Here is a 40,908-nt window from a genome sequence, read left to right on the forward strand (position 1 = left end):
CGCGGGGATGCGCCACACAGGCCATCCATGGCCTGGGTGGCGCACGGCGCACATCCTGTGCGCCGCCCTTCGGGTCTCTGATTGCCTGTGGCGAGTTCGGGGCGGCGGGGGGAGCGAAGAGCAATAGCAATAGCAACAACGGCAACAGCAAACTCGTTTGTCCCGCCCAAACGAAAAAAGCCGCGGCTTTCGCCGCGGCCTTTTCGTACTCATCTCGCAAGAACGCTTACTGCCCCTTGCGCTTGGGCACATACTCCTCCTGCACCGCCTTGGCCAACAACGCCGGCGGCAGCAGCCCCTGGTCGAGCAGGAAGTTGTTGAAACCCTGGCGGTCGAACTTGTCGCCCAGCGCCAGCTCGGTGCCCATGCGCAATTCCAGGATCCGGCTATAACCGTAGAAGTAGCTGCCGGCCTGCCCGGGCATGTTGAACATGTAACGGTCCAGCTCCTGCTTGGTCATCGCCTCGGAGAAACCGACCTGCTCGCGCAGCACCTTGCCGGCGCTGGCGCGGTCGGTCAGGCCCAGGTTGAGCATGGGGTCGAGGATCGCGCGCGCCGCGCGCAACAGGCGGAACTGCAGCGCGATCAGCTGACCGTCCAGCGGCTCGTAAGGCACCATCTCGGCCTCGGCGTACAGCGCCCAGCCTTCGACGTTGACCGAGTTGAACGCGAACAGCGAGCGCGCCAGCGATACGCCGCGTTCGACCATCGCGGTGAACTGCAGCTCGTGGCCGGGCCGGCCCTCGTGCGCCGACAGCGTCCACGCCGCCGATTCGTAGTTGAAATCGTCGTACTTCAGCGCCTTGCCATCGGGGCTGGGCACCGCCACCGGCAGCACGAACTGGCCCTGCTGACCGGTGTTGCCGACCAACTGCGCCGGCAGGAAGTGCGGCGCCGGCTGCGCCGCCGATTCGGCCTCGCTGCCCAGGCGCATCACCATCGGCCGCTGCGGCACGTCGACGATCTTTTCCTTGCGGATGATCGGATCGATCGCGTCGATGATCTTGCGATAGCGGCCTTCGAGCTGATCGTTGGGAATGGTGTCGCGCTTGAGCGCCTCGATCACCGCCACGTAGTCGTGCGGATCGGCGACCTTCAGGCCCTTGGCCTGCACCACCAGCGGCGCCAGCTGGCGCATCGCCGCGCGGGTTTCCATGAACTCGACCTGGGCGCGGCGGATCAGCATCTGCGGTTCGACGTCGATGCCGAACTGCTTGAGCCCGAACGCGTACAGCTCCTCGGGCAGGCGCGCATCGGTGCGCGCCTTCGGCAGCACCTGCTCGCGCGTCCACTTGCCGTAGTCGCGCAGCTGCGTCTCCATCGCCTTGAGCGCGGGCTCGGCGCCGGCGATCTTGTACTTGACGAACAGCTTGCGGATGCCGGCGACGTAGGTGTCGACGTTGGCCAGCGCCTGCTCGACCTCGAGCTTGCTCGGCGGCAGCAGCGCGGTGTTGCTCAGCCGCTCCTCGTAACGCGCGCGCGCCAGCGCGGTCAGCGGCTGGCTGCCCGGCGCCTGGCCGACGTACGCCTGCAGGCGCGCCAGCGCCTTGGCCCGGCGCGCCGGGTCGATCTGGTCGGTCAGCAGCGCGTTGAGGCCCGAGAACACCGTCTGCGGCGCGTCGAACCACGGCAGCATCAGCTTCTCGTTGAGCTCGCTGCCCTGCACGCTCTGGTCGATCGCGCCGAGCAGGATCTCCAGGTCCTGGCGCACGTTGGCGTCGCGCTCGAGTTCGAGCTTCTCCTGCAACTGCGCGCGCGCCTTGGCCAGCGCTGCGCGGTAGCGCTCGTTCACGCCGGGACGCAGGTCGGTGACCTTGTCGTCGTAGCCGGGAATGCCGAAGAACGAGAAGCCTTCCGGGGCGAAATCGGCCTGGGCCTTGATCAGGATCTTGGTGTATTCGTTGCTTTGGGCGACCCAGGCCGGCGCCGGCTTGGCCGCGCTCTTGGCCGCGGCGGCCGGTGCGGCGGCGGCGAGGGCGGGGGCGCACAGCGCCAGGGCGATTGCGAGGACGAGCGGTTTCATGGCGGCGACCCTTGTCGTGAGAACGCGAAGGAAGAACGGCGGCGCGCAGCGCGCGGCGCCCGCCAGCATCGGCCCCGCGCCGGCGCCGGCCAAGCGCCGAAGGTCATGCGGCGGCTCAATGGTCGACGTCGCGGCGCAAGTCGACGCGATCGCGCGGCGGCCCGTCGGTCTCGCCCTGCAGGCGCTGGTAACGCCACAGGCCGTCGGTGAACACGCCCTGCACGTCGACCGTGCCGGTGCCGCGCGGCCCCTGCAGGAACACCAGGAACGCGGCGCGGCCCTGCTCGCGCTGCTCGACCATGCCCAGCGGAATCCAGCGCGTGCCGATCGGCTCGCCCAGCGCGCGGGTCATGCGCTCGTCGCCGCGCACCCGCTCCATCGCCTCGCGATAGGGCGCGGTGTTCTTGACCGAAGACATCACCACGTACATGACGCCGACGCCGATGGCCATCGACAGCGCCATCATCACCACGAAACTCAGCACCAGCATCAACAGCCAGTGGCGTTGCACCCAGGGCTTGCGGTATTGCGCGTTCATCGCGTCGAAGTCCTTGTCGTCGGTTCGATGTAGTCGGGCGGTCTTGCCGGCGCGGCCGCGCCGCACGCGCTCAGCGCTTGAGGCAGCGGTCGAAGAAGTCCTCGGTCAGGCGCAGCCGGTGCAGGTTGTCGCGCCCGCGCAGGCCGTGCTTGGCGCCGGGATAGGTCATCAGCTCGAACGGGCGGCCGCGCTGCTGCAGCGCGCTCATCAGCACGGTGGAGTTGGTGAACAGCACGTTGTCGTCGGCCATGCCGTGGATCAGCAGCAGGCGCGAAGTCAGCCCGTCCAGGTGCTGCAGCACGCGGCCTTCGCGATAGCCGTCGGGGTTGTCCTTGGGCAGGCCCATGTAGCGCTCGGTGTAGTGGCTGTCGTACAGGCCCCAGTCGGTCACCGGCGCGCCGGCGGCGCCGCAGGCGTACTGGTCGCTGGCCTTGGCCAGCATCATCAAGGTCATGTAGCCGCCGTTGGACCAGCCGTACACGCCGATCTTCGAGCCCTCGACCCACGGCTGCGACTTCAGCCACTTCACCCCTTCGAGCTGGTCGGCCACTTCCACCGTGCCCTGCTTGCCGTACAGCGCGCCGCCGAACGCCGCGCCGCGGCGCGGGGTGCCGCGGTTGTCGAGCGAGAACACCACATAGCCGTGCTGGGCCAGGTACTGGTTGAAGTCCGGCGCCCAGTTGCGCTTGACCGACTGCGCGGCCGGGCCGCCGTAGACGTAGACCACCACCGGATAGCGCTTGGCCGGGTCGAAGCCGGCCGGCTTGATCAGGCTGTAGTGCAGCTCGGTCTTGCCGTCGGCGGCCTTGAGCGTGCCGAACTCCAGCGGCCGCTGCGCCTTCAGGTACGGCGCGTAGGGATGCTTGGGATCGGCCAGATCGTTGGCGATCAGCGCGGCGATGCGGCTGCCGTCGTTGCGGTACAGCTCCAGCTGCGGCGGCGTGGTCGGGTTCGACCAGCTGTCGACGTAGACGCTGGCGTTGTTGGCGAAGCTGGCGCTGTGCAGGCCGTCGCTCTTGGACAGGCGCTCGATCGCACCGCCGGCCAGCGCCACGCGGTAGATCTGCGCGTCGGTGGGGCTGTCCTTGCCGGCGGCGAAATAGACCTGGCCGGCGGCTTCGTCGACCGCGAGCACGCCGTCGACCGGCCAGTCGCCGGAGGTCAGCGCGGTGGCCTTGGCGCCGTCTTCCGACAGCAGGTAGAGATGCTCGAAACCGCTGCGCTCGCTGCTCCACAGGATTCGGCCGTCGGCGAGGAAGCGCAGGTCGTTGTGCAGCGGCACCCAGGTCTTGCTGGTCTCGGTCTGCAGCGTGCGCTGCTTGCCGCTGGCCAGGTCGGCTTCGATCAGTTCGAGCTTGTGCTGATCGCGCGACTGGCGCTGGAACGTCAGGCGATCGGCGCCGCGCCAGTCGACGCGGGCGAGGTAGATGTCTTGCTGCTTGCCCAGGTCGATCTCGCGCGTCGCGCCGGAGCGCCCCACCGGCGCCACCAGCAGCCGCACCAGCACGTTGCGGTCGCCCGCGGCCGGATAGCGCTGCTCGACCACGGCGGTGCGGTCGGGATAGACCTCGTAGCGCTTTTGCACCGGCACCGGCGATTCATCGATGCGGGCGAAGGCGATGGCCGAATCGTCCGGCGCCCACCAATAGCCGGTGTGGCGGTCCATTTCCTCGTCGGCGACGAACTCGGCGACGCCGTTGCCGATGGTGTCGCTGCCGTCCTGGGTCAGCTGCACGGCCTTGCCGTCGGCCAGATCGATCACCCACAGGTTGCGGTCGCGCACGAAGCTGACGTAGCCGCCGAGCGGCGACAGCTTGGGATCGGTGGCGAAGCCTTCGCCGTGGGTGAGCTGGCGCACCGCGGCCTTGCCGGTCTTGCCCAGGTCGTAGAGGTACAGCTCGCCACCGAGCGGGAACAGCAGGCGCTTGCCGTCGGGCGACCATTGGTAATCGACGATGCCCGACAGCGCGGCGATGCGCTGGCGCTCGCGCCGCGCCTTCTCCGCGTCGCTGAGCACTTCCGCGCCCGGCAGCACGTCGTCGGAATCGACCAGCAGCGCGGTCTTGCCGCTGGCGATGTCGTAGGCCCACAGGTCCAGGCGGTTGCGGTCGCGCTGCTTGCCGCGCAGGAAGCTCACCCGGCTGCCGTCCGGCGCCACCTTGGGCTTGAGCAGGCTCGGGCCCGACAGCGGCGCATCGCCGGTCAGCGCTTCCAGGGTCAGGCGGCCGTCGGCCGGTGCGGCGGCGGGCGGAGCGGCGAGGGCGGGCGTGGCGGCGGTCAGCGACATGGCGATCAGGCAGGCGACGAGGCGGCGGGCGTTGTTCATTTCGGGCGGATGGTCCGTGACGGGCGCCGCCGGCGCGGGCCGGCGGCGGAACGGCTGGGGTGGAACGCGGGTTGCTGCGGCCGACTGCGGCGGCCGCGCGCCGCTTACTGCGGCTGCGCGGCCGGCGTACCGAACAGGTGCTTGCGCATCTCCTCGGTCATGGCCTTGTCGGCCCGGTATACCTTGCCCATTTCGTAGGCCCGCTGGAAGGCCGGGCGTGCGGCCAGGGCCTCGTACCAGCGCTGCACCTGGGGGTAGCGGGCCAGGTCGACGTGGTGCCAGTCGTGCTCGCGCGCCCACGGGTGGCTGGCGAAATCGGCGATGCTCAGCGCGTCGCCGGCGATGAATTCGCGCCCGGCCAGGCGCTTGTCGAGCACGCCGTACAGTCGTTCGGTTTCGCGCTGGTAGCGGTCGATGGCGTAGGGCACCTTCTCCGGCGCGTAGCGGTTGAAATGGTGGTTCTGGCCCAGCATCGGCCCAAAGCCGCCGACCTGCCAGAACAGCCATTCGTTCGTCTCGGCCCGGCCGCGCAGGTCGGCGGGGGCGAACAGGCCGGTTTTTTCCGCCAGATACTGCAAGATCGCGCCGGATTCGAACACGCTCAGCGCGTCGCCGCCGTCCGCCGGCGCATGGTCGACGATCGCCGGCATCCGGTTGTTCGGCGAAATGGCCAGGAATTCGGGCTTGAACTGGTCGCCGGCGCCGATGTTCACCGGCTTGATCGCATACGCCAGGGCCTGCCCGGCCTGCGCGGCTTCTTCCAGGAACAAGGTGATCTTGTGGCCGTTGGGCGTGGGCCAATAGTGCAGGTCGATCATGGGGAGACGGACTCCGCTGAGAGAGCCGGCAGTGTACGCGCGGCCCTGCGCGCGGGGCCGTTGCGGCGGTGGAAAGGCGCGTGCCGCGGAGCATCGCGGCTGAATGCGACGGCGGTCGCGATGGCGATGACGCCGCAGCCCGGCTACTCTGTGCCCCCGCACTGCGGCGGACGTTCGGTTTCATTCCGACTCTCGGCGCGCGGTTTCTTCTTCTTTCCAAAACGTTGCCGACCCGCATGACCGACTCCAGGATCAACCGACTCAATCCCCTGCCGGCCCTGATCTTCAGCTCGCGCTGGCTGCAGCTGCCGTTGTATCTGGGCCTGATCGTGGCTCAGGGCGTCTACGTGTTCCAGTTCGTGCGCGAACTGATCCACCTGGTCAGCGACGCGGCCAATCTGACCGAGCAGAGCATCATGCTCATCGTGCTCGGCCTGATCGACGTGGTGATGATCTCCAACCTGCTGGTGATGGTGATCGTCGGCGGCTACGAGACCTTCGTCTCGCGCCTGCGCCTGGAAGGCCATCCGGACCAGCCGGAATGGCTGAGCCACGTCAACGCCAGCGTGCTCAAGGTCAAGCTGGCGATGGCGATCATCGGCATCTCTTCGATCCACCTGCTCAAGACCTTCATCGGCGCGGGCAACCTCGGCCTGCCGCTGTGCGGCACGCCGCAGGCCTTCGCCGCCGCGCAGGCCGCGGCCGCGGCCACCGCCAACGGCGTGGCCAACGCGACCGCCAAGTGCAGCGAGCTGACCGAGCAGGGCGTGATGTGGCAGGCGCTGATCCACTTCCTGTTCATCGTTTCGGCCGTGGGCATCGCCTGGACCGACAAGCTGATGAGCGCGCACAAGCCGGCGAAGCCCGGGCACTGATTCGTTCGGATTGCGTGCGGGTTGCGCCGTAGTTGGATCGGCGCGGTCGCAGCTTGCGCAGCTCCTACAGGGGCTGCGGCAGGTTTCGTATCCGACTGTAGGAGCGGCGCAAGCCGCGACCGCGACAACACAACTGCGACGAACCTCGCCTAGTCGTCGCCATCCACCGCCGACGACCGCACCGCCACCGCCGCGCGCGGCCCCATGATCGCCGCGCGCAGCCGCGCCTTGGCCGGATCCGGCGAAAACGTCAGCTGTTCGCCCTCGGCGTCGATCCCCAGCGCGGCGTAATCGGCTTGCAGCGATGGAAATCCGGTCATCGCCGCGTGCCGCGCATATGCCCGCGCGATCGTGCCGCCGCCGCCGGCGCGGTCGAGTGCGGCGACGAATTCTTCCGGCGTGGCCCGGCTGTCTTCGCGCAGGCAGCATTGCGAATACGCCGCCAGCACTTGGTCCAGGCTGCGGCCGCGTTCGCGCCGCAGGGCCAGGTCCGCGTCCAGCCAGAACGCCGCGCCGGCCCAGTAGATGCGCATGGTGGCGCCGCGGCGCCAGCCGATTTCGTCCATGCGCGGGCCTGCGCCCGCGTCGCGGCCGCGGCGGAAACCGCCGTCCAGCCGCCGCCAGGCTTCCTCGCCGTCGAGCAGCCCGATGCGCGCGCGCAGCACGTTCTGGTAATAGCTGGCCAGGCCTTCGGCCAGCCAGCGGCCGGCGTCGCCGAGATAGGGATGGAACAGGTGCGAGAGCTCGTGCACCGCGGTCCAGTCGGCGCGCAGTTCTTCGCTGCCGGCGTCGTCGCGCACGAACAGCAGCACCGACACGCCGTCCTCGCGCACGGTCTGGCCCCACGGCACCGGGCTCGGGTCGCGGCCGCGTCGCGGCACCAGCCGCACGCGCACCGTCGCCTCGCGCAGCGGGAAGCGCCCGAACGCACTGAGCTGGGCGCGCACGCACTCGGCCAGCCAGGCGTGCAATTGATCGGCGCGGGCTGGGTCGGGCGGGTTTTCGACGATCACCCGCAGGCGGCCGTCGCCGACGCGCAGCACCCGTTCGTTGGCCGCGCTCGCCGCCACCGCGGCGGCGGGGGCTTGCGCGGCGACCGGTATCGCCCAGGCCAGCGCGAGCGCGGCCAGACAGGCGCAGGCTTGCCGGATCGGCCCACAACGCGGATGCATCCGGGTCATCGCCACCTCGCCGCGCGGCCGGGTTCCCGCGCCTGGACCGCTACAATAGCCGCATGGACGTATCGCATTTGCTCGACGCTCTCAATCCGGCCCAGCGCGAAGCCGTTTCGGCGCCGCCGGGGCATTATCTGGTCCTCGCCGGCGCCGGCAGCGGCAAGACCCGGGTGCTGACCCACCGCATCGCCTGGCTCAACGAAGTGCTCGGCGTGCCGACCCACGGCATCCTCGCGGTGACCTTTACGAACAAAGCCGCCGGCGAGATGCGCGCGCGCGTCGACGCGCAGCTCGCGCGCGGCGCCCGCGGCATGTGGATCGGCACTTTCCACGGCCTGGCCCACCGCCTGCTGCGCCTGCACTGGCAGGAGGCCAAGCTGCCGGAAGGCTTCCAGGTGCTCGACAGCGACGACCAACTGCGCCTGGTCAAGCGCGTGGTGCAGGCGCTGGAACTGGACGAAACCCGCTTCCCGCCGCGCCAGATCGCGTGGTGGATCAACGCGCAGAAGGACGAGGGCCGGCGCCCGCGCAACATCCAGCCCGGCGGCGACGACTGGCAGGATGTGATGCTGCGCTGCTACGAGGCCTACCAGGAGCGCTGCGAGCGCGCCGGCCTGGTCGACTTCGCCGAACTGCTGCTGCGCGCGCATGAGCTACTGCGCGATAACGCCGCGCTGCTGGCGCATTACCGGACGCGCTTCCGCGAGATTTTGGTCGACGAGTTCCAGGACACCAACGCGATCCAGTACGCGTTCGTGCGCGTGCTCGCCGGCGACAGCGGCCACGTGTTCGTGGTCGGCGACGACGATCAGGCCATCTACGGCTGGCGCGGCGCCAAGGTCGAGAACGTGCAGCGCTTCCTGCGCGATTTCCCCGACGCCCAGACCATCCGCCTGGAGCAGAACTACCGCTCCAGCGGCAACATCCTCGAGGCCGCCAACGCGGTCATCGCCCACAACCCCGACCGCCTGGGCAAGAAGCTGTGGACCGACACCGGCCACGGCGAATCGATCGACCTGTATGCGGCCTACAACGAGATGGATGAGGCGCGCTTCGTGGTCGAGCGCCTGCGCCAGTGGGTGCGCGACGGCGGCAGCTACGGCGATGTCGCCGTGCTCTACCGCAGCAACGCCCAGTCGCGCGCGTTCGAAGAGGCGCTGCTGTCCGAGCAGGTGCCTTACCGCGTCTACGGCGGCCAGCGCTTCTTCGAGCGCGCCGAAATCAAGGACACCCTGGCCTATCTGCGCCTGATCGCCAACCGCGCCGACGATGCCGCGTTCGAACGCGCGGTCAACACGCCCACCCGCGGCATCGGCGAGCGCACGCTGGACGAGGTGCGCAAGCGCGCCCGCACCGATGCGGTGCCGCTGTGGGAAGGCGCGCGCCGGGTCGCCGGCGAGACCGTGCTGGCCGCGCGCGCGCGCAACGCCCTGGCCGGCTTCGCGCTGATGATCGACACCATGCAGGCCGACGTGGCCGAAATGCCGCTGCAGGAAAAGATCGACCACGTGCTGCAGCGCTCGGGCCTGCGCGACCACTACGCCAACGAGTCGCGCGGCCAGCTCGACTCGCGCACCGACAACCTCGACGAACTGGTCTCGGTGGCTTCGCGCTTCAGCCGCAGCGACGAGGACGAGGCCGCGCAGATGCCCGAACTGATCGCGTTCCTGAGCTACGCCGCGCTCGAAGCCGGCGAAGGCCAGGCCCAGGCCGACGAGGACGGCGTGCAGCTGATGACCCTGCACAGCGCCAAGGGCCTGGAATTCCCGCTGGTGTTCCTCGGCGGGCTGGAAGAGGGATTGTTCCCGAGCGGGCGTTCGACCGAGGAATCCGGGCGTCTGGAAGAGGAGCGCCGCCTCGCCTACGTGGGCATCACCCGCGCGCGCGAGAAGCTGGTGCTGAGCTACGCCGAGACCCGCCGCATCCACGGCATGGACATGTACGGGGTGCCCTCGCGCTTCCTGCGCGAGATCCCGTCGCCGCTGCTCAACGAAGTGCGGCCGAAGGTGCAGGTGTCGCGGCCGATGTACCGCGCCGCGCCGCGCCGCGACATGGGCCACGCGCGCATCGACGAGTCGCCGATCAAGCTCGGCGCGCAGGTGCGCCACGGCACCTTCGGCGTCGGCACGGTGACCGACTACGAAGGCGACGGCGCGCATGCGCGGGTGCAGGTCAACTTCGACGATGTCGGCAGCAAGTGGCTGGTGCTGGCGTATGCGAATCTGCAGCCGGCGTGAGCGCGGGTGGCTGACGCGGTAGCCGTGGTTTCGCGGTCGCGGCTTGCGCCGCTCCTACAGGGGCTTCGGATCGGTCCGGGCTACCTGTAGGAGCGGCGCAAGCCGCGACCGCCATCCTTCAACTACCGCGAAACCGATCGCGCGCGAACGCCCACACGCCGGTCCGCCTCAGAACGCGTACCGCACCGTCAACTGATACACCGGCCCCGCCGTCTCGGTCTCGCGCTCGTACTCGTCGTAATCGCGACCGACCTGGTCGCCGAAGGTGTCGAACTTGTGGAACGCCTCGTCCTTCGAGGCGTCGAGCAGGTTCGACCCGGTCAGCCGCACCGCGATCTGCGAGCCGAAGCGCTTCTCCACGAACGCTTCCAGGTCCGCGCCGTAGTCGGTGCTGACTTCCTCGCCGAGCACGCGTGAGTACGCGCCGCCCTGGCGCCGGTAGCTCGCGCCGAACGACACGCCCCACTCGGGCAGGTCCTGGATGAAACCGACGTTGAGCACGAAGCGCGGCTGGTTGTTGAAGCGGCGCTTGCCGAATTCGTCCTCGACTTCGCTGTCCAGCCACGAGTAGTTGAGGAACACGCCGGTGTGCTCCAGCCCTAGCGCGGTCAGCGGCGTGGACAGGTCGAACTCGGCGCCCCAGGCCGCGCCGTCGCCGACGTTGGCGGCGGTGAACAGGAAGCTGTCCGGATCGAACGCCGGATAGCCCGGCGTGGCCGGGCCGGCGCCGGGGTGCTCGTCGAGGAATTCCTCGACTGCTTCTTCGTGGTCTTCGAGAGACTTCGCGCTCGGCCGGCCGGTGCCGGCGATCTCGATCAGGTCGCGCACCTTGCGGTAGAACAGGTTCAGCCCGACCACGCCGCGGCGGCCGAGCCGGCGCTCGTAGCCCAGGTCCAGGCCCCACGCGGTTTCCGGGCGCAGCAGCGGGTTGCCGACGAAATCGTTGTCGCCGTACTCGCCTTCCAGGGTCAGCGGCAGCAGCTTGTCGAAGTCCGGCCGGCGCACGGTGCGCGCCAGCGAGGCGCTGAAGCGGTCGTGCTCGGTCGTGTTGAAGCGCAGATGCGCCGAGGGCAGCAGCAGGTTGTAGTCCTTGTCCTGGCGCAGCGCCGGCGCGTTCTCTTCGCTGCGCAGATCGATCTTGGCGCGGGTGGTTTCGTAGCGCAGGCCGGTTTCCCAATCCACGCGTCCGTTCTTGCCCGACAGCATCGCGTAGGGATCGGCGCGGCGCTCCTGGATGCGGCTGCGCTGATGGTCGAACTGCGCGTACGGCGGCAGCGGCTGGCCTTCCTTCTTGGCCTCGACTTCGCTGGTGCGCAGCGAGCTATCGCGGCGCTTGTCCACGCCGTCGACGCCGAATTCGAAGCCGGTCGCGCCGAACTCGCGCTTGTGCGCGAGCTTGAGGCTGAACTCGCGGTCGCGCGCATCGGTGAGGATGCGGGTGCCTTCGAGGCCATCGAACGACGGCGGCGAATCCTCGTTGTCGTAGCCGGTTTCCTGTTCGGTGTCGAAGCGGTCGTCGTCGAAGCGGGCGTAGCCCAGGTCGATCTCGCTGCGGCCGCCGGCCATCGCGAACTCGTAGGACGCGCCCAGCACGAGGTTCTTCTGGTCGATGTCGACTTTCTGGTCGTTGACCGACAGCAGGCGCTCGCGCGCGCGGCTGGAGGCGTGGTCGTACTCGCGCGAATGCTCGGTCTCGGTGCGGTCGGTGCGCACGTAGAACCCGTCCAGGCGCAGCCGGCCGGCGCCGATATCGCGGGTGTAGGAGAGGTTGCCGGAGGTGTCGGTGCCGTCGCGCACGTCGCTCTGGTCTTCGCGGTCGACGAAGTCGCCGCCCGGCGCTTCGAAGCGGTCGCTGCGCTTGCGCTTGGGATTGTGCCGGCCCTGCACGTTGACCCCGCCGAGCAGGCGCCCGCCGGCGAATTCGCCGCTGCCGACCGCGCCGAGCACAGGCTTGGTCTTGCCGTCGTCGAAATGCATCGCGCCGGCGCGCAGGTAGCCGCCGTCGAATTCGTAGGCATCGCGCAGGACGATGTTGAGCGCGCCGGCGACCGCATCGCCGGAGCGGTTGGCGCTGGGGCTGCGCACGATCTCGATGCGTTCGACCAGTTCGGCCGGAATGCGGTCGACATAGAATGAACGATCGCCGCCGGCGCCGGGCACCTTCTTGCCGTTGATCAGGATCTGGGTGTAGCCCGGATCCAGGCCGCGCAGGCGCGCGCCGTCGTATTCGAGCACGTCGGAGACGAAGCCGACGCTGGGCACGCGCTTGAGCATGTCGCCGACGGTCAGCGGTTCGAAGCGCTGGAAGTAGTCCAGGCCGTAGCTCAGCGTCGGCGCGGTGGCGTCGCTGCGGTCGCGATAGGCGATTTCGCCGGTCACGGTGACGCGGTCGAGCTCGGTGGCGCGGCGCTCGTTCTCGAGTTCGGCTTCGGCAGCCAGCGCGGGCGAACCGCAGGCGGCGAGCAGTGCGGCGCACAGCGCGTGATGGCGGCGGAACGGGGTGGACTGCAGGCTGCGCATCGAAAACTCGCCGGGCGGAAGTTGGCGAGCGTTGTAAGTGCGGGCGATGGCAGCACGATGACCGCGGGCAGGCGCAAGCGACGAACGGCGCGCCTGTCATCAAAGCGGCACGCGCGGGTTTTATAACGACTCCGGGGGAAGGCCTTCGTCGTCTACGCAATCCGGGTATCGCGCATGCCGAAATTTTCCGTTCTCGCCGCCGGCCTCGCGGCGGCCGCGACCGTGGCCGCCTTGGTCAGTTGCGCCACGCCGCAGGCCGTGCGCAATGATGCGGGCGCACCGGCGCCGGCCATCGCAGCCGATGCCGGGCAGCGCGAACCCGACCAACGCCCGGCGCAGGCCGGCGATCCGCTGCTGGCCCAGGCCGGCATCGCCCACGAGACCGTCGCCGAAGCGTTCCTGACCCCGGCCACGCCGCAGGACAACATCGACTCGCCGGCGATCTGGCGCGCGCCCAACGGCCGCCTGTGGCTGCTGGCCACGGCCAAGCAGGGCGACGCGCTGGCGATCTACGACGGCGACAACGGCGAGCGCGTCGGCCGCTACGGCCGCAGCGGATCCGCGCTGGGCCAGTTCCGCCGTCCCAACGGCATCGCCGTGTTCGGCGATCTGGCCTTCGTGGTCGAACGCGACAACCGCCGCGTGCAGGTGCTGCAGCTGTCGCTGCCGCCGGCGCGCAGCGCGCAACCCGGCGTGGCCGACCGGCGTACGCCGCAACTGCGCCCGCTGGCCGCGTTCGGCCAGGCCGAACTGCAGCAGCCCTACGGCCTGTGGGTGCGCCAGAGCGCGCCGGGCACGCTCGAGGCCATCGTCACCGACGCCTACATGGCCGGCGAAGATGCCGCCGGCGAGGCGATCGTGCCGCCGCTGGAGCGACTGGGCCGGCGCCTGCAGCGCTACGAACTGCGCGTCGGCGCCGGCGCGCCGCAAGTGCGCAACCTCGGCGCGTTCGGCGACACCAGCGCCGACGGCGCGATCCGCGTGCCCGAGTCGGTGTGGGGCGATCCCGCCCACGACCGCCTGCTGATCGCCGAGGAAGACCTCGCCACCGGCACCGCCTTGCGCGAATACGGCCTGGATGGGCGCTACCGCGGCCGCACCATCGGCCGCGAGCTGTTCAAGGCCCAGGCCGAAGGCATCGCGCTGTGGCAGTGCGCCGACGGCAGCGGCTATTGGATCGCCACCGACCAGTACAAGGACCGCAGCCTGTTCCACGTGTTCGACCGCGCCACGTTGCAGCACCTGGGCGCGTTCGCCGGCCGCAGCGTCGGCAACACCGACGGCGTGTGGCTGCAGCAGGTCGGCTCGGTGCGCTTCCCCGACGGCGTGTTCTACGCCGTGCACGACGATCAGGCGGTGGGCGCGTTCGATTGGCGCGATGTCGCGCGCGCGTTGGGGCTGCGCAGCCGCTGCGAAGCCTGATCGTAGGAGATAGCGGACAGGCGTTGGGAGGTAGAAAACGCTCCGGTGCGTCTTCGCTATCTCCTAACTGCTATCCGCTATCTCCCAGCCTTCAGCCGCCCGCGGCTTCGTTGAACTTGAACGACTTCAGCATCAGGTCGAAGCCCGGCTTGGCCTGGGCCTGATCTTCGTCGGCGCTTTGGGTGATCAGGAACGCGGTGCGGCGCGCGCCGGTGATCTTGTGGTACTCGCGCAGGTGCGGCACCTTCACCCCGCCGAGGCTGACGGTGTAGTGCTCGCGGATGGTGCCCTGGTCGAACGCCGACAGATCGAAGCGGCCTTGGTGTTCCAACGCGTTGGGCAACTGCTTGTCGGCTTCGGCGGAGAAGCTGCGGGCGAATTCTTCCAGCTCGCGGTTGCGGTCGGACTGGACCATGGCGATGAACACCGCCGTGCCCGGGCTTTCCACGGTGAGGTAGTGCACGCCGCCCAGGCGCTGGTCGTCGGCGAGCTTCCAGTTGCCGGGAATCTGCACCTGCACGCCGAGGCGGTCGTAGGCCTTGGGCTCGGCGACATTGGCCGCCGGTTCGCCGCAGGCGGCGAGCAGCGCGGCGAGCGCCAGAGCCAAACCGCCAACGCAGACAGCGCGCAAACCGGGCATGCGTGTCATCGACTCCATCCCTGCAGTAGTCGCCCCCTGTGGGCACGGGCCACCCTAGCAGGCCCGCCGCCAGAACGCGCGTGCCGGGCGGACTGGGTCGGCAAAGCAGTGGTGGGCGATCGAAGGTCGTGCGCGCGAAGTCCCTTCGTTGCCTGACGCGGCGATCTGCTTTCGCGACGTCTCTTCTTAACCGTCATCCTCGCGTAGGCGGGGAAGGGGAACCAGAGACTTCAAAGTCATGCCTCGGTGAAGCCCTGGATTCCCGCGTTCGCGGGAATGACGATGGGTGGGTTTCGCGGCAAGCCGGTTTCGCTTCGCCGCTCCATGCCGTCATCCCCGCGCAGGCGGGGGTGCAGAGACTTCGGAGTCATGCCTCGATGAAGCCCTGGATTCCCGCGTTCGCGGGAATGACGGTAGGTGGGTTTCTCAGCAAGCCGGTTTCGCTGCGCCGCTCCATGCCGTCATCCCCGCGCAGGCGGGGATCCAGAGACTTCAGAGTCATGCTTCGGTGAAGCCCTGGATGTTCGGCTCCGCCGAAGTAAAGCAGAGCCCACGTTCGCGGAAATGACGGTAGGTGGGTTTCGCAGCAAGTCGGTTTCGCTGCGCCGCTCCAAGCCGTCATCCCCGCGAAGGCGGGGATCCAGAGACTTCAGCGCAATGCGCCGTTGAGCTCCTGCTCAGTCCAACCGCACCCCGAAGTGAAACGCCTCGATCCGCAGCCGTTCGCGCAGATAGAACGCATGCGCGTCCTGCCGCTGCGTGCCCGAATCCAACTGCAATCGCGCGCAGCCCAAGCGCTTGGCCTCGGCCTTGAGCCAGTCGAGCATCGCCTTACCGTAGCCGCGGCTGCGCACGGTCTGGTCGACGATCAAATCGTCCACGTACACGTGCAGGCCCACCGCCAGCATCTCCATCACCCGCCAGCAGGCGAACGCGCGCGGCGCGCCGTCCTCGTCGAAGGCGACCGTGGCGCGGCAGCCCTGGGCGATCTGGCGGTGCATCTGGGCGACGAAGCGGTCTTCGTCGAATTCCGGGCGCAGTTGCGAAACCAGCGGCCAGACGGCGCGCAGGTCGGCGTCGCCGCTGAGGGTACGGATGGTCGTCATGGGGCTGGAAGTTAGCGGATAGGAGATAGGAGATAGCAAAGAGCGGTTTGCGCTGCTTTCGCTATCTCCTATCTCCCATCCGCCATCTCCTGCTGCAACCGCTTCACCAACTGAACAACTTGAAATACACCGGCGACACCGTGCCTTCGCCCTTGCTGGTATCCAGCCGGCCGTCGCCGTTCTCGTCGACCAGGTAATAGATCGGGCCGCGCGCCGGCACCACCTTGACCACGCGCAGCTGGCCGGCGACGCGGTATTCCTCGATGGTGTCGCCGTTCTCGACCGTGTGCGTGCGCACTTCGGCGTTGCTGAGCCCGGCGGTGGGATCGGCGGCCTTGGCGGCGCCGCCGGTGGAGGCGCAGCCGGCCAGCGCCAGCAGCGCGGCGACGGCCAGGGCGGCATGAGGGGCGAGGGGGGCGCGCATGGCGGTTCTCCGTGGTCCAGGGCCACAGGATACGCCGCGCGGCCGTTAAGCGTGCGCATCGGCGCCGCCCCGACCCAGCCGCGTCGCCGCGTCCGCGCCGTTGAGACGCCAAGGCGTAGAATCCCCGCCATGAAACGACTCGTCCTCATCGATGGTTCCAGCTACCTCTACCGCGCCTTCCATGCGCTGCCGCCGCTGAGCAACGACGCCGGCGAGCCCACCGGCGCGCTGTTCGGCGTGGTCAACATGCTGCGCGCGACCTTGAACGAACGGCCGGACTATGTGGCCTTCGTGGTCGACGCGCCCGGCAAGACCTTCCGCGACGATCTCGACCCGAACTACAAGGCCAACCGCCCGCCGATGCCCGACGACCTGCGCGCGCAGGTGCTGCCGATGTGCGAGATCGTCGAGGCGTTGGGGATTCCGATTCTGCGCATCGACGGGGTCGAGGCCGACGACGTGATCGGCACCCTGGCCCTGCGCGCGAACCAGGACGGGATCGACGTCACCATCTCCACCGGCGACAAGGACTTCGCCCAGCTGGTGCGCCCGGGCGTGGTCCTGGTCAACACCATGAGCGGCAGCCGCATGGATTCGGACGCGGCGGTGATCGACAAGTTCGGGGTGCGTCCGGACCAGATCATCGACCTGCTGTCGCTGATGGGCGACAGCGTCGACAACATCCCCGGCGTGGAGAAGTGCGGGCCCAAGACCGCGGCCAAGTGGCTCGGCGAGTACGACAGCCTTGACGGGGTGATCGAACACGCCGGCCAGATCAAGGGCAAGATCGGCGACAACCTGCGCGCCGCGTTGCCGCGGCTGCCGCTGAACCGCCAGCTGGCGACGATCAAGACCGACGTCGAACTCGAACGCGGCCCGGACCAACTGGCCCTGCGCGAGCGCGACGCCGACGCGCTGCGCGGCCTGTACGCGCGCTACGGCTTCAAGCAGGCGCTGCGCGAGCTGGAAGGCGCGAGCACCGCCAACGACCTGGCCAGCGACCGCGCCGGCCTGCGCGCCACCGCCGCCGGCCACGCCCGCAGCGGCGGGGCGGGCGAGACGCCGGATGCGGCCCTGGCGGTCAAAGGCGAGTACGAGGCGGTGACCGAACAGGCGCAGCTCGACGCGCTGGTCGCCTCGTTGCAGGCGGTCGAGGAGTTCGCCTTCGACAGCGAAACCGATTCGCTCGATCCGATGCAGGCCAACCTGGTCGGCCTGAGCTTCGCCAGCGAAACCGGCCGCGCGGTGTATATCCCGCTCGGCCACGATTATCCCGGCGCGCCGGCCCAGCTCGACCGCGAGGCGGTGCTGGCGGCGCTGCGCCCGGTGTTCGCCGACCCGGCCCGGCGCAAGCTCGGCCAGCACGGCAAGTACGACCTGCACGTGCTGCGCCGCCACGGCGTCGAGGTGGCCGGCTACGCCGACGACACCATGCTCGAGAGCTTCGTCTACAACGCCACCGCCAGCCGCCACGACATGGATTCGCTGGCCAAGCGCTATCTGGGCTACGACACGATCAAATACAGCGACGTGGCCGGCAAGGGCGCCAAGCAGATTCTGTTCTCGCAGGTCGCCATCGACGATGCGACCAAGTACGCCGCCGAAGACGCCGACGTGACCCTGCGCCTGCACCGCGTGCTCGGCGCGCGGCTGGCGGCCGAGCCGGCGCTGGAGAAGGTCTACCGCGAGATCGAAATGCCGCTGGTGCCGGTGCTGGCGCGGGTCGAGGCCAACGGCGTGATGATCGACGGCGACGAATTGCGCCGGCAATCGCAGAACCTGGGCAAGCGCATGCTCGAGGCGCAGATGAAGGCGACCGAGCTGGCCGGGCGCACCTTCAACCTGGATTCGCCCAAGCAATTGCAGGCGCTGCTGTTCGACGAACTCAAGCTGCCGGTGCTGGTGAAGACCCCGACCGGCCAGCCCAGCACCAACGAAGAGGCGCTGGAGGCGATCGCCGACCAGCACGAACTGCCGCGGGTCATTCTGGAGTACCGCGGCCTGGCCAAGCTGCGCAGCACCTACACCGACAAGCTGCCGGAGATGGTCAACCCGCATACCGGCCGCGTGCACACCAGCTATCACCAGGCCGGTGCGGCGACCGGGCGGCTGGCGTCGAGCGACCCGAACCTGCAGAACATCCCGATCCGCACCGAGGACGGCCGCCGCATCCGCCGCGCCTTCGTCGCGCCCGCGGGCCGCAAGCTGGTGGCCTGCGACTACTCGCAGATCGAACTGCGCATCATGGCCCACCTGTCGCAGGACGAAGGCCTGGTGCGCGCGTTCGAATCCGGCGCCGATGTGCACCGCGCCACCGCCGCGGAAGTGTTCGGCAAGAAATCGCTGGAAGAGGTCAGCAGCAACGAGCGCCGCGCCGCCAAGGCGATCAACTTCGGCCTGATGTACGGCATGAGCGCGTTCGGGCTGGCGCGCCAGCTCGGCATCGGCCGCGGCGAGGCGCAGGACTACATCGCGCTGTACTTCAGCCGTTACCCCGGCGTGCGCGACTTCATGGAGCGCACCCGCCAGGACGCGCGCGAGAACGGCTACGTCGAGACCGTGTTCGGCCGCCGCCTGTACCTGGAGAACATCAAGGCCTCCAACCAGGGCCTGCGCGCCGGCGCCGAGCGCGCGGCGATCAACGCGCCGATGCAGGGCACCGCGGCCGACATCATCAAGCGCGCGATGATCGACATCGACGGCTGGCTGGCCGACCACCGCGAGCGCGCGCTGATGATCCTGCAGGTGCACGACGAACTGGTGTTCGAGGCCGACGAGAGCTTCGTGCCGGAGCTGCTGGAGCAGGCCTCACGCCGGATGTCGGCGGCCGCCACCCTGCGCGTGCCGCTGGTCGTCGACAGCGGCATCGGTATTAATTGGGACGAAGCGCATTGATTATCTGGAAGCCCTTGATTTTGCTGGGCTTGGTTTAATGAATCGGTCCTGAATCCAACAATTTATTAACTCGGATCTTCACGAACTATCCATGTGCCGGATGGTCATATAGGTCGCGACAGATGCAACGTCTGTCGCCGATCTCTCCCTCCCCTGGAGTGATCCCCCGGAGCGAACGACCCCTCCCCAGGTCTCGCTCCACCAGCCCCGCCGGCCCCCCCTGCCCGCGGGGCTTTTTATTTTCCGGCCAAAAGCCGCTGCGTTCGCGCAGCGGCTTTTGTTTTGCCCGGCGAGCGGCTTTGGCCGCGCCGCGCTGTGAATAATCGCAGTCGCAGATAACAACGCGATTAAACGAAAGCGCTCACAACGCAAATGCGATGGATTTTGCGCGAGGCTTGGAAAAATTTAGAAATTCCAATCCGGCGCGGTGGGGCGGGATAGGCTGCGACGGCGACGGCGACGGCGACGGCGACGGCGACGGCGTCGGCGCGCTTGCGGCGCAAGCTCGATACCCCGCGGTCGCGACTCGCGTCGCTCCTACAGCCGGAATCGAAGCCACGGCCGCCCCCTGTAGGAGCGGCGCAAGCCGCGACCGCGACATCGCATATACGACGCGACCACGAGGCCCCGAGTCGCCGCTCCCGCAGGAAGCCGCCGCCCCGAATCAGCCCGCGTCTTCCCCCAGCCAATCGCGCGGCACCAGGAACTGCGCCAGCTTCGCCTCGTCGCTGTCCGCCTCCGGCTGGAACCCGTACTCCCAGCGCACCAGCGGCGGCAGGCTCATCAGGATCGATTCGGTGCGCCCGCCCGATTGCAGGCCGAACAAGGTGCCGCGGTCGAACACCAGGTTGAATTCGACGTAGCGCCCGCGCCGGTACAGCTGGAACTGGCGCTCGCGCTCGCCAAAGGGCGTGTCGCGGCGCTTGTCCACCAGCGGCAGGTAGGCGTCGAGGAAACCGTCGCCAACCGCGCGCATGTAGCCGAAGTCGCGCTTGAAATCGCCGTGCAGGTCGTCGAAGAACAGGCCGCCGACGCCGCGGGTCTCGTTGCGGTGCTTGAGGAAGAAGTATTCGTCGCACCAGCGCTTGTGCGCCTGGTAGCGCTCCTCGCCGCCGTAGGGCCCGCACAGCTCGCGCGCGGTGCGGTGCCAGTGGCGCACGTCTTCGGCGAAGGGATAGAACGGGGTCAGGTCGAAGCCGCCGCCGAACCACCAGGCCACCGTCTCGCCGTCGCGCATGGCGCGGAAGTGGCGCACGTTGGCGTGGGTGGTGGGCAGGTAGGGGTTGTGCGGGTGGAACACCAGCGACACCCCGACCGCGCGCCAGGACGCGCCGGCCAGCTCCGGCCGCGCCGCGCTCGCCGACGGCGGCAGCTTGCTGCCGGACACGTCGGAGAAGCCGATGCCGGCCTGCTCGAACACCCGGCCGCCGCGCAGGATGCGGGTGCGGCCGCCGCCGCCCTCGGCGCGCTGCCACTGATCTTCGTTGAAGCCGGCGCCGCCGTCGGCGGTTTCGATGGCGGCGCAGATGCGGTCCTGCAGGCCGGAGAGGTAGTCGCGGACGCGGTCGAAGTCGTTCATGCCGCGCATTCTAGCGATGCGTGGCGCGCGGTGGATTGACCTGGGTCAAGCGGGATCGGGGTGGTGCGGCGGACGGGATGAGGTTGCGTCGCAAGCGCGGTGTCGTGGTCGCGGCTTGCGCCGCTCCTACAGGGAGCGGCCGTGGGTTCGGTTCCGGCTGTAGGAGCGACGCGAGTCGCGACCGCGGGGTTGCCAGCTTGCGTCGCAAGCGCGGTGTCGCGGTCGCGGCTTGCGCCGCTCCTACAGGGAGCGGCCGTGGGTTCGGTTCCGACTGTAGGAGCGACGCGAGTCGCGACCGCGGGGTTGCCAGGTTGCGTCGCAAGCGCGGTGTCGCGGTCGCGGCTTGCGCCGCTCCTACAGGGGGCGGCCGTGGGTTCGGTTCCGGCTGTAGGAGCGACGCGAGTCGCGACTGCGGGGTTGCCAGGTTGCGTCGCAAGCGCGGTGTCGCGGTCGCGGCTTGCGCCGCTCAGGGGGCGGCTGTGGGTTCGGTTCCGGCTGTAGGAGCGACGCGAGTCGCGACTGCGGGATTGCCAGCTTGTGTCGCAAGCGCGGTGTCGCAGTCGCGGCTTGCGCCGCTCCTGCAGGGGCTTGCGGGTTACTTCTTCAAGGTGCGCTCGAACAGCTCGTAGATGCGCCGGTACTCGTCGTACCACGCGTCCGGGTGGACGAAGCCGTGGCGCTCCAGCGGGTACGGGGCGATCTCCCACTTGTCCTTGCGCAGTTCGATGAGCTTCTGGGTCATCATCACCGAGTCCTTGAAGAACACGTTGTCGTCGATCATGCCGTGGGCGATCAGCAGGTTGTCCTGCAGGCCGGCGGCGTATTCGATCGGCGAGGACTTCTTGTAGGCCTCGGGGTCGAGTTCGGGCGTGTTGAGGATGTTGGACGTGTATTCGTGGTTGTACTGCGACCAGTCCGAGACCGGGCGCAGCGCGGCGCCGGCCTTGAACTTGCCCGGCGCGCGGTACAGCGCCATGAAGGTCATGAAGCCGCCGTAGGAGCCGCCGTAGATGCCGGCGCGGCCGGCGTCGCCCTGCTTGTTGGCGACCAGCCAGTCCAGGCCGTCCAGGTAATCCTCGAGTTCGGGATGGCCCATCTGCCGGTAGATCGCGGTGCGCCAGTCGCGGCCGTAGCCTTGGGAGGCGCGGTAGTCGAGGTCGAGCACGACGTAGCCCTGCTGCACCAGCAGGTTGTGGAACATCTGCTCGCGGAAGTAGTTCGGGTAGCGCTCGCTGACGTTCTGCAGGAAGCCGGCGCCGTGCACGAACATCACGATCGGGTACTTCTTGCCCGGATCAAAGTTCTTTGGCCCGTAGAACTTGCCCCAGACCGTGCCGGCGCCGTGCTTGGACGGCACCTGCACGTATTCGGGCTGGATCCACTCGCGCTGCTTGAAGCCGTCCTTGCGGGTGTCGGTGAGCTTGACGGTGTTCTCGCCGCTCGCATCGACCACCGCCAGCTGCGGCGGCACGTAGCTTTCGGAATAGCGCACCAGCACCTTGCGGCCGTCGGGCGAGAGCGCGAAGTTCTCCACGCCGTCGAGCGCGGTGACCTCGCGCACGGCGCCGCCGTTGCGGTCGACCGCGCAGACTTCGTAGTCGCCCGGCCACTTGCGGTTGCACAGGAAGAAGAAGGTCTTGCCGTCGGCGCCGAGCTGCGGGTCGGAGACTTCCCACTTGCCCGAAGTGATCGGCTTGGCCGCGCCGCCGTCGCTGACGTACAGGTGCGAGTAGCCGGTTTGTTCCGACAGCAGCCACAGGCCGCCGTCCGGCAGCCAACCGAAGTCGTTGTAGTCCCAGCCGATCCAGGCCTTGTCGTTGAGACGGTGGCGCGCCTGCAGCGCGGCGCCGGCCAGGTCGACCGAGGCGATCCAGCGGTCCTTGTTGTCGGTGGCGCGGATCAGCACGCCGGCGTGGCGGCCGTCGTCGCTCCAGCGCACCGCGGCGTTGCGGCCGTCGCCGTCGGTCTCGATGCGCACCGGGCGGTCGCCCTTGAGCGCGTCCTTCTTCGCCGCCTTGCGCATCGCCGCCAGCGGGTCTTCGGAAATGCCGGGCAGCTTGTCGAACTTGAGTTCGCTGGACTTGCCCGTGGCCACGTCGACCAGCCACAGCTTTTGCGGCAGCGGCTCGTTGCGGCCGACGCGGGTGCGCACTTCCTCGAATTCTTCGTAACCCGATTCGGTCACGTACTTGGGCATCTTGCCGCCGGCGCCGGCCTCGCCCTTCTTGTCCTGGGTGACCGCGAGCAGATAGCGGCCGTCGGGCGACAGCGCGGTGTCGACGATTTCGACGTCGCTGCCGAGGTAGACCGCGCGCGGCGCCCGGCTCGGGTCGCTCTTGCGCCAGGCTTCGTCCTGCTCGCGCGAGGCTTCGCGCTGGGCGCGGTCGCGGCGCAAGGTGTCGATGGTGGCGAGCTGGTAGTCGCGCAGCGCGTCGGCCTTGGGCGCCTTGGCCGGGTCGTTCTGCGCCAGCACTTGCGCGGCCTGACTGACGCCTTGGCCGGCGCGCCACTGGAACCATTGGTTGTCGACCCGGAACACCAAGTTGCCGTCGCGCGAGAACTGCGGGCGCGATTCGGTCTCGTTGCTGCGGGTGACCTGGGTCAGCGCGCCGCTGCGCAGGTCGCGCACGAACACGTCGCCGTTGCGGATGAAGGCCATGCGCGAACGCGCGGCGTCGTAGACCGGATTGACCGCGTCGACGTCGTTGCGAGCGGCGCCGTCCAGGCGCTGCGGCGCGCCGCCGGCGGCGTTGGTTTGCCACGTGTCGCGAATGATCGCGCCGTCGCGCTTGAGCTGGTACTGCACGCGCTGGCCGTCCCACGACCACCAGGCGCGTTCGACCGGCGGGCCGATCCAGTCCGGGTCGGCCATGGTGTCGGCGAGGGTCAGCGGCGCGGTCGGGGCCGCGGCGCTTTGGGCGAAGGCGGCGCTGGCGAGCAGGGCCAGCGGCAGGGCGGCGAGTCGGGCGTAGGCGGGGCGCATCGAGCGGGCTCTTGGGACAAAGACGGGGCAGGGTAGCAGCCCGCGGCAGGCCGGCGGGCCGGTCGTTGGTCATGGCCGCGGTGCGGATTTGGGCGGGTTCGTGGGAGGGGGCGGGGTGTGGGGGTGGGATGCGTCGGTGCGGGGGCGGTGGGGTGAAACGGGTTTGCGGGATCGGTGGTTTCGTGGTTTTGGCGGAGTGGGTTGGGGGCGTGGGGTGGGAGGGAGGAACCGGCCACGAGCAACGGCGAGCGCAAAAACGCGGAACGAAAAACGAAGAAGCGAGAAAGAAGGGCGAGACATGCCGCCAGCCGCCGCGCTCTTCCCAGTACGTCATCCCCGCGAAGGCGGGGATCCAGAGACTTCAGAGCCATGCTTCGGTGAAGCCCTGGATCCCCGCTATCGCGGGGATGACGTTCTGGTGAGGGTGCGGGTTGGTGGGAGTGCCGAGTCGAGACATAGCTCTGAAGTCTCTGGATCCCCGCCTTCGCGGGGATGGCGGCTTGGAGCCGCGGGGATGACGGCTTGGAGCGGTGCGGCGAAACCTATTCGCCGCGAAACCTACCTACCGTCATGCCCGCGAAGGCGGGCATCCAGGGCTCTACCGAAGCATGGCTCTGAAGTCTCTGGATCCCCGCCTTCGCGGGGATGACGTTCTGGTGAGGGTGCGGGTTGGTGGGAGTGCCGAGTCGAGACATAGCTCTGAAGTCTTTGGATCCCCGCTTTCGCGGGAATGACGGTCTGAAAGATGCGTCGGTATGGACGGGCTTCGCGCAAACGCGCCGCAACCCGTGTCGATCCACCGTTTCCCGCTACCAAGCCGCATGCCGCCGTTTGTCGCAGCACTGTGCGCTCGCTGCGCGTCGCCACCGACGCCAAGCCCGCCCGCGGCACCCGCCGACAGCCCACCGAACCCTTGACCGGCCGCGCCACCGCGCCGGCGCCAGTCGCCGAATGTCGCAGTTTCAGGCGCCGACCACGCCGCGCTCACCGCCTTTGCGGTTTAAGTGCTCCCACGAGCCCGGCGCGCGCGGCGCATGCTGCGGCGCAAAAATGAACCCGACGGCGTACACCGCGCCGTGGAGGCAAAAACGCGTGGACGCCCTGCTGCTGTCGCGGATCCAGTTCGGCTTCGTCATCTCTTTCCACATCCTGTTCCCGGCCTTCACCATCGGCCTGGCCAGTTGGCTGGCCTTCGTCGAATGGCGCTGGCTGCGCACCCGCGACACGCTCTGGCGCGATCTGTTCTTCTTCTGGACCAAGGTCTTCGCCGTGTCCTTCGGCATGGGCGTGGTCTCCGGCATCGTCATGAGCTTCCAGTTCGGCACCAACTGGGCGGTGCTCAGCGAGCAGGCCGGCAACATCCTCGGGCCGCTGCTGTCTTACGAGGTGCTGACCGCGTTCTTCCTGGAAGCCACCTTCCTCGGCGTGATGCTGTTCGGCTGGAACCGGGTCAGCGAGCGCATGCATTTCCTGGCGACGTGCATGGTCGCGCTGGGCACGCTGATCTCGACGTTCTGGATCATCTCGGCCAACAGCTGGATGCAGACGCCGACCGGCCACCGCATCGTCGACGGCGTGTTCGTGCCGGACGATTGGTGGGCGATCGTGTTCAACCCTTCGTTCCCGTACCGCCTCGCGCACATGGTGCTGGCGGCGTTCATCACCACCTGCTTCGTGATCGGCGGCACCGGCGCGTCGTATCTGCTGCGCGGCATCCATGTCGAAGCCGGCAAGCGCATGCTCAAGGCGGCGGTATTGTTCGCCGCGATCACGGTGCCGGCGCAGGTGTTCGTCGGCGATCTGCACGGGCTCAACGCGCGCGAGCATCAGCCGATCAAGGTCGCGGCGATGGAAGCGCACTGGGAATCCAATCCGCCCGGCGAAGGCGTGCCGCTGATCCTGTTCGCGGTGCCCAACGAAAAGGCCGAGCGCAACGACCTGGAAGTGGCGATCCCCAAGCTCGGCAGCCTGATCCTCACCCACACCCTGGACGGCGACATCCAGCCGCTCAAGTCGGTGCCGGCCAGCGAGCGGCCGCCGGTGAAGCCGGTGTTCTACGCGTTCCGGGTCATGGTCGGCCTGGGCATGGCGATGCTGGCGCTGGTGGCGTGTTCGCTGTGGCTGCTGTGGCGCAAGCGCCTGTACCAATCGCGCGCGGTGCTGTGGGGCTGGCGGGTGATGATCATGAGCGGCTTCGTCGCGATCCTGGCCGGCTGGTACGTGGTCGAGATCGGCCGCCAGCCGTACGTGATCTACGGCCTGCTGCGCACCGCCGATGCGGTCAGCCCGGTCGAGGCGGCCAGCGTGATGACTTCGCTGATCGTGTTCGCGGTCGTCTACTTCACCGTGTTCGGCGCCGGCTTCCGCTATCTGGTCAAGCTGATCCGCAAGGGCCCGCACCCGCACGAACCGCCGCCGCGCAGCGCGCATGGCGACAAGACCCCGGCGCGGCCGTTGTCGGTGCCGGACGAATCCACCGAGGCCGGCGCGTGAGCGCCGCGGACCCGCGAGGCGGAGAGCGATGATGGAATACTGGCTGCCGGTGATCTGGTTCGGCGTGATCGGCTTCGGCGTGTTGATGTACGTGCTGCTGGACGGCTTCGTGCTCGGCCTGGGCATCCTGGCGCCGTTCGCCGAGGACGAAAAACAGCTCGACCACATGATGAATACCGCCGCGCCCATCTGGGACGGCAACGAAACCTGGCTGGTGCTCGGCGGCGTCGGCCTGCTGACCGCGTTTCCGAAAGCGTATTCGCTGGTGCTGTCGGCGCTGTACCTGCCGGTGTTGCTGATGCTGATCGCGCTGGTGTTCCGCGGCGTGGCCTTCGAGTTCCGCTTCAAGGCCCGGCGCGCCAAGGCCGCGTGGGGCGCGGCGTTCTCGCTGGGTTCGCTGTTCTGCGCGTTCGCCCAGGGCGTGATCCTCGGCGCGATCGTCGAGGGCATGCCGATGCAGGAAGGCAAGTACGTCGGCGGCGTGTTCGACTGGTTCAGTCCGTTCTCGATGCTGACCGGCGCGGCGGTGGTGTTCGGCTACGCGCTGCTCGGCTCGACCTGGCTGGTGCTCAAGACCGAAGGGCGCTTGCAGTACATCGCGCGGACGCTGGCGCGGCCGCTGGTGTTGGTGGTGGCGGTGTTCATCGGTTTGGTGAGCGCGTGGCTGCCGTTCCTGGACTCGCGGATCATGGCGCGCTGGTTCGAGGGCGGGAATTTCTACTGGCTGTTCCCGGTGCCGTTGCTGGTGATCGCCAACGCCTGGGCGCTGTGGCGCGCGGTCCGGCGCGAGGACCGCGACGGCGCGCCGTTCCTGTATTCGCTGGGCTTCTTCGTGCTCGGCTTCGTCGGGCTGGTGCTGGGCATCTGGCCGAACATCGTGCCCGGGCTGACCCTGTGGGACGCGGCCGCGGCGCCGTCCTCGCAGATGTTCGTGCTCGGCGGCATGGTGATCCTGCTGCCGGCGATCCTGGGCTACACGTACTGGTCCTATCGCGTGTTCCGCGGCAAGGTCGCGGCCGACGCGGGGTACCACTAAGCGTCGCTGCGCTCGCTGGGTCGCGCATGCGCCGCGTCGTAGTCGCAGCGCTGCGCATCCAGTGCATGCGAGATGCGCACTACGTTTTTTTGTGTAAACGCCGGGGCCGTATCGACGGCCCCGCGCTTTTTCGCGCACGTCCGTTCGGACGCAGCGCCCAACGCATCGAACTGTGATTCGCATCGCCCGCATCGGCGTCGATGTGGAGGTTTTCGTCTTGTCCGCCGTTTTCCGGCGTCGTTAGCTGGAGTGGCCCCGCTGCGTTGCGCTTGCGCGCGGGGCGTCGCGACGCATCGGTCATCGGCGCGCGGCCGCACTCCACCTCTTCGACAAGGAATCGACGCAATGGCAGTTTCCACCGTGTTCACGCCCCACTCGCTCGCCGCCGCACTGGCCGCCGCGCTTTCGCTCGGTTGCGCCGGCGCGGCCATCGCCGCCGAGCCGGTGGAGCCGTCGTTTTCCGCGCCGTCGCAGGGCGATCCCAATCGCGTCTGGATCCGCTACGCAGCCGGCCAGAAAGCCGGCATCAGCGCCTTGATCCAGCAACAGGTCGGTGCGCTGCACGCATCCGTCGCAGCGGGCCAGGGCGCGCGCGCGGCGCGCGCGATCGGCGCCACCACGCATTACCAGTTCGACGATCTCAATGCCGTGGTCATGACCTTGCCCAGCGAAGTCCTGGCCCAGTTGCGCAAGAACAAGAATCTGATCGTCGAGCAGGACGTGCCGCGCTATCCGATGGCCGAGTTCGTGCCCTACGGCGTACCGCAGGTGCAGGCGCCCGACACGGTCGCCGCCGGCGCCGACGGCAGCGGAGTGAAGGTCTGCGTGATCGACTCGGGCCTGCGCGCGACCCATGAGGATTTCGCCGGCATCGGCCTGAGCGGCAACGCCGCCAGCGGCCGGACCTGGAACACCGACACCTGCGGCCACGGCACTCACGTCGCCGGCACCATCGCCGCGGTGGGCGGCAACGGCAAGGGCGTGATCGGAGTCAGCCCGGGCAAAGTCTCGCTGCACATCGTCAAGTACTTCGACGGCGCCAGCTGCGGCGTCGCCTACAGCTCGGGTCTGGTCGACGCGGCCCGGCGCTGCCAGCAGGCCGGCGCCAAGGTCATCAACATGAGCCTCGGCGGCGCGCTGTCGAGCACGTCCGAGAACACCGCGTTCACCCAGTTGTTCAATCAAGGCGTGCTGTCGGTGGCGGCGGCCGGCAATTCCGGCAACAGCAGCAAGAGCTATCCGGCGTCCTACGCCAACGTGCTGTCGGTGGCGGCGGTCGACAGCAACCGCGCGCGCGCTTCGTTCTCGCAGTTCAACGACGCGGTCGATATCGCCGCGCCGGGCGTGGACGTGTCCAGCACCTATCCGAAGACCGGCACGGCGTTGCAGGTCGGCACGGCGCGCTTCGAGAACCTGCCGATGGTCGGTACGGCGACGACCACGGTGAGCGGCGCGCTGGCCGACGGCGGCCGCTGCCTCGCCGGCGGCGGCTGGAGCGGCAGGGTTGTGCTGTGCGAGCGCGGCGAGAACACCACCCAGCAGAAGATCGATGCGGTCAAGGCCGGCGGCGGCGTCGGCATCGTGCTGTACAACAACGTCGCCGATCCGTTCCCCTACAGCACCGGCGTCGCCGGATCGGCCGGGATCAGCGGCGTGGCGGTCAGCCAGGGCAGCGGCGCGGCCTTGCGCGGCCTGGCCGGGCAGGTCGCGACGCTCAATCCGACCACGGTCTTCGACACCCACAGCTACGCGGTGCTGAGCGGCACCTCGATGGCCTCGCCGCACGTGGCCGGCGTGGCCGCGTTGCTGTTCGCCGCCAAGCCCTCGGCGACCGCGGCGCAGGTGCGCGATGCGCTGACCGCCACCGCGCTGGATCTGGGCGCGCCGGGCCGCGACAACGAGTACGGCTTCGGCATGGTCCGCGCGTTCGAAGCCCTCGACCGGCTGACCGCTACCGGCACCTCGGCGAACTGATCGAGCCGGCTTGGCGCCCGGCGGCGCGCATCGCCGCCGGGCCCGCCATCGCCACCGCCGCCCCGGCTTCGGCCGGGACGGCGCAGGCCGGGTCGTTCAGCTGGCGAGCGGGGAGGCGCGGGCGGCCTGCGGACCTACCACCCCAGCCAGCGCCCCGCGCTGAACGCGGAAGTACGCGCGGCCCGAACGGGCGGGTATGCTGTGCATCGCATCTGCAGATGCATAAAAACAGTCTCCCCCGGCTGTACCGCCCGCCCCATGCAAGCCTACGTGTACAAAAGTCTCCGCAAGGCAGACACCTACGTATTCCTGAGCGCGCGCGACGATTTCGCGCGCGTGCCCGAGCCTGTTCTCCAGCAGCTGGGTTCGCTGCAGTTCGTGCTCGAAGTCGAGCTGGGCCCGGAGCGCAAACTGGCCCGCGCCGACGCCGCGACGGTGCGCGAGAATCTCGCCGCGCGCGGTTTCCACCTGCAGTTCCCGCCGCTGCCCGGCATGCCCGTCGCGGAGGCCGCGCAACCCGATGCCTGACGCCCCCACCTCGCGCGCCCTGTCCAAGGGCTTCGCCATCGCCCTGGCCGCCGGCCTGGCGCTGGCCCTGGCGACCGGCTTCGGCGGTACGCCGGCGGGGGCGGTCGTCGCACTGCTCGGCGGCGCGTTGGCGCAGCCGGCCTTCGCCCTGGCCGCGCGCTTGTGGCGCCGGCGCGATGAGCGGCCGGACTGGAAACCCGAACTGCTGAACCTGTCGGCGCTGTGGGGCGGCGCCACCGCCGCGACCGCGGCGCTGGCGGCGTGGCCGCTGAGCGCGCTGCTGCAATCGGGCTCGCTGCTGGCGGCGCTGGGGCTGAGCGTGGTCGCCGGCCTGCTGTTGCTGGGCCTGTGGCGGCTGTGGCCGCTGTGGACCGGCACCGAGCGCGACGGCGCGGCGCTGCCGCCGCAATGGGCGCGGCTGGCCGATCTGGACCTGGGCGCCTGGCGCGGCCTGGGCGTGGCCGGCATCGTCGCCGGCCTGGTCGCGGTCGGCCTGTTGCTGGCCTGGCCGGGCCTGCTGTCCACCGGCGCGCGCTGGACCCTGGCGGTCGCCTTCGCCCTGGCCTCGCCGGCGCTGCACCTGTTGCTGCAGTCGATCCGCCCGGCCGATCCGCTGCCGGGGCTGGAATTCGATCCCGAACTCGACACTGTTCACGCCAGCGACGAACTGCTCGACGGCGATACCGGCGAGCTCAGCGACGCCGAACTGGCCCAGGCGCTGTACGCCGCCGCGCGCGCCGGCAAGGTCGAACGCGCGCTGGAACTGATCGAGCTGGGCGCCGACGTCAACGCCGCGCCGCCGGCCGACGACGAGCGCGACCGCCGCAGCCTGTCGGTGCTGGCCGCGGTGCTGCCGGACCTGCGCCTGCTGCGTGGGCTGATCGCCCGCGGCGCCGACCTCAACGCCACCCATGCCGGCATGACCCCGCTGCTGGCCGCCACCCGCGACAGCTGGCACGGCCGCCCCGACGCGGTCATGACCCTGCTCGCCAACGGCGCCGACCCGCGCCTGGCCGACCACGAAGGCAACACCCCGCTGCACCACGCCGCGCGCAGCTCCGACCCCGGCGTGGCCGCGCTGCTGCGCGACGCCCAGGCCGAACTGGAAACGCTTAACCACGACGGCCTGAGCCCGCTCGGCGTGGCCTGCGCCAGCGGCAACTGGCGGCTGGCCAAGTTCCTGCTCGAACGCGGCGCCAAGACCGAGCACGCCGGCGGCTCGCCGGCGCTGCTGGCCGCGGCCGGCGGCGACGAGGACGACCCGGCCGGCGTGCAGCTGCTGCTCAAGCACAAGGCGCGCATCGACGCGCGCGACGGCCAGCGCCGCAGCGCGCTGCATACCGCCGCTTTCGCCGGGCATCTGGACATCGTCACCACCCTGCTCGCCGCCGGCGCCGACGCCGCGGCGATCGACAGCCTCAAGCGCACGCCGGTGCTGGAAGCCGCGCGCGGCGGCCGCTCCGGAGTGCTCGAACGCTTGCTCGAACACCTGCCGCACGGCGGCGTCGAACAGGCCAAGGCGCTCGACGCCGACGGCGCCAGCGCACTGATCCTGGCCTGCCAGGCCGAAACCGCCTCGCCGCCGCTGGTGCTGCGTCTGCTGGAGCTGGGCCTGGACCCGGAACTGCGCGACCGCCAGGGCAAGCGCGCCGTGGACCGCGCCGCCGAAGCCGGCCGTTGGTCGCTGGTGGCCGCGCTCGACCGCGCCTATCCGCTGCCGGCCGCGGTCAGCGGCGAGGGCGACGCCGACGCGCCGGAAGGCGAACGGGTCATCGTCGACCGCATGCCCGCCGCGCTGCTGCGCGACGGCCTGCGCGAAGGGCGTTCCAGCGAACTAACCGGGCTGGCCAAGCTGCTGAGCCCGGCCGAACTGGGCGCGCAACTGCACGAAGAGGACGGCCAGGCGCCGAGCGCCGAGCGCATCGACTGGCTGCTGGGGCAGGGCGCCGATGCCAACGTGCGCAACCCCGCCGGCGACACCGTCCTGTTCGCCTTGCTCGACCGCGCGCCCGGCTCGCTGCCGGCGCTGCATGCGCTGCTGCGCCACGGCGTGTCGCCGGCCGGCCGCGGCGGCCTGGGCCGGTTCCTGGCGACCTGCTCGGCCGGCGAACAGGCCGCGCGCGGGCTGGAACAGTTCGCGCTGGACCTGATCGAACGCGGCGCCGACGTATTCGCTCGCACCCCGGCCGGCGACCCGCCGCTGGCGATCGCGGTGCGGATGGGCTGGGCGCGCTTGCTCGAGCGCCTGCTCGCGTCCGGCGTCGACCTCAACGCCCGCGACAGCCACGGCATGAGCGCGCTGCATCTGGCCGCCGCGCTGGGCCGCGAGAACATGCTCAAGCGCCTGGTCGCCCACGGCGCCGCCCCGGATCTGCTCGCCGCCGACGGCCAGACCCCGCTCGGCGTGGCCCTGGCCTCGGGCCGGCGCGACCTCGCCGACTGGTTGGACTGGCGCGGCTGGCCGCTGCCCAAGCGCCCGCTGCTGGCCGCCGACGTGCCGGCCGCGGCCATCGTCGGCGACGCCGACGCGGTGCGCCGCCTGCTCGACCTGGGCCTGTCGGTCGACGCGCTCGACAGCCAGGGCTGCACCGCGCTGCTGCGCGCCGCCGGCGGCGGCCATCGCGCCGTGGTCGACCTGCTGCTGGCGCGCGGCGCCGATCCGCAGCGCGCGGCCAACTCCGGCGCCACCCCGCTGTCGGCCGCGGTGAGCATGCGCCACGGCGAGATCGTCGACCGCCTGGTCGCCGCCGGCGCCTCGCTGGAACAGCGCCTGCCGGGCGAGCTGACCGTGCTGATGGTGGCCTGCGCGCTCGGCCTGACCGATCTGGCCGCGCGCCTGCTCGCGGCCGGCGCCGACGTCCAGGCGCGCGACGCGCAAGGCCGCATGGCCCTGCACTGCGCGGCGATGTACGGCTTCACCGCACGCGAGCGCAGCCGCTTGGTGGCGCTGTTCGACACCTTGCTGCTGGCCGGCGTCGACGCCGACCAGTCCGCCGCCGGCGCCACGCCGCTGCTGTTGTTGCTGGGCGCGCGCGCCGAACCGGGCACCGCCGCCGACGAAGACGTGCTGATCGCCGGCCTGGAATTGCTGCTCGACCACGAGGCCTCGCTCGACGTGCAAGACCCGCGCGGCTTCGGCCCGCTGCACCTGGCCTCGCTGCACGGCCTGCTGCGGGTGGTCCAGCGCCTGCTGCGCCACGGCGCCAACCCCGACCAGCGCGACGCGCTCAACCGCACCCCGCGCGAGATCGCGGTGATGCGCGGCTTCGTCGACATCGCCGCCGAGTTCGCGCCGGCGACGCCGGCCGGCGGCAACCACGGCGGCGTATCGATGGCGCGGTTCCTGCGCGGCGGGCCGGGCAACTGAGCGGCCGCTCCCTGTAGGAGCGGCGCAAGCCGCGACCGCGACATCGCAGTTGCGTCGCGAGCTGGAAACCACGCGGTCGCGACTCGCGTCGCTCCTACAATCGGAATCGAAACTACGGCCGCTCCCTGTAGGAGCGGCGCAAGCCGCGACCGCGCCACCGCAGTTACGTCGCGAGCTGGAAGCCACGCGGTCGCGACTCGCGTCGCTCCTACAGTCGGAATCGAAACTGCGGCCATTGCCTGTAGGAGCGGGGCAAGCCGCGACCGCGAACGTCCGGCCACGACGCCGCCGCGAAGCCGTGCGTCAGTGCCGCGTAGTGTTCTCCGACGACACCGTCGTCGCCTGCTTGTCCACCATTCCGCCCAGCACGCCTTCGCCGCGGTCGGCTTCGAACAGTTCTTCCAGTTCCTTGCGCGCGTCGCGCGCGCTTTGCATCAGCGCGTCTTCGTCGTCGTGCACCAGGTACTGGGCGTTGAGCATGCGTTCGTCGAGTTCGCGGAACCGCTCGACGTGGTCGCGCGCGGTCGCCGGCTGCACGCCCAGTTCGACCAGCACGTCCTCGCCGAGCTTGAGGCTGGAGTGGAAGGTCTCGCGCATCGGTTCGGCGCCCAGGTCCATCAATTCCCAGGAATGGCGGCGGTCGCGCGCGCGGGCGAACACCTTGGCCTTCGGGTACAGCCGGCGCACCGTGCGCACCGTGCGGATGCAGGCGTCGCGGTCGTCGATGGCGATCACGAACACCTTCACCTGCGCCGCGCCGGCCGAGCGCAGCAGCTCCGGCCGGGCCGGGTCGCCGTAATAGACCATGTTGCCGAAGCGGCGCATGAAGTCGACCTGCTCGGCGCTGTTCTCGATCGCGATGAACGGGGTGCGGTGCGCGACCAGCAGGCGCGCGACGATCTGGCCGAACCGGCCCATGCCGGCCAGCAGCACCTGCGGATGGTGGTCGTCGGTGATTTCGTCGTACGGCCGCTTGGGCTTGGCCGCCGGCGCCGAATCGAGCAGGCGCTGCGCGGCGATCATCAGCAGCGGCGTCAGCGCCATCGACACGCCGACCGCGGCGATCAGACGGTCGCGGGTCGGGTCGTCGAGCAACTTCGCCTTGAACGCTTCGTTGAACACCACGAAGGCGAACTCGCCGCCCAGCGCCATCACCGTGGACAGCTGGAACGCGCCGCGCTTGTCCAGCCCGCCGGCGCTGATGCCGACCGCGAACAGCAATGCGAACTTCACCGTCAGCAGGGTCAGCACGATCGCGCCGATGGTCAGCGGCTCGTTCATCACCCGCTGCAGGTCGATGCTCATGCCCACGGCCATGAAGAACAGGCCCAGCAGCAGACCCTTGAACGGCTCGATCTGCGATTCCAGCTCGTGGCGGAATTCCGAATCGGCCAGCAGCACGCCGGCCAGGAACGCGCCCAGGCCGGCCGACAGACCCGCGGTCTGCAGGATCCAGGCCGAGCCGAGCACGGTCAGCAGCGCCGCGCCGGTGAACACCTCGGGCATCTGCGTGCGCGCCACCACCCGGAACACCTGGCGCAGCATCACCCGGCCGCCGAACACCACCGCGGCGATCGCGCCGACCGCCTTGGCCACCGAGATCCAGTTCAGGCCGTCCACGCCCGCGGCCTTGCCCAGCAGCGGGATCGCCGCCAGCAGTGGGATCGCGGCCAGGTCCTGGAACAGCAGAATCGCGAACGCCAGCTTGCCGTAGTCGGCGGACAGGCCCTTGCGCTCGGACAACAGCTGCAGGCACACCGCGGTCGAGGACAGGGCCAGGCCGAGGCCGACCACGGTCGCGGCCTTCCAGCCCAGGCCGCCGCCGAACATCGCCAGCGCGCCCAGGGCGATGCCGCTGAGGATCACCTGCAGGCCGCCGGCGCCGAACACCGGCTTGCGCATCACCCGCAGGCGCGCGGGCGACAGCTCCAGGCCGATCACGAACAGCATCATCACCACGCCGATTTCCGACGCGGCCAGCACCGGCTCGGCATCGGCGATCACCTTGACCCCGTACGGCCCCAGCACCACGCCCGCAGCCAGATAGCCCAGCACTGCGCCCAGCCCGAACTTGCGGAACACCGGCACCGCGATCACCGCGGCCAGCAGGAACAACAACGCAAGCTCTAGACCGCCACCGTGCATGGGCACCTCCGGCTGGGATTATGGCGCGCGCCGGCGCCGGTTGGGGGTTCTCGGATGAGACGATGAATCGCTGGCAACGCGTTGGGCCAGCGCCGGATGACCGAGACGATTTAGCTATGGTCATCTGGCAGCCGGTTTTCAATCGCCGCCGCCTGCTTGCGCGGCGGCCGCGCCCGCCGGCCGTGGTCGGGCCTGCCGTGTAGCATCCTCGCGTCGTATTGCGGTTTTTCGTCCCGCCGGTCCGTCGGCGCCGTCATGGAGCATCGCTGCAATGAAAGGAATGAGTCGGATCGCAGGAACGCTGTTGCTGGCCGTGCTGGCGCTGCCGGCGACGGTCGCGGCGCAGGGCGTGGCGGCCGTGCGCAAGCAGGTCGAGATGAGCATGGTCGTCGTCGGTCAGGTGCGCATCGCCGCAGACGGACGGGTCGAGGGGCTGCAGCTCGATCGCGAAAGCGAGCTGCCGGCGCCGGTGGTGCAACTGGTGCGCGAGTCGGTGCCGCGCTGGCGTTTCGATCCGTTGCCCGCCGACGTGCCGGCGCAGACCGCGCAGACGCCGATGACCCTGCGCGTGGTGCTGCGTCCGGCGCCGGAGTCTGCCGAGCCGGCCGTGGCCCAGCCGCAGCCGGCTTCGTTCGTCCTGCGCATCGTCAGCGCCCGCTTCGGCGACACCCCGGTCGACGCGATGCCGCGCATGCTGTCGGCGCCGCCGCCGCGCTTCCCCAAGGATGCGCTCGGCGCGCGCATGCCGGCGACGGTGTATCTGGTGGTGCGGGTCGGCCGCGATGGCCGCGTCGTCGAGTCCTTCGCCGAGCAGGTCAACCTGTTCGCGCTCGGCAGCGAACAGCAGATGGCGCGCTTTCGCCAGCAGTTCGCCGATACCAGCCTGGCCGCGGTCAAGCGCTGGCGGTTCGCGCCGCCGACCCGCGGCGACGAAGTCGGTGCCGACAGCTGGCAGCTGCGCGTGCCCGTGGACTTCCTGTTCGACGTCCGGCGGCCGAAACCCGGCACGTGGCGGGTCTACGTGCCCGGCCCGCGCCAGCGCGCGCCGTGGGCGCGCGAGACGGCCGACAGCGGTGTGGACGCTTTCGCCGACAGCGGCCCGCAACCGCTCGGCGGCGGGCGGTATCTATTGAGCAAGCTCGGCGACGGCTGAGCTTCGCGTCCGTCCGATCCGCGGACTCGGCGTCGCTTCCGCGCAGGCGCTGGTGACGCCTTGCGATGGCTCGCCGGGGCTGTGTTGTCGAAGGCGTCGATAAGAACGCAGGTGGCCGCAGGCCGCAGGCTCTGCGCTGCGAGGACGATCCGTCTGGGCCGGCGACTGCGACGGCGCTGGCGGGTTGCCATCGCGTCCCCGCTGGCTCCCGCAGTCGGTCGTTCCCCGGGCGCCACGCGCGCCGCGACGATCCGCACGTCCATGAACATTTCCGCGCGCCGCAAGCCCGGGCGGCGCGCGCGGTCGATGTACGGGCAACCCAAGGACCTGGCCGCATACGGCCCTATCACTCATCGAGGAGTTCTTCCATGCAGCGTCTCATCGCAAGCATCGCGCTCGGCTTGTCCGCTTTCGCGGCCCACGCCGGCGGCGTTACCCAGTCCGGCAGGCTGCACAACGTTCAAGTCTGGCCCGCCCACAACGGCGTGCTGATCCAGCACGAGTACATGGTCAATCCCGATGGCTGCGGCCGTTCCGACCATCTGCTGCTGCGTCCCAGCGACCCGTTCTTCAAGGAGATGTACGCGATGCTGCTGGCGGCGCATACCGCCGGCAAGCCGGTGCGCATCCATGTCGAGGGCTGCGACCAGAACTTCCCCGTGATCACGGTGACGGCGGTGCTGAACTGAGGCGGCGCGCGATCGCACCGTATGCCGTCGAGGAGAGCGGACACATGCAGACCTGTTCCCCCATCGCGATCGCCGCGCTCGGCCTGTGCCTGGCGTGTGCGCCGTCGCAGCGCGCCTTCGCGGCCATCGTCAAGCTGGATTTCTACGGCTATGGCGAAGGCCCCACCTATCCGCAAGCAGTGGAGAACGCCAGAAACGACGCGAAGTTCGAAGCGGCCAAGGCCGGCTATTACAACTGCCAGGACGTGACCTACACCTACCGGTCCAGTCCGTTGTTCCCGGGCTATCTCGCCCAGATCACGGTGATGTGCGAGAAGGACACCAATCCGCCGCCACCACCGCCTCCGCCGCCACAACCGCCGCCGACGATCTACCCGCCGTTGCGCAACGGCGCCGATCACATCGTGCGATGGTCGTTGCCTGCTGCGGCGCAGGCACGCTACGTGCTGGAGCAACGCATCAACGGCGGCGGTTGGCGGGAGCTCTACAAGGGCGAAGCGACCAGTTGGACCCAGCGCGCGGCCGCCGTGGCCACGTACGACTATCGCGTGAGCCGGATCATGAACGACGCCACGCCCTGGTCGCAGATCGTGTCCATCGTCGTCTCCAGCCCGCCTGCGGTTCCGGCGGCGCCGGTCGCGCCCACGGTCGTCGCGCCGACGCATGTGGTGACTTGGGGCGCATCGCTGGGTGCGGACACGTACCAGCTCGATCGGGTCGGCGCGGACGGCGTGTGGAACACGGTCTATCTGGGGCCGGCCACTCGGTGGACCGCGGTCGATACTCCGCCTGGCGCCTATCTGTACCGAGTCACCGCCTGCCTCAACACGGCGTGCAGCGCGCCCTCGGCGGACAGCCTGTTCCAGGTCGCGTTCGACATCAGTCCCGTCGTGAACTATCTGCTCAATCCTTAGCCCGTCGCGGGCTCTTCGCGCCTGCCGCCGACGGCGGTTCGGCCTTCGCATCGCACGACTCGGCGCCTCCCGTGTGGAGGCGCTTTTCGTATGCGGTCGTGGTATCGAAAACGCGCTTTTTCAGTCGCGATCTATGCGAACGCACTTAGCGAAAATTACGGGCGGCAGCCGCACGAAAAGTGCCTGTTCCGCGCAGGACGCCGGGGCCGGAAACGGCCGACCCACTCAAGGAGATTCGCCATGAAGACGCTGATGATTCTGTTCGCCGCGCTGTGTCTGAGCGCTTGCGATCCGGCCTTCGACCAGCCGCCGTTGCTGAAGGCCGATACGGCGGCGGCCAAGGCCGCGGCGACGGGCGTGGTGCCGCGGCTGTCGTCGCCGGCGCCGCGGATCGGTGGATGACGGCGCAGCGGTCGGGCGCGCCCTAGCGCGGCGCCCGCCGTCCGCCGCCGGGCGAGCGCCCGGCGGCGAAACCGACGAGCGGTAACGCTGAACGGGCATTCTTTCGGCCAAATCCGCTGCTTCCCGTACGCTGACGAATTGCCGTCGTTCAGCTTCGCGGGCATGATGCGGGTTCGCCCGCCATCCCGGAGCTCCTCATCCCTAGTCGGGCTCGGCGACTCGTGAAGCAAATAGCACCGACATGGAGCCAGTGCCTATGAATGCCGCAGTCGATTCACTTCCCCCCGCCGGCGTCGCCCCGGCCGGGGATCCCGCCGCCGCCTTGCGCCGCTACGCCGGCCAGGGCATCCCGCCAGGCCTGCCGACCGCCTACACCGCCCTGCTGCCCGCCGACGGCCAGTGGGGGCGCGAGACGGTCATGCGCGCCTTCGTCGCCGACGCCCTGCAACGCAACGGCATGGTGGTGGACGAGGACACCCTCGACGCCACCGTCGCCGCCGCGACCGTGCCCACCGGCGCGTTCGCCGGCGTCGAGTTCGAATGGAAGCTGCAGCCCGGCGAAAGCCGCGCCGACGGCCGCCCGAGCCCGCCGTTCCAGGGCTACTCGTTGCAAGTGCCGGCCGCGGCCCAGGAAGAACTGGCCGCCTTCGCCAAGGAATGGGCGGCCCAGCACAACCCGCACGCGCCCGGCAGCGAGGACGCCCCGCTCAGGAAGCTCAAGGGCCTGGCCGGCGCCGCCGGCAAGTCCGACGTCCTGGAAACCCTGGAAGCGCTGGATGCGGCGATCAAGGCCGGCACCACCGCGCAACAGGCCGGCAAGCCGCTCGACGCGGTCGCGCTGAGCGCGGTGCTGGAGTTCGCCACCCGCAGCGGCCACGAGCGCGAGGCGGCCAAGCTGCTGGAGCGCTACACCGCGGTCAAGGGCATCACCACCGACGCGCGCGAGCTCAGCCAGCACGCCGGCCGCGTGTTCAACGGCCGCGACCCGGTCACCGGCAAGGCGCTGACCGCCGACGACCGCGTGAACTCCGCGTTCGACCTGCTCAGCGGCGGCTTCAAGCTCGCCGGCAACATCGGCAGCACCGCCTTGCTGATGGGCGCGGGCAACTCCGGCCTGGTCGCCGGCCTGATCGGCGTCGCCCCGGTCGGTATCGCCGTGGTCGCGTTCGCGGCCGGCGCCTACCAGCTGATCAAGCACATCCGCGAAGCCATCCTCAAGCCGCAGTGGGACGAATTCCGCGAGCGCTTCCCGTTCGCCGAAGGCATGGAGCCCAAGCAGGCCATCACCGGGGTGATGCGGCAGATCGCCGGCATGCCCACCGACGGCCGCAACGCGCTGGCCACCGCCACCCGCATCATGGAAGGCATGGGCGAGAATCCGGAGACGCGCGAGCGTTTCCTGAGCTTCCTCAAGCAGAAGGTGCAGCCCGAATCGCTGGTGGACGCGCTCGCCAGCGGCCGCGGCGGCCTGCTCACCGAGCAACAGGCGATGCTGCTGGCGCAGGCGGCCAAGAGTTCGTCCAAGGAGTTCCTCGACCTGGAGCTCAAGGACGTCAAGCGCTACGTCAAGGACCGCGACGGCGAGCGCGAGCGCGGCACCTACCTGTTGCCGGCCGCGCAGCAGGAAGCGGCCAACCGCAACGGCAACAAGCTCGGCGGCGCGCTCGAGGAGGGCCTGCGCGTGGCCGGCATCCTCACCAGCGGCGGCAACGCGCTCAACGGCCAGTACCGCGACCTGCTCGACAAGCTCAAGGGCGTGGACCTGCCGAACAAGCTCGGCGAGCAGCAGCAGAAGAACCTCGCCGCGGCGCTGGTGCCGGCGGTGCGCGAAGGCGGCCTGAGCCAGGTCGACCACCTGATCGCGAGCAAGGACGGCAGCCGTCTGTTCGCGGTGCAGGGCGACCCGAACTCGCCGGACCGGCGCATGGTCGCGCTGGACGTGGAAAAGGGCACGCAGCAGAGCATCGAAACCAGCAGCAAGCTCGCCGCACACCACGCCGCCAACGGCGGCGGCGGGCAGGATCCGCAGCAAAACCAGAACCAGGGCGGTCGCGGGTTCTGAGTGCGGATGGCCGATGCCGGAGCCTGTCGGGCTTCGGCTTCGGCTTCGGCTTCGGAGCGGGTGCGGGTGCGGTCGCCGACGCGGGCGCGTGCCCATCGCGCGATGGCGATCGCAGAGCGAGTTCGTTCGTCGAGTTCGCTCGCCGAGTTGCAGGATCGGATCCACGGCGCCGATCACAAGGCGCCGGCTGCGCATCGAACGGGCCCGCCGGCCCGATGCTTTTCGCTCCGGCCGCGATGCCTGCGGCCGGGTCCGATCGAAAAGCATCGGGCCGGCGGGCTCGTGCGTTTTCGCCGCGTCGCTAGTTCAGTCGGCACGCGGCGTCCATCGCGCATAGCGCATCGGTCGGGCAGCGTTACCTGCGCAACGCCGCTTGCGCTCTCAAGCCGTGTTCCTCTGCCAGAACGTCACGCCCTGCCAGAACGTCATCCCCGCGCAGGCGGGGATCCAGGGCGTCATCGCGGCATGACTCTGAAGTCTCTGGATTTCCGCTTTCTCGGGGATGGCGGGGTGAGAGTGGTGCCGCGAACTCGAAAGAAACGCCGCGGAAGAAGCGCGGCGGAACCCACCTATCGTCATGCCCG

28 protein-coding genes are annotated in these 40,908 nt (G+C 69.6%); 14 read left to right on the forward strand and 14 right to left on the reverse strand.

All coding sequences use genetic code 11. The annotated features are described in order from the left end of the window. Positions 1 to 226 precede the first annotated feature (226 nt). The 4 genes from BLU84_RS17415 to BLU84_RS17430 form a co-directional block, all read right to left on the reverse strand. Positions 227 to 2,023 (reverse strand): DUF885 domain-containing protein, encoded by a 1,797-nt coding sequence (locus tag BLU84_RS17415; protein ID WP_074870348.1) that lies wholly within the window; start codon positions 2,021 to 2,023, stop codon positions 227 to 229. Positions 2,024 to 2,138: 115 nt separating this feature from the next. Then, on the reverse strand, positions 2,139 to 2,561 hold the full coding sequence (locus BLU84_RS17420) for a cytochrome c oxidase assembly factor Coa1 family protein (protein WP_139175075.1): 423 nt from the start codon (positions 2,559 to 2,561) through the stop codon (positions 2,139 to 2,141). 70 nt (positions 2,562 to 2,631) lie between these two features. Then, positions 2,632 to 4,848 carry a S9 family peptidase gene (locus BLU84_RS17425; RefSeq protein ID WP_074870860.1) on the reverse strand — a complete coding sequence of 739 codons (2,217 nt, stop codon included), beginning with the start codon at positions 4,846 to 4,848 and terminating at the stop codon, positions 2,632 to 2,634. Between the two features lie 143 nt (positions 4,849 to 4,991). Next, positions 4,992 to 5,705, reverse strand: a complete 714-nt coding sequence (locus tag BLU84_RS17430; RefSeq protein ID WP_074870353.1) for a glutathione binding-like protein — start codon at positions 5,703 to 5,705, stop codon at positions 4,992 to 4,994. A gap of 236 nt (positions 5,706 to 5,941) precedes the next feature. On the opposite strand from BLU84_RS17430, the gene BLU84_RS17435 reads away from it, so the two are divergent. Then, positions 5,942 to 6,580 (forward strand): TIGR00645 family protein, encoded by a 639-nt coding sequence (locus BLU84_RS17435; RefSeq protein WP_074870355.1) that lies wholly within the window; start codon positions 5,942 to 5,944, stop codon positions 6,578 to 6,580. Positions 6,581 to 6,729: 149 nt separating this feature from the next. Here the strand turns inward: BLU84_RS17435 and BLU84_RS17440 are convergent, their stop codons facing one another. Then, positions 6,730 to 7,761 (reverse strand): hypothetical protein, encoded by a 1,032-nt coding sequence (locus BLU84_RS17440; protein WP_139175076.1) that lies wholly within the window; start codon positions 7,759 to 7,761, stop codon positions 6,730 to 6,732. A gap of 53 nt (positions 7,762 to 7,814) precedes the next feature. On the opposite strand from BLU84_RS17440, the gene uvrD reads away from it, so the two are divergent. Then, positions 7,815 to 9,992, forward strand: coding sequence for a DNA helicase II (gene uvrD, locus BLU84_RS17445; protein WP_074870360.1), 2,178 nt, complete (start codon positions 7,815 to 7,817; stop codon positions 9,990 to 9,992). A gap of 168 nt (positions 9,993 to 10,160) precedes the next feature. On the opposite strand, the gene BLU84_RS17450 is transcribed toward uvrD, so the two are convergent. Beyond that, a complete protein-coding gene (locus BLU84_RS17450; protein WP_074870362.1) occupies positions 10,161 to 12,512 on the reverse strand; it encodes a TonB-dependent receptor plug domain-containing protein in 2,352 nt (783 codons plus the stop codon). A 174-nt stretch (positions 12,513 to 12,686) separates the two neighbouring features. On the opposite strand from BLU84_RS17450, the gene BLU84_RS17455 reads away from it, so the two are divergent. Continuing rightward, positions 12,687 to 13,934, forward strand: coding sequence for a phytase (locus BLU84_RS17455; protein ID WP_074870364.1), 1,248 nt, complete (start codon positions 12,687 to 12,689; stop codon positions 13,932 to 13,934). Positions 13,935 to 14,025: 91 nt separating this feature from the next. Here BLU84_RS17455 and BLU84_RS17460 read toward each other — a convergent pair whose 3' ends face one another. The 4 genes from BLU84_RS17460 to BLU84_RS17470 form a co-directional block, all read right to left on the reverse strand. Beyond that, on the reverse strand, positions 14,026 to 14,583 hold the full coding sequence (locus BLU84_RS17460; protein WP_139175077.1) for a hypothetical protein: 558 nt from the start codon (positions 14,581 to 14,583) through the stop codon (positions 14,026 to 14,028). A 358-nt stretch (positions 14,584 to 14,941) separates the two neighbouring features. Further along, positions 14,942 to 15,076, reverse strand: coding sequence for a hypothetical protein (locus BLU84_RS27955; RefSeq protein WP_267889192.1), 135 nt, complete (start codon positions 15,074 to 15,076; stop codon positions 14,942 to 14,944). A gap of 175 nt (positions 15,077 to 15,251) precedes the next feature. Beyond that, complete coding sequence (locus BLU84_RS17465; protein WP_074870369.1) at positions 15,252 to 15,680, reverse strand: GNAT family N-acetyltransferase; 429 nt, start codon at positions 15,678 to 15,680, stop codon at positions 15,252 to 15,254. A gap of 103 nt (positions 15,681 to 15,783) precedes the next feature. Beyond that, entirely contained in the window at positions 15,784 to 16,104 is a 321-nt protein-coding gene (locus BLU84_RS17470) for a DUF2782 domain-containing protein (RefSeq protein WP_074870372.1), read from the reverse strand. A 129-nt stretch (positions 16,105 to 16,233) separates the two neighbouring features. On the opposite strand from BLU84_RS17470, the gene polA reads away from it, so the two are divergent. Further along, on the forward strand, positions 16,234 to 18,999 hold the full coding sequence (gene polA / locus BLU84_RS17475) for a DNA polymerase I (protein ID WP_074870375.1): 2,766 nt from the start codon (positions 16,234 to 16,236) through the stop codon (positions 18,997 to 18,999). A 664-nt stretch (positions 19,000 to 19,663) separates the two neighbouring features. On the opposite strand, the gene hemF is transcribed toward polA, so the two are convergent. Together hemF and BLU84_RS17485 are read right to left on the reverse strand one after the other, a co-directional pair. After that, positions 19,664 to 20,578 carry an oxygen-dependent coproporphyrinogen oxidase gene (gene hemF / locus BLU84_RS17480; RefSeq protein WP_074870861.1) on the reverse strand — a complete coding sequence of 305 codons (915 nt, stop codon included), beginning with the start codon at positions 20,576 to 20,578 and terminating at the stop codon, positions 19,664 to 19,666. 595 nt (positions 20,579 to 21,173) lie between these two features. Then, the gene (locus BLU84_RS17485; RefSeq protein ID WP_074870378.1) at positions 21,174 to 23,561 is read right to left on the reverse strand and encodes a S9 family peptidase; all 2,388 of its coding nucleotides are present in this window, start codon (positions 23,559 to 23,561) and stop codon (positions 21,174 to 21,176) included. Between the two features lie 1,092 nt (positions 23,562 to 24,653). Between BLU84_RS17485 and BLU84_RS17490 the strand changes: the two genes are divergently transcribed. The 5 genes from BLU84_RS17490 (at position 24,654) to BLU84_RS17510 (ending at position 32,959) form a co-directional block, all read left to right on the forward strand. After that, positions 24,654 to 26,054 (forward strand): cytochrome ubiquinol oxidase subunit I, encoded by a 1,401-nt coding sequence (locus tag BLU84_RS17490; protein ID WP_074870380.1) that lies wholly within the window; start codon positions 24,654 to 24,656, stop codon positions 26,052 to 26,054. 28 nt (positions 26,055 to 26,082) lie between these two features. After that, complete coding sequence (gene cydB / locus BLU84_RS17495) at positions 26,083 to 27,090, forward strand: cytochrome d ubiquinol oxidase subunit II (protein WP_139175079.1); 1,008 nt, start codon at positions 26,083 to 26,085, stop codon at positions 27,088 to 27,090. A gap of 345 nt (positions 27,091 to 27,435) precedes the next feature. Beyond that, positions 27,436 to 29,064, forward strand: coding sequence for a S8 family serine peptidase (locus BLU84_RS17500; RefSeq protein ID WP_074870383.1), 1,629 nt, complete (start codon positions 27,436 to 27,438; stop codon positions 29,062 to 29,064). A 258-nt stretch (positions 29,065 to 29,322) separates the two neighbouring features. After that, positions 29,323 to 29,592, forward strand: coding sequence for a YcgL domain-containing protein (locus BLU84_RS17505; protein ID WP_074870385.1), 270 nt, complete (start codon positions 29,323 to 29,325; stop codon positions 29,590 to 29,592). Further along, positions 29,585 to 32,959: an ankyrin repeat domain-containing protein gene (locus BLU84_RS17510; protein WP_074870388.1), complete on the forward strand. Its 3,375-nt coding sequence runs from the start codon at positions 29,585 to 29,587 to the stop codon at positions 32,957 to 32,959. Before BLU84_RS17505 ends, BLU84_RS17510 begins: the two co-directional genes overlap by 8 nt. Before the next feature lie 303 nt (positions 32,960 to 33,262). On the opposite strand, the gene BLU84_RS17515 is transcribed toward BLU84_RS17510, so the two are convergent. Beyond that, complete coding sequence (locus BLU84_RS17515) at positions 33,263 to 35,104, reverse strand: monovalent cation:proton antiporter-2 (CPA2) family protein (protein WP_074870390.1); 1,842 nt, start codon at positions 35,102 to 35,104, stop codon at positions 33,263 to 33,265. 271 nt (positions 35,105 to 35,375) lie between these two features. Between BLU84_RS17515 and BLU84_RS17520 the strand changes: the two genes are divergently transcribed. The 5 genes from BLU84_RS17520 (at position 35,376) to BLU84_RS17535 (ending at position 40,324) form a co-directional block, all read left to right on the forward strand. Next, positions 35,376 to 36,257, forward strand: a complete 882-nt coding sequence (locus BLU84_RS17520) for an energy transducer TonB (protein ID WP_139175080.1) — start codon at positions 35,376 to 35,378, stop codon at positions 36,255 to 36,257. A gap of 368 nt (positions 36,258 to 36,625) precedes the next feature. Beyond that, positions 36,626 to 36,946 carry a hypothetical protein gene (locus BLU84_RS17525; RefSeq protein ID WP_074870395.1) on the forward strand — a complete coding sequence of 107 codons (321 nt, stop codon included), beginning with the start codon at positions 36,626 to 36,628 and terminating at the stop codon, positions 36,944 to 36,946. Between the two features lie 44 nt (positions 36,947 to 36,990). Continuing rightward, positions 36,991 to 37,860, forward strand: coding sequence for a hypothetical protein (locus tag BLU84_RS17530; protein ID WP_074870397.1), 870 nt, complete (start codon positions 36,991 to 36,993; stop codon positions 37,858 to 37,860). A 240-nt stretch (positions 37,861 to 38,100) separates the two neighbouring features. Next, the gene (locus BLU84_RS27260) at positions 38,101 to 38,262 is read left to right on the forward strand and encodes a hypothetical protein (protein ID WP_170849194.1); all 162 of its coding nucleotides are present in this window, start codon (positions 38,101 to 38,103) and stop codon (positions 38,260 to 38,262) included. Positions 38,263 to 38,518: 256 nt separating this feature from the next. Beyond that, complete coding sequence (locus BLU84_RS17535; RefSeq protein WP_139175081.1) at positions 38,519 to 40,324, forward strand: XVIPCD domain-containing protein; 1,806 nt, start codon at positions 38,519 to 38,521, stop codon at positions 40,322 to 40,324. 381 nt (positions 40,325 to 40,705) lie between these two features. Here the strand turns inward: BLU84_RS17535 and BLU84_RS27550 are convergent. Beyond that, the coding region (locus BLU84_RS27550; RefSeq protein WP_211664567.1) for a hypothetical protein at positions 40,706 to 40,908 on the reverse strand (203 nt) is incomplete at its 5' end.

The organism is Lysobacter enzymogenes (assembly GCF_900106525.1).
Taxonomy (GTDB): domain Bacteria; phylum Pseudomonadota; class Gammaproteobacteria; order Xanthomonadales; family Xanthomonadaceae; genus Lysobacter; species Lysobacter enzymogenes.

Excerpts from the sequence above, each read along its gene's own strand:
- BLU84_RS17415 (WP_074870348.1), bottom strand. The coding sequence starts at position 2,023 with ATGAAACCGCTCGTCCTCGCAATCGCCCTGGCGCTGTGCGCCCCCGCC.
- BLU84_RS17420 (WP_139175075.1), bottom strand. The coding sequence starts at position 2,561 with ATGAACGCGCAATACCGCAAGCCCTGGGTGCAACGCCACTGGCTGTTG.
- BLU84_RS17425 (WP_074870860.1), bottom strand. The coding sequence starts at position 4,848 with ATGTCGCTGACCGCCGCCACGCCCGCCCTCGCCGCTCCGCCCGCCGCC.
- BLU84_RS17430 (WP_074870353.1), bottom strand. The coding sequence starts at position 5,705 with ATGATCGACCTGCACTATTGGCCCACGCCCAACGGCCACAAGATCACC.
- BLU84_RS17435 (WP_074870355.1), top strand. The coding sequence starts at position 5,942 with ATGACCGACTCCAGGATCAACCGACTCAATCCCCTGCCGGCCCTGATC.
- BLU84_RS17440 (WP_139175076.1), bottom strand. The coding sequence starts at position 7,761 with ATGACCCGGATGCATCCGCGTTGTGGGCCGATCCGGCAAGCCTGCGCC.
- uvrD (WP_074870360.1), top strand. The coding sequence starts at position 7,815 with ATGGACGTATCGCATTTGCTCGACGCTCTCAATCCGGCCCAGCGCGAA.
- BLU84_RS17450 (WP_074870362.1), bottom strand. The coding sequence starts at position 12,512 with ATGCGCAGCCTGCAGTCCACCCCGTTCCGCCGCCATCACGCGCTGTGC.
- BLU84_RS17455 (WP_074870364.1), top strand. The coding sequence starts at position 12,687 with ATGCCGAAATTTTCCGTTCTCGCCGCCGGCCTCGCGGCGGCCGCGACC.
- BLU84_RS17460 (WP_139175077.1), bottom strand. The coding sequence starts at position 14,583 with ATGACACGCATGCCCGGTTTGCGCGCTGTCTGCGTTGGCGGTTTGGCT.
- BLU84_RS27955 (WP_267889192.1), bottom strand. The coding sequence starts at position 15,076 with ATGACTCTGAAGTCTCTGGATCCCCGCCTGCGCGGGGATGACGGCATG.
- BLU84_RS17465 (WP_074870369.1), bottom strand. The coding sequence starts at position 15,680 with ATGACGACCATCCGTACCCTCAGCGGCGACGCCGACCTGCGCGCCGTC.
- BLU84_RS17470 (WP_074870372.1), bottom strand. The coding sequence starts at position 16,104 with ATGCGCGCCCCCCTCGCCCCTCATGCCGCCCTGGCCGTCGCCGCGCTG.
- polA (WP_074870375.1), top strand. The coding sequence starts at position 16,234 with ATGAAACGACTCGTCCTCATCGATGGTTCCAGCTACCTCTACCGCGCC.
- hemF (WP_074870861.1), bottom strand. The coding sequence starts at position 20,578 with ATGAACGACTTCGACCGCGTCCGCGACTACCTCTCCGGCCTGCAGGAC.
- BLU84_RS17485 (WP_074870378.1), bottom strand. The coding sequence starts at position 23,561 with ATGCGCCCCGCCTACGCCCGACTCGCCGCCCTGCCGCTGGCCCTGCTC.
- cydB (WP_139175079.1), top strand. The coding sequence starts at position 26,083 with ATGATGGAATACTGGCTGCCGGTGATCTGGTTCGGCGTGATCGGCTTC.
- BLU84_RS17500 (WP_074870383.1), top strand. The coding sequence starts at position 27,436 with ATGGCAGTTTCCACCGTGTTCACGCCCCACTCGCTCGCCGCCGCACTG.
- BLU84_RS17505 (WP_074870385.1), top strand. The coding sequence starts at position 29,323 with ATGCAAGCCTACGTGTACAAAAGTCTCCGCAAGGCAGACACCTACGTA.
- BLU84_RS17510 (WP_074870388.1), top strand. The coding sequence starts at position 29,585 with ATGCCTGACGCCCCCACCTCGCGCGCCCTGTCCAAGGGCTTCGCCATC.
- BLU84_RS17515 (WP_074870390.1), bottom strand. The coding sequence starts at position 35,104 with ATGCACGGTGGCGGTCTAGAGCTTGCGTTGTTGTTCCTGCTGGCCGCG.
- BLU84_RS17520 (WP_139175080.1), top strand. The coding sequence starts at position 35,376 with ATGAAAGGAATGAGTCGGATCGCAGGAACGCTGTTGCTGGCCGTGCTG.
- BLU84_RS17525 (WP_074870395.1), top strand. The coding sequence starts at position 36,626 with ATGCAGCGTCTCATCGCAAGCATCGCGCTCGGCTTGTCCGCTTTCGCG.
- BLU84_RS17530 (WP_074870397.1), top strand. The coding sequence starts at position 36,991 with ATGCAGACCTGTTCCCCCATCGCGATCGCCGCGCTCGGCCTGTGCCTG.
- BLU84_RS27260 (WP_170849194.1), top strand. The coding sequence starts at position 38,101 with ATGAAGACGCTGATGATTCTGTTCGCCGCGCTGTGTCTGAGCGCTTGC.
- BLU84_RS17535 (WP_139175081.1), top strand. The coding sequence starts at position 38,519 with ATGAATGCCGCAGTCGATTCACTTCCCCCCGCCGGCGTCGCCCCGGCC.